This is a genomic window from Cupriavidus sp. MPR-AND1C, from assembly GCF_058809705.1.
On sequence record NZ_JBXASU010000014.1, the window covers coordinates 56,251 to 110,143 of the forward strand.

Annotated in this window: 48 protein-coding genes (1 of these 48 cut by a window edge); 26 read left to right on the forward strand and 22 right to left on the reverse strand. The window is 66.3% G+C overall.

Translation table 11 applies throughout. The features are described 5' to 3' along the window. Nucleotides 1–263 carry the 3' portion of an efflux transporter outer membrane subunit gene (locus tag AC1RWI_RS10880; protein WP_492866290.1) on the forward strand. The gene continues 1,162 nt to the left of window position 1, outside the view, so the window shows 263 of its 1,425 coding nt (coding positions 1,163–1,425); its start codon lies beyond the left edge, outside the window; its stop codon occupies nt 261–263. 34 nt (nt 264–297) lie between these two features. On the opposite strand, the gene AC1RWI_RS10885 is transcribed toward AC1RWI_RS10880, so the two are convergent. Further along, nucleotides 298–1,593, reverse strand: coding sequence for an MFS transporter (locus tag AC1RWI_RS10885; RefSeq protein WP_492866292.1), 1,296 nt, complete (start codon nt 1,591–1,593; stop codon nt 298–300). 460 nt (nt 1,594–2,053) lie between these two features. On the opposite strand from AC1RWI_RS10885, the gene AC1RWI_RS10890 reads away from it, so the two are divergent. From AC1RWI_RS10890 to AC1RWI_RS10910, 5 genes are all read left to right on the forward strand, one after another. Continuing rightward, a complete protein-coding gene (locus AC1RWI_RS10890) occupies nt 2,054–2,500 on the forward strand; it encodes a DUF4279 domain-containing protein (RefSeq protein WP_492866294.1) in 447 nt (148 codons plus the stop codon). Between the two features lie 104 nt (nt 2,501–2,604). After that, complete coding sequence (locus AC1RWI_RS10895; RefSeq protein WP_492866296.1) at nt 2,605–2,961, forward strand: tautomerase; 357 nt, start codon at nt 2,605–2,607, stop codon at nt 2,959–2,961. A gap of 26 nt (nt 2,962–2,987) precedes the next feature. After that, nucleotides 2,988–3,842, forward strand: a complete 855-nt coding sequence (locus tag AC1RWI_RS10900; protein WP_492866298.1) for a dienelactone hydrolase family protein — start codon at nt 2,988–2,990, stop codon at nt 3,840–3,842. Between the two features lie 139 nt (nt 3,843–3,981). After that, entirely contained in the window at nt 3,982–4,122 is a 141-nt protein-coding gene (locus AC1RWI_RS10905; RefSeq protein WP_158408315.1) for a hypothetical protein, read from the forward strand. A gap of 201 nt (nt 4,123–4,323) precedes the next feature. After that, complete coding sequence (locus AC1RWI_RS10910; RefSeq protein ID WP_492866300.1) at nt 4,324–5,301, forward strand: aldo/keto reductase; 978 nt, start codon at nt 4,324–4,326, stop codon at nt 5,299–5,301. A gap of 44 nt (nt 5,302–5,345) precedes the next feature. Here AC1RWI_RS10910 and AC1RWI_RS10915 read toward each other — a convergent pair whose 3' ends face one another. The 3 genes from AC1RWI_RS10915 to AC1RWI_RS10925 all read right to left on the reverse strand — a co-directional run bounded on the left by AC1RWI_RS10915 (nt 5,346) and on the right by AC1RWI_RS10925 (nt 8,208). Beyond that, a complete protein-coding gene (locus AC1RWI_RS10915) occupies nt 5,346–6,710 on the reverse strand; it encodes an MFS transporter (RefSeq protein WP_492866365.1) in 1,365 nt (454 codons plus the stop codon). 273 nt (nt 6,711–6,983) lie between these two features. Continuing rightward, complete coding sequence (locus AC1RWI_RS10920) at nt 6,984–7,337, reverse strand: VOC family protein (protein WP_492866302.1); 354 nt, start codon at nt 7,335–7,337, stop codon at nt 6,984–6,986. 76 nt (nt 7,338–7,413) lie between these two features. Beyond that, the gene (locus AC1RWI_RS10925) at nt 7,414–8,208 is read right to left on the reverse strand and encodes a DUF6597 domain-containing transcriptional factor (protein ID WP_492866367.1); all 795 of its coding nucleotides are present in this window, start codon (nt 8,206–8,208) and stop codon (nt 7,414–7,416) included. A gap of 149 nt (nt 8,209–8,357) precedes the next feature. Here AC1RWI_RS10925 and AC1RWI_RS10930 point away from each other — a divergent pair, with 149 nt between their 5' ends. The 3 genes from AC1RWI_RS10930 to AC1RWI_RS10940 all read left to right on the forward strand — a co-directional run bounded on the left by AC1RWI_RS10930 (nt 8,358) and on the right by AC1RWI_RS10940 (nt 10,401). Next, nucleotides 8,358–9,119 carry a metallophosphoesterase gene (locus AC1RWI_RS10930; protein WP_492866304.1) on the forward strand — a complete coding sequence of 254 codons (762 nt, stop codon included), beginning with the start codon at nt 8,358–8,360 and terminating at the stop codon, nt 9,117–9,119. A 280-nt stretch (nt 9,120–9,399) separates the two neighbouring features. Further along, complete coding sequence (locus tag AC1RWI_RS10935) at nt 9,400–9,870, forward strand: MarR family transcriptional regulator (RefSeq protein WP_492866306.1); 471 nt, start codon at nt 9,400–9,402, stop codon at nt 9,868–9,870. Nucleotides 9,871–9,951: 81 nt separating this feature from the next. Next, nucleotides 9,952–10,401 carry a hypothetical protein gene (locus AC1RWI_RS10940; RefSeq protein WP_492866308.1) on the forward strand — a complete coding sequence of 150 codons (450 nt, stop codon included), beginning with the start codon at nt 9,952–9,954 and terminating at the stop codon, nt 10,399–10,401. 202 nt (nt 10,402–10,603) lie between these two features. On the opposite strand, the gene AC1RWI_RS10945 is transcribed toward AC1RWI_RS10940, so the two are convergent. Then, nucleotides 10,604–11,521, reverse strand: a complete 918-nt coding sequence (locus AC1RWI_RS10945; protein ID WP_043354324.1) for a LysR family transcriptional regulator — start codon at nt 11,519–11,521, stop codon at nt 10,604–10,606. A 163-nt stretch (nt 11,522–11,684) separates the two neighbouring features. Here AC1RWI_RS10945 and AC1RWI_RS10950 point away from each other — a divergent pair, with 163 nt between their 5' ends. Continuing rightward, nucleotides 11,685–12,665, forward strand: a complete 981-nt coding sequence (locus AC1RWI_RS10950) for a tripartite tricarboxylate transporter substrate binding protein (protein ID WP_492866310.1) — start codon at nt 11,685–11,687, stop codon at nt 12,663–12,665. 11 nt (nt 12,666–12,676) lie between these two features. Further along, entirely contained in the window at nt 12,677–14,134 is a 1,458-nt protein-coding gene (locus tag AC1RWI_RS10955; protein ID WP_492866312.1) for a M81 family metallopeptidase, read from the forward strand. A 116-nt stretch (nt 14,135–14,250) separates the two neighbouring features. Here AC1RWI_RS10955 and AC1RWI_RS10960 read toward each other — a convergent pair whose 3' ends face one another. The 4 genes from AC1RWI_RS10960 to AC1RWI_RS10975 all read right to left on the reverse strand — a co-directional run bounded on the left by AC1RWI_RS10960 (nt 14,251) and on the right by AC1RWI_RS10975 (nt 18,666). Next, nucleotides 14,251–14,571: a high-potential iron-sulfur protein gene (locus AC1RWI_RS10960; protein ID WP_043354321.1), complete on the reverse strand. Its 321-nt coding sequence runs from the start codon at nt 14,569–14,571 to the stop codon at nt 14,251–14,253. Nucleotides 14,572–15,168: 597 nt separating this feature from the next. After that, complete coding sequence (locus AC1RWI_RS10965; RefSeq protein WP_492866314.1) at nt 15,169–16,365, reverse strand: methyl-accepting chemotaxis protein; 1,197 nt, start codon at nt 16,363–16,365, stop codon at nt 15,169–15,171. Between the two features lie 119 nt (nt 16,366–16,484). After that, nucleotides 16,485–17,213, reverse strand: a complete 729-nt coding sequence (locus AC1RWI_RS10970) for a FadR/GntR family transcriptional regulator (RefSeq protein ID WP_492866316.1) — start codon at nt 17,211–17,213, stop codon at nt 16,485–16,487. Nucleotides 17,214–17,346: 133 nt separating this feature from the next. Beyond that, complete coding sequence (locus tag AC1RWI_RS10975) at nt 17,347–18,666, reverse strand: MFS transporter (RefSeq protein WP_492866369.1); 1,320 nt, start codon at nt 18,664–18,666, stop codon at nt 17,347–17,349. A 252-nt stretch (nt 18,667–18,918) separates the two neighbouring features. On the opposite strand from AC1RWI_RS10975, the gene AC1RWI_RS10980 reads away from it, so the two are divergent. Then, nucleotides 18,919–19,461 carry an ureidoglycolate lyase gene (locus AC1RWI_RS10980; RefSeq protein ID WP_082055117.1) on the forward strand — a complete coding sequence of 181 codons (543 nt, stop codon included), beginning with the start codon at nt 18,919–18,921 and terminating at the stop codon, nt 19,459–19,461. A gap of 100 nt (nt 19,462–19,561) precedes the next feature. On the opposite strand, the gene AC1RWI_RS10985 is transcribed toward AC1RWI_RS10980, so the two are convergent. The 3 genes from AC1RWI_RS10985 to katG all read right to left on the reverse strand — a co-directional run bounded on the left by AC1RWI_RS10985 (nt 19,562) and on the right by katG (nt 23,634). Further along, entirely contained in the window at nt 19,562–20,632 is a 1,071-nt protein-coding gene (locus AC1RWI_RS10985) for an extracellular catalytic domain type 1 short-chain-length polyhydroxyalkanoate depolymerase (protein ID WP_492866318.1), read from the reverse strand. A gap of 58 nt (nt 20,633–20,690) precedes the next feature. After that, nucleotides 20,691–21,122, reverse strand: a complete 432-nt coding sequence (locus AC1RWI_RS10990) for a CopG family transcriptional regulator (protein ID WP_492866320.1) — start codon at nt 21,120–21,122, stop codon at nt 20,691–20,693. A gap of 274 nt (nt 21,123–21,396) precedes the next feature. Then, nucleotides 21,397–23,634, reverse strand: coding sequence for a catalase/peroxidase HPI (gene katG / locus AC1RWI_RS10995; protein WP_492866322.1), 2,238 nt, complete (start codon nt 23,632–23,634; stop codon nt 21,397–21,399). A 558-nt stretch (nt 23,635–24,192) separates the two neighbouring features. Between katG and AC1RWI_RS11000 the strand changes: the two genes are divergently transcribed. Next, entirely contained in the window at nt 24,193–24,648 is a 456-nt protein-coding gene (locus tag AC1RWI_RS11000) for a DUF3331 domain-containing protein (RefSeq protein ID WP_052495252.1), read from the forward strand. Between the two features lie 428 nt (nt 24,649–25,076). Beyond that, nucleotides 25,077–25,832, forward strand: a complete 756-nt coding sequence (locus AC1RWI_RS11005) for a response regulator transcription factor (protein ID WP_492866324.1) — start codon at nt 25,077–25,079, stop codon at nt 25,830–25,832. A gap of 38 nt (nt 25,833–25,870) precedes the next feature. Here the strand turns inward: AC1RWI_RS11005 and AC1RWI_RS11010 are convergent, their stop codons facing one another. The 4 genes from AC1RWI_RS11010 to gabT all read right to left on the reverse strand — a co-directional run bounded on the left by AC1RWI_RS11010 (nt 25,871) and on the right by gabT (nt 31,777). Further along, nucleotides 25,871–27,370, reverse strand: coding sequence for an aldehyde dehydrogenase (locus AC1RWI_RS11010; RefSeq protein ID WP_492866326.1), 1,500 nt, complete (start codon nt 27,368–27,370; stop codon nt 25,871–25,873). Nucleotides 27,371–27,406: 36 nt separating this feature from the next. Further along, nucleotides 27,407–28,654 (reverse strand): Zn-dependent hydrolase, encoded by a 1,248-nt coding sequence (locus AC1RWI_RS11015; protein WP_492866328.1) that lies wholly within the window; start codon nt 28,652–28,654, stop codon nt 27,407–27,409. Nucleotides 28,655–28,680: 26 nt separating this feature from the next. Further along, nucleotides 28,681–30,408, reverse strand: a complete 1,728-nt coding sequence (locus AC1RWI_RS11020; RefSeq protein ID WP_492866330.1) for a thiamine pyrophosphate-binding protein — start codon at nt 30,406–30,408, stop codon at nt 28,681–28,683. 106 nt (nt 30,409–30,514) lie between these two features. Beyond that, nucleotides 30,515–31,777, reverse strand: coding sequence for a 4-aminobutyrate--2-oxoglutarate transaminase (gabT, locus tag AC1RWI_RS11025; RefSeq protein WP_492866332.1), 1,263 nt, complete (start codon nt 31,775–31,777; stop codon nt 30,515–30,517). A 500-nt stretch (nt 31,778–32,277) separates the two neighbouring features. On the opposite strand from gabT, the gene AC1RWI_RS11030 reads away from it, so the two are divergent. The 4 genes from AC1RWI_RS11030 to AC1RWI_RS11045 all read left to right on the forward strand — a co-directional run bounded on the left by AC1RWI_RS11030 (nt 32,278) and on the right by AC1RWI_RS11045 (nt 36,328). Then, the gene (locus tag AC1RWI_RS11030) at nt 32,278–33,027 is read left to right on the forward strand and encodes a FadR/GntR family transcriptional regulator (RefSeq protein WP_043354300.1); all 750 of its coding nucleotides are present in this window, start codon (nt 32,278–32,280) and stop codon (nt 33,025–33,027) included. Between the two features lie 374 nt (nt 33,028–33,401). Next, entirely contained in the window at nt 33,402–34,754 is a 1,353-nt protein-coding gene (locus AC1RWI_RS11035; protein ID WP_492866334.1) for an MFS transporter, read from the forward strand. A 9-nt stretch (nt 34,755–34,763) separates the two neighbouring features. Continuing rightward, the gene (locus AC1RWI_RS11040) at nt 34,764–35,420 is read left to right on the forward strand and encodes an RraA family protein (protein ID WP_492866336.1); all 657 of its coding nucleotides are present in this window, start codon (nt 34,764–34,766) and stop codon (nt 35,418–35,420) included. Beyond that, nucleotides 35,417–36,328: an HpcH/HpaI aldolase/citrate lyase family protein gene (locus AC1RWI_RS11045; RefSeq protein ID WP_492866338.1), complete on the forward strand. Its 912-nt coding sequence runs from the start codon at nt 35,417–35,419 to the stop codon at nt 36,326–36,328. Before AC1RWI_RS11040 ends, AC1RWI_RS11045 begins: the two co-directional genes overlap by 4 nt. Before the next feature lie 190 nt (nt 36,329–36,518). Here AC1RWI_RS11045 and AC1RWI_RS11050 read toward each other — a convergent pair whose 3' ends face one another. From AC1RWI_RS11050 to AC1RWI_RS11060, 3 genes are all read right to left on the reverse strand, one after another. After that, nucleotides 36,519–37,550: a sensor domain-containing diguanylate cyclase gene (locus AC1RWI_RS11050; RefSeq protein WP_492866340.1), complete on the reverse strand. Its 1,032-nt coding sequence runs from the start codon at nt 37,548–37,550 to the stop codon at nt 36,519–36,521. A 72-nt stretch (nt 37,551–37,622) separates the two neighbouring features. Beyond that, on the reverse strand, nt 37,623–38,009 hold the full coding sequence (locus AC1RWI_RS11055) for a hypothetical protein (RefSeq protein WP_052494977.1): 387 nt from the start codon (nt 38,007–38,009) through the stop codon (nt 37,623–37,625). Nucleotides 38,010–38,080: 71 nt separating this feature from the next. Continuing rightward, a complete protein-coding gene (locus AC1RWI_RS11060) occupies nt 38,081–39,079 on the reverse strand; it encodes a LysR family transcriptional regulator (protein WP_043354293.1) in 999 nt (332 codons plus the stop codon). A gap of 125 nt (nt 39,080–39,204) precedes the next feature. On the opposite strand from AC1RWI_RS11060, the gene AC1RWI_RS11065 reads away from it, so the two are divergent. From AC1RWI_RS11065 to AC1RWI_RS11075, 3 genes are all read left to right on the forward strand, one after another. Continuing rightward, nucleotides 39,205–39,837: an HAD family hydrolase gene (locus AC1RWI_RS11065; RefSeq protein WP_043354290.1), complete on the forward strand. Its 633-nt coding sequence runs from the start codon at nt 39,205–39,207 to the stop codon at nt 39,835–39,837. Then, a complete protein-coding gene (locus tag AC1RWI_RS11070; RefSeq protein ID WP_492866343.1) occupies nt 39,834–41,141 on the forward strand; it encodes an NAD(P)/FAD-dependent oxidoreductase in 1,308 nt (435 codons plus the stop codon). Before AC1RWI_RS11065 ends, AC1RWI_RS11070 begins: the two co-directional genes overlap by 4 nt. A gap of 274 nt (nt 41,142–41,415) precedes the next feature. Beyond that, a complete protein-coding gene (locus AC1RWI_RS11075; RefSeq protein ID WP_492866345.1) occupies nt 41,416–41,970 on the forward strand; it encodes a cysteine hydrolase family protein in 555 nt (184 codons plus the stop codon). Between the two features lie 113 nt (nt 41,971–42,083). On the opposite strand, the gene pdxR (AC1RWI_RS11080) is transcribed toward AC1RWI_RS11075, so the two are convergent. After that, a complete protein-coding gene (pdxR, locus tag AC1RWI_RS11080) occupies nt 42,084–43,586 on the reverse strand; it encodes a MocR-like pyridoxine biosynthesis transcription factor PdxR (protein ID WP_043354283.1) in 1,503 nt (500 codons plus the stop codon). Nucleotides 43,587–43,877: 291 nt separating this feature from the next. Between pdxR (AC1RWI_RS11080) and AC1RWI_RS11085 the strand changes: the two genes are divergently transcribed. Both AC1RWI_RS11085 and ggt read left to right on the forward strand, forming a co-directional pair. After that, nucleotides 43,878–44,750 (forward strand): MurR/RpiR family transcriptional regulator, encoded by an 873-nt coding sequence (locus AC1RWI_RS11085; RefSeq protein WP_492866347.1) that lies wholly within the window; start codon nt 43,878–43,880, stop codon nt 44,748–44,750. A gap of 29 nt (nt 44,751–44,779) precedes the next feature. Then, on the forward strand, nt 44,780–46,645 hold the full coding sequence (gene ggt / locus AC1RWI_RS11090; protein WP_492866349.1) for a gamma-glutamyltransferase: 1,866 nt from the start codon (nt 44,780–44,782) through the stop codon (nt 46,643–46,645). Between the two features lie 108 nt (nt 46,646–46,753). On the opposite strand, the gene AC1RWI_RS11095 is transcribed toward ggt, so the two are convergent. Beyond that, nucleotides 46,754–47,797 carry a rod shape-determining protein gene (locus AC1RWI_RS11095; RefSeq protein ID WP_043354275.1) on the reverse strand — a complete coding sequence of 348 codons (1,044 nt, stop codon included), beginning with the start codon at nt 47,795–47,797 and terminating at the stop codon, nt 46,754–46,756. 469 nt (nt 47,798–48,266) lie between these two features. Beyond that, nucleotides 48,267–49,775, reverse strand: a complete 1,509-nt coding sequence (pdxR, locus tag AC1RWI_RS11100; RefSeq protein WP_082055114.1) for a MocR-like pyridoxine biosynthesis transcription factor PdxR — start codon at nt 49,773–49,775, stop codon at nt 48,267–48,269. 167 nt (nt 49,776–49,942) lie between these two features. On the opposite strand from pdxR (AC1RWI_RS11100), the gene AC1RWI_RS11105 reads away from it, so the two are divergent. The 3 genes from AC1RWI_RS11105 to AC1RWI_RS11115 all read left to right on the forward strand — a co-directional run bounded on the left by AC1RWI_RS11105 (nt 49,943) and on the right by AC1RWI_RS11115 (nt 53,160). Further along, the gene (locus AC1RWI_RS11105) at nt 49,943–51,217 is read left to right on the forward strand and encodes a 4-aminobutyrate--2-oxoglutarate transaminase (RefSeq protein ID WP_492866352.1); all 1,275 of its coding nucleotides are present in this window, start codon (nt 49,943–49,945) and stop codon (nt 51,215–51,217) included. Nucleotides 51,218–51,228: 11 nt separating this feature from the next. Beyond that, the gene (locus AC1RWI_RS11110) at nt 51,229–52,692 is read left to right on the forward strand and encodes an NAD-dependent succinate-semialdehyde dehydrogenase (RefSeq protein ID WP_492866354.1); all 1,464 of its coding nucleotides are present in this window, start codon (nt 51,229–51,231) and stop codon (nt 52,690–52,692) included. A gap of 183 nt (nt 52,693–52,875) precedes the next feature. Further along, on the forward strand, nt 52,876–53,160 hold the full coding sequence (locus AC1RWI_RS11115; RefSeq protein WP_043354268.1) for an ElaB/YgaM/YqjD family protein: 285 nt from the start codon (nt 52,876–52,878) through the stop codon (nt 53,158–53,160). Nucleotides 53,161–53,893 lie beyond the last annotated feature (733 nt).

Genomic DNA, 53,893 nt, shown 5'->3' on the forward strand with positions numbered 1-53,893 from the left:
TGGAAAACGCGCTGTCCGATCATGCGGGGCTGGGCGTGCGCGCGGATCGGCTGGGGGAATCGCTGGAGTCCGCGAGCCGGGCGGAGCGGCTTGGCGCGGCGCGCTACCGCGCCGGCGCCACCGCGCTGCAGCCCTGGCTCGATGCCAAGGAGACGTTGCGCCAGGCAGCGGTGGCGGCGGCGCGCAACCGGTTCGACCGGCTGGTGAACATCACGACCTTGTACAAGGCGTTGGGAGGGCCGGCGGTGGAGAGCGGAGCTTAAGGTTGGACTTAAGGCTTGGAGTTAAGGGTCCGGGCTACTCCAGCGCGGCGCCCTTGCGCTCCGGAATCAGAAACAGCGTAGCCAGGATATCCAGCACATAGATCGACGCCAGCACGGCAATCGCGGTGCCAAACGAATAGCTGGCGGCCAGCGCGCCGACCGCCAGCGGGCCAAAGCCGCCCACGCCACGGCCGATATTGAACAGCACGTTCTGCGCGGTGGCGCGGGCCTGCGTGGGATACAGCTCCGAGATCAGCGCCCCATAGCCGCCGATCATGCCGTTGACGAACAGGCCCATCACCGCGCCGCCGAACAGCAGCGCATAGGGCGTCGACAGCTGGGAGTAGACAAAGACCATCACCACCGCCCCGGCCTGGTAGATCAGGAAGGTGGGCCGGCGGCCGACGCGGTCCGCGAGCTGGCCGAACACCCAGATCCCGAAGGCCATGCCGACGATGGTCACCGAGGTCCACAGCGCGGACTTGGTCAGCGAGTAATTGAACTGCTTGGCCAGGTAGGTCGGCATCCAGATCATCAGGCCGTAGTAGCCGAAGTTCTGCACCGAGCACAGCACCACCACGCCCAGGCTGGCACGCGCGGTCGCGGCATCCGCCACCAGCATCTTGAGCGGGTTGCCCTTGCGCGCCACCTTGCTGCTGGCAACGAACACCTCCGGCTCGCCGATAAAGCGGCGCACCACGAACGACGCCACCGCCGGCAGCACGCCGATGGCAAACATGCCGCGCCAGCCGATATAAGGCAGCAGCACCGGCGTCAGCAGCGCCGCGGCAAGCACGCCCGCCTGCCAGCCAAGGCCCACATAGGAGGAAACGCGGGCACGCTGGCCGGGCCGGCAGGCCTCGGTGGCCAGCGCCATGCCGATGCCGAACTCGCCGCCAAGGCCAAAGCCGGCGATGGTCCGGTAGGCCAGCAGATCCCAGTAGCCTTGCGCCAGCGCGCACAGCCCGGTAAAGACGGCAAACAGCAGGATGGTCCAGGTCAGCACCTTCACCCGGCCCACGTAGTCGCTCAGGATGCCGAAGAAGATGCCGCCGGCCACCGCGCCCACCAGCGTCCAGGTGACCAGCGAGCCCGCCTGGGTGCTGGTCAGCCCGAGGCCGGCAGACACCGCGCTCAGGATAAAGCCGAGGATAAGCAGGTCGAAGCCGTCCAGCGCGTAGCCGACCGCCGAGGCGATCACGGCCTTGCGGGCGTAAGCGCCCTGCTCCTGTTCCGTGAGGCCTTGCCGGCCGTGCGGTGGATTTGCTGCCGCGGCCGGCTCCAGCCCGGTCACCGCAGCGGCGTTGGCATTGGCGTTGCCTTGTGTCATGTCGATTCCCGTGCGCCACGAGCGAAAAATTTTGCGAGATTCTACTCTCGCGGCTGGCCGGCTGGCCCGGAAGGGGGGAAAGGGGAAAAAGGGGGCGGAAGAAGAAAAACGAATGACGCACGGATTGCGTTCGGCGGGGGAGCCACGAACGGACAGCCAGCAAGCCGACGCGCGTATCCGGGCCCCGACTTCCCGCTGGCCCATCCGCGCGCACCATCTTTATTCGCGCAGTTCTTTGTACAATCTCCCCAACCGATAAAGAGTGAATGCCGGCCGCGGCCCGGTGCCGATGTCTCACGAGATCCTGCGGACACTCACTGTTCTCCGGCGTTGAACCCAAGTAGCGAATCCAGGATCGGAAGTGGCACCCATGATTGCGTCCAGCGAGAGCACCAGGCTGCGCCGGAGATCAAGCCATGACGAGACAGTCTCAAGACATTGCACGCACGGAACGGGAAAAATGCTAACCAGAATGTATGCGAGCCTTTGTTTCTATGGCGATCAATTCGATCCCGAGGCGCTTGCCGACACCCTAGGGCTCAGCACCTATGACTATTCTCGGAAAGGGGAACTCCGAGCGCTGGGCGTCGTTCCTCACTCGGTCCTGAAAATGACTTCCCGCGACGAGATCGAGGGATTTTCAGCGGATGAGCACATCATGTCGCCGATAGAGAAGATCTCCCCCATGTATCAGCACATCCGTGTGGCGCTCGGCAGCGATGGCTACATTCTGTGCTTTCTGTTCTGCGAGGGGGATATCGAAAACGTCGGCGTCCACGTCTCGCCGCAAACGCTCCGCCAATTGGCTGCGATCGACGCGGCGCTTTCCATCGACACCTGGGCGCCTGCGGCGACCCTAGGCCCCGAAGACGGCGACGAGGATGCGCCACATCACCTGCGCCATTGAATGGTCGCCGATGACGCCCCGCGTCAAGGCCCTTTACCCGCCGTTCGATATTGGCTGGGGGTAACGCCCGCCGCATCAGCGACGCCGCCGCCATGGCGGAGTGCATGCCCGACGACCCGCACAAGCGCTTCGCGATCTGGGTCGTGATCGAAGAAGCGCAGGCCGGCCTGTGGACGTGCGGCGGCGTCGACATGTCATCGCAGGTGCTGCCCTGCCTCGCGACGGTCCATGTGCCCGCTGGCGTGCTGGATGCGCCGGCCAGGGCGTTGTACGTGCGGTTGATGCACGATGCCTTCCAGCAGGCACAGCCAGCCGGCGACCAGCGGCGGCTGGCCACCTCGGTGAAGCTCCACGATGTGCCGGACGGCACCTGGGGGGTCAATGGGGATGTATGGCAGTTGCCTCGCTTCGCGAAGGTGGCCGGCTACGGGCACCTGCAGCATCTGGCCGATGCGGCCTGACCATCCAGCGCACGGGAGACGACGCCATGGTGAAACGCAGCATGAAGGAAGAAGACCGCCTTGACGATTTCACGCACCGCACGATCACGCTCGACGGCGTGGCCAAGGTGGTCCACGTGGCCGGCACAGGGCCAGCCGTGATCGTCATGACGGAGATGCCGGGCATCAGCCCGCACGTCGCACGCTTTGCCCGGTGGGTACGCGATGCGGGCTTGACGGTCTACATGCCGTCGCTCTTCGGCCGCGACGGCGCCGTGCCGGACGCCGAGGCAGGTGCTGCGGTCTTTCGCCGCGCCTGCGTTAGCGCGGAGTTTCGCGCATTTGCTGCCAATCAATCGAGCCCGGTGACACAGTGGCTGAGGGCGCTGGCAAAGCAGGCGCACCAGGAGTGCGGCGGCCCCGGCGTCGGCGCCATCGGCATGTGTTTCACCGGCAACTTCGCACTGTCGATGATGCTGGAGCCGGCGATGCTCGCGCCGGTGATCTGCCAGCCTTCGTTGCCGTTGGAGGATCCGGGCGGCATCGAAATGGCGCCCCGGGAGCTCGCCGCGGTACGCGAGCGGCTCGAGCGGGAGGATCTCACGGTGCTGGCGTATCGATTTGAAGGCGATCGGTTTTGCAGGGCAGAACGCTTTGCCGCCTATGCCGAGGCCCTTGGCGAGCGGTTCGTGGGACGCGCGCTGCCAGACAGTGCCGCCAACCCCGATGCCCCTGCCTTCTTTGCCCAGCACGTGCCTTGCCCGCACAGCGTCGTCACCGTCCACCTGATTGACGAAGCTGGCGAACCGACAGTGGCCGCGCGCGACGAAATCCTGTCCTTCTTTGTGCAGCGCCTTGGCGAGGCGCGCCGAAGCCCCAACCTCAAGCCGGCAACCCCTTAGCCCGCGATAGGGCATCGACACGCTTCAACGGTCGCCCGGAAATCAACGCCTGGCTCTCGCTGCCGCAAGCGCAAGAAACGCTGGGGCGGCGCACTGTGGTCGCCGTCCTATTTCGCCGAACGCTGTGGATGTGGTCGATATGACGGAGCGCGAATCGGTCGCAGCGTTCTTCGCCAGGATCGCCCGCCTCGATTACCTGTTCGCACCCGGCGCCGCCTACCAGGTCGCGTCCATCCACAGCGATGGCCACGATGCGGTGGAAAGCCCATTTCGCAGCTAGTTCCGGGGCCAGTACCACGCCGTGCACGAAGCCGCGCCCAAGATCGCCTCGGCCGATGACCAGATCCACCTTGTTCGTCGATGGCGGCTACGTGCTGCCCTGAGCACCGTCGTCTTCGCTGGAATTGGCATACCATGCCGGAGTCCGCCGCGGGCCCACCGCCCGGCATCGACGGCAGCGACGCATTCAAGGAGAGGCAAGATGGACTATGTAAGGTTTGGCGCGACGGGACTGAAAGTCTCCCGGCTGTGCCTGGGCTGCATGACCTACGGCGTGCCCGAGCGCGGCAACCACCCCTGGACGCTTGGCGAGCAAGCCAGCCGCCCGCTGATCCGGCAGGCGATCGAGGCCGGCATCAACTTCTTCGATACCGCCAACGTCTATTCCGACGGCACCTCCGAGGAAATCGTCGGCCGCGCGCTGAAAGACTTCGCCAGCCGCGACGACGTGGTGATCGCCACCAAGGTCCACGGCCGCATGCGCCCCGGCCCGAACGGGGCCGGCCTGTCGCGCCGCGCCATCCTGGCCGAGATCGACAACAGCCTGCGCCGCCTGGGCACCGACTACGTCGACCTGTACCAGATCCACCGCTGGGATCCGCATACGCCCATCGAGGAAACCCTCGAAGCGCTGCACGATGTGGTCAAGGCGGGCAAGGCGCGCTATATCGGCGCGTCCTCGATGTATGCCTGGCAGTTTTCGAAGGCCATCTACACCTCGCGCCTGCACGGCTGGACGCAGTTCGCCAGCATGCAGGACCATGTGAACCTGCTGAACCGCGAAGAGGAGCGCGAGATGCTGCCGCTGTGCGCCGCCGAGGGCATCGCGGTGATGCCGTGGAGCCCGCTGGCGCGCGGCCGCCTGACCCGGCCGTGGCATGCCGGCAGCGCCCGCGAGGAGAGCGACACGTTTGGCAAGACGCTGTACCGCGATACCGAGGCGTCGGACCGTGTGGTGGTGGAACAGGTGCACGCCATTGCGCAGGCGCGCGGCGTACCGCCTGCCCAGGTGGCGCTGGCGTGGTTGTCGCAGAAGCGGGAGATCACCTCGCCGATCATTGGGGCATCCAAGCCCCACCATATCGAGGATGCCGTGGCAGCGCTCTCGCTCGGCCTCACCGCCGAGGAAATCGCCGCGCTGGAGGCGCCCTACGTGCCACACGCGCCGGTGGGCTTTTGAGGCAGCAACGGCAACGACGGCGCCGCTGAACTACCGGCTGCCGGTCACTTGCCCGTGGGCTGCAGCGCAGCCGCGCCCGCCTCACGCGTGATCAGGCGCAGCCCGCTGGCGATACTGGCCACGCCCGCGAAGCCCGCGCCGATCGCCAGCGCCAGGGTGGGGCCGTAGCGGCCCGCAACGCCGAAGCTAAGCGCGACCAGCGCCGCACCGGTTGCCTGGCCGAGCAGGCGCGCGGTGGCAATCACGCCACTGGCGCCGCCGGCGCGCTCGCGCGGCGCGCTCGACATCAGCGCCTTGAGGTTGGGCGACTGGAAGAAGCCGAATCCCGCGCCGCAAATCGCCATGCGGATGCCGATATCCAGGGCGCTGGGATGCGCCGGCAGCAGCGCCAGCGACGCCATGCCCATGCACATCACCGCCAGCCCCACGCCGCCGAGCAAACCGGGCGCATAGCGGTCGGACAGCCGCCCGGCCAGCGGCGCCATCAGCGCCACCACCGCCGACCACGGCGTCATCAGGAAACCCGTCTCGATCGGGCTGCGCCCCAGCACGCTCTCGAAGTAGAACGGCAGCGACACGAAGGCCAGCCCCTGCGCGGCGAACGAGCAGATCGCGGTCATGGTCGATAGCGCGAACATGGGCCGCTTGAGCAAATCGACGGGCAGCATCGGCGCGGGATGGCCGCGCTCGCGGCGCAGCATCAGCACGAACGCCACCAGGAACAAGGCCAGCGCCGCCAGCGACTGCCCCAGCGGCGCGCGTTGCGCGCCCTCGCCCAGCGCGAAGATCAGCGAGGCGAACATCACCACGTTGAGCCCCGCGGCGACGCGGTCAAAGCGGTGCGCGCCGCGCATCGTCCGGGGCAGCGCGGGCCAGGCGATGTAGAGCGCCAGCAAGCCGATCGGCAGGTTCACGGCAAACAGCCACGGCCACGGCCCCAGCGACAGGATGATCGAGGCCACCGTGGGCCCCACCGCAAACGACACGCCAACCACCAGCGCATTGAGCCCGACGCCACGCCCGAGCCGGTGCGGTGGAAAGATCGCGCTGATCAGCGCCGCGTTCACGCTCATGATGGCGCTGGCGCCCACGCCCTGCAGCAACCGGGCTGCAACCAGCGTGGGCAGCGACCAGGAAAGCGCGCAGACTACCGATGCGGCGATGAACAGCATCAGGCCGCCGAGATACACGCGCCGGTGCCCGACGATGCCGCCCAGCGCCGCGAACGGCAGCAGCGTGGCCACCATGGCGAGCTGGTAGGCGTTGATGACCCAGACCGATGCCGCCGGGGTGGCATGCAGCGAGGCCGCGATGTTGGGAAGTGCGGTGTTGGCGATTGCCGTATCGAGCGTAGCGAGTGAGACCGCCACCAGGATGGCAGCCATGCCGCGGCGCTCCAGCGGCGTCATGGGCGCGTCCGCCACGCGAGGGGGGAGATTGGATTCTGCTGTGTTCGACACTGTCTTTGCCAGTTACCGCCGCGCCCGGGAAGCCGCGCGATGCGCCGGCGCCCTGCCCGATTGTTTGATACATGCGCCATGGCTCACCCTCCCGATGCGAGAGAGGGCATGGCAAGCCGACACAATACGGGATAACGCGAATATCTGCAGGCGACGGCGTCGCCGGCGGATAGGCAACTGACCAGGATGATGGCTAAGGCGGCGCCTGGCGACGCGCCTGCGCTATGCCGCCGACCACACCGCCAGCTCGTAGCCGTCCGGGTCGCGGAAGTGGAAACGCCGCCCGCCCGGGAACGAGAAGACCGCCCGGACCACGGTGCCGCCGGCAGCTTCCACACCCCGCTGCGCCAGCGCCAGATCATCCGCGTACAGGATCACGAGCGGCCCGCCGGGGCGAACCGCTTCGCCGGTGGTGAAGCCACCGGTCAGCCGGCCATCGCTGAACTCGCAGTAGGCGGGGCCGTAGTCGGTAAAGGTCCAGCCGAAGGCTGCGCCATAGAACGCCTTGCTGCGCGCGATGTCGCTGACATTGAACTCGATGTTGTCGATCTGCCGGTCCTGGCCTCTGGTGCCCATGGCGAACTCCCTGGTGATGGATAAGGAACACCATTTTCACCCGGATGCCGCGGCAAGGCTTGAACAAAACGGCCAATCAAGCCTTTGGCGCGCGCAACTGGCGCAGCAGGGCCGACGCCGTCATGCCGCACAGCGACTGGATCTCCCGGCTCAGGTGGGCCTGGTCGGCGTAGCCCGCATCCGCCGCGAGCGCGGCCAACCCAAAATCAGACCTGTCCGCCCTGCCTGCGCCGTTGCCTGCCCGCTGCGTCGAGTCCCGCGCCAGCGACAACGCACGCTGGAACCGCAGGATCCGCTCCAGTGTCTTCGCGCCATAGCCGAAATGCTCGACGCTGCGGCGCCGCAGCGTGCGCTCGCCAAGGCCCAGCCGGCGCAGGAGCAGGGGAATCGTCTCGCCCGCCATGCCGGCATTGGCCTGCACCAGCGCGAAAATGGCTGCCGCCTCGCGGCTCGGGGCGTCGACGCTCAACGCCATCTGTGCCAACTGGCTCTGGAATACGTCCACCTCGCGCCCTGTAGCCGCGGCCTCCTCCATCCTCCCGGCAAATTCCCGCCCACGCGCGCCCCACAGCTCGGCCAGCTCGACCTGCCTCCCGACAATCTCCGACATGGGCAGGCCCAGCCAGGGCAGCGCCGCGCCCGGTTGAAAGCGCGCACCCAGCACCGCCGCGCCGGGCGCCAGGTCCGGCCGGGCTGCGGTGATGTCAGGCCCGACCACCAGCAGCCGGCCCGCGCGCCAGAGCACATCCACGCAGCCGTCCGGCACGACGGCGATCGCACCGGCGTGGTCAGCTGGCAAGACGCTGGTCCACACGCACTGAAAGTGCGGCTGGAGCTCAGCCCAGGGCCGGGCTTCGCAGTAGCGCCCCACCGTGCCTGCCAGCGCGGGAACGTCCGGTGAAGATCGCGAATCCGGCTGTAGCATTACTCTATGGGCCCCCGCGGACATTGATGGTGATGGATTGCAATTCAGGCATGGTGCCGGGATTGGCATCGCCAGATCCCCCCAAGGAGAGACGCATGAAAATTGGCTTGGTTTCGGACCTGCATCTTTCGGTCTATCCGATGGACTTTCCGAATCCCGATGTCGACGTGATGATACTGGCTGGCGACATCTGGCGCCCCCGGGAAGCCATGGCATGGGCCGCGGCCGCCACCCTGCCCACCCTGTACGTGGCTGGCAACCACGAGTTCTACGGCAGCGACCTGGCCACCAGCATGGACGCCCTGCGCGCCGGCGCGGCCGGCACGCAGGTACAGGTGCTGGAGCGCTCGGAATGGCATTACCGTGGCGTGCGCTTTCTCGGCTGCACGCTGTGGTCCGACTACCGCTTGTTCGCCTCCCCGCAGCAGCGCGAGGATGGCCTGCGCGACGCCCAGTCACTGATGCGCGACTTCTCCCGCATCCGCGTTGCGCCGGATTTCGACGAGCGCTTCACGCCTGCCACGTCGCAGGCGCTGTTCAGGGACTCGGTAGCCTGGCTGGCGCAGCGGTTCCAGGCGCCCCACGACGGCCAGACCGTGGTCATCACGCACTTCGCGCCGTCACCGCTGAGCATCAGCCCCAAGTTCGCCGGCTCGCACCTCAACGCCAGCTTCGTCTCCGACCTGCGCCAGGAAATCGCGGCATGGCAGCCTGCGCTCTGGGTGCACGGACACACCCATGACAGCTTCGACTATCGCCTGGGCGCCACCCGCGTGGTGTGCAACCCGCGCGGCTACGCACGGGAAGGCAAGCTCGAAAACCCGGGTTTCAATCCGGGCCTTGTCATCGAACTGTAAAACAACGCCGGCCCGCAGCCGCACCGAAGTTCACGGCGCGAACGCCGGCGTGATGCGCACCGGACAAGCCGCTCGGGATTTTCCCTTGGTTTGCGCCGCGTAATGCACTATCAGACCCGTTGACCCGCAGGGACACTTCGCCATGGCAGAGGTTGTCTGCTAATGTCTGCTCCGCAGGAAATCAAGGCAGGCGACGCCCGCCGCATCCCCTGCGCCGCCCGGGCCGGCCAAGCACCGGCCCCTGGTCTGGCGGCAAGCCCGAAAGACAGGAGATAAAGCAATGCAGCCTAAGGCTCTCGAACCGACGGAATCCGTACTTCTTGCCTTGATGGACAGCGTGCGCGAATGGCAGCGCGTGCTGGACCAGACTCTGTGCGATGCTGGACTCGACTATCCGAAATGGATCTTGCTGCGCGCTATCCGCCAGGAAGAGTTCGTTCGCCATGAGCCTTACCTGGGCCAGTTGCTGATATCCGCGGCGCACTCGGAAAGCCTGCTGGACGCCTTGCATGCCGACGGCTGGATCGCATACGATCCCGCCGGCCGGCCGTTGATTCCCGCGTGGGCCGAGCCTAAGGTGGACCGCGTCTGGAAAGGGTTGAAGGCGCTCCACTCCGTCTCCGTGGCCCCCTTCAGCACAGAGGAACGCCACGCGCTGACGGCTTCGCTCAGGCGCATGAAGGCCACGCTGCACGACCACAGCGTGCGGCTTGGGCGCCAGGCGGAACGCCGGGTGGAACTGGCCCACTGAAAACAAGCAAACCCACATACAAACCAACAAAGCGGAACCCCGATGCTCCCTGCCGCACCCAGCGCCGATATGACGAATGACATGCCGCCTCCCGCCGTGGTCTGCCATTGGATACGACGGCTGCTGCGGCGCGCGGAGCTAGCGCAAGATCCTCGGCGGGTGCAATTGGCGGCGCAAGACCCGGATATCGCACAAGCCGTCCGCTACGCTGCCGACCCCGCCTACATCACCGCGTATCCGGCCTGGCCCCGCGCCACGGCCCTGGCGCAAGCCGCCGGCCTGGGCGAGGCCGGCACGGAAATCCTGGCATTCCTGATCGCCGCCGAGACGTCCCCGCCGCTGGAGAGGTGCCTTGCCGCATTTGGCCCGTTGACGCAAGAGCGCATGGCTTCGGTGCTGGCCACGGCGCTGTACCGGCCAATGGCCGTCGTGGCGCAGGGCCTTGCGACAGCCACCGCGCTTTGCCGCGCGGCACGGCTCGCCGCGGCGCCAGCCACGGCGAGCCTGTCCCAGGCATCCATGCCGGGCTAAGCCGCTGCCATGCCTGCGAGCAGCCAGCCGGGCTTCGAGCGGATCGCCCAGCGCACGTTCGATGCGGTCAATCTCAAGCGGGAAAGCCGGGAGTGGCACAAGGTGTTCTCTTCGTTCGCCTGCCCGGACCAGACATTCACAAGCGCCGCGCTTTCGCGGCGCCCGGCATCTCCCGCCTGGCGCCGGGCAAGCCCGCTGGCCCTCATTGCCCGCCACAAAACAACGGCGACGCTTCGATGCGCTCAAGCATGCCGCGTGCCGCGCTGGACAGCGGCCGGTTGGCCCTGACGATCAGGCGCGACTGCGCGGCCTCGAAGATGGGATTGGTGGTGCGCAGCGCCACCAGCTCGCCCCTGGCGACTTCCTTCACCACGGAATTCGAGGAGGTGAAGGTCAGGCCAAGGCGGCACTCGACATAGCGCTTGAGCGTGAGGATGGAGTTGGCGACAAAGCTGGGCGTGAGAACGATGTTCTCGGACATCTCGGCCATCTGGATCAGCTGGCGCAAGCCGAATCCCGGCGCCATCAGCGCCACCGGATAGCGCGCCACGTCCTTCAAGGCGGGCCGTTTGCGCTGCCGCGCGAGCGGATGGTCGGGCCAGGCGATCACGCAGAGCGGATGCGTGCGCGCCGTGACCACGCGAACGGCGGGGTCCGCGGGCGCGCCGAACACGACGCCGATATGCGCGTCGTCGTGCGCCACCGCGCGCACGGCGTCGGAGGCGCCCGCCACCTTGAGCGAGACGCGGATGCCGGGATATTGCCGGCAGAACGCGTCCACCACCCCGCTCATCAGGATATCGACAAAGCCCTCGCTGGCCACCAGCTGGATATCCCCGCGCTGCAGGCCGTTCACTTCATCGAGCCGGGCCATCAGCGCTTGTTCGCTGGCCTGGCGGTCGCGGCAATGGTCCATCACGATCGCGGCCACCTCCGTGGGCACGATGCCCCGGCCTTTGCGCTCCAGCAGCGCCACGCCTAGCTCAGTCTCCAGCAGCTGGATCTGCCGGCTGACGATCGACGGCTCCACGCCAAGGCGCTCGGCCGCGCCGCGCACCGACCCTGTGTTGACCGCTTCGAAGAAATACTGCAGGCGCCGCGCGCTTAGTCCGCCTTCCATGTTCCGTTCCTGTTTCACGTTTCCTGACTGTCTCAAATTCAGCAAATCGTTGCCAAATAGGCAACAATTTCCCGGCAAGCTTACATTGATTCGGACGACTGGAATTGCGAATAATGTGCGGGCGGCAAATCCGCGACCACGATCCCCTTCGAGCAAACAAAGCATGAAACCCTTCGCTTCAATCCTGGCAGCCGCAACCTTGGGCGTGCTCTGTCACCAGACCGCGGGCGCGGCGCCGCAAGACCCCGCCTACCCGGTCAAACCCGTGAAGATCGTGGTCGGTTACGCGCCCGGCGGCTCCTCCGATGCCGTGGCGCGGCTGGTGGCCAACCGGCTGTCGGAACGGCTCGGGCAGAGCTTCGTGGTCGAGAACCGTCCTGGCGCGGCCAGCAATATCGCGGCGGCCGGCGTGGCGCGCTCGCCCAATGATGGCTACACCATCCTGCTAGGCTCCAATGCCAGCACCATCAATGTCTCGCTGTACAAGAAGCTGCCGTTCGACTTCCAGAAGGACTTCGCGCCGGTGGTGCTGCTCACGCGCTTCCCGAACATCATGGCGGTGAACCCGTCGGTGCCGGCCATGACGGTGGCGGAGTTCATCAGCTATGCCAAAGCGCATCCCAAGGGCATCTTTTTCGCCTCGTCCGGCGCGGGCTCGTCCACGCGGCTGTCGGCGGAGTTGTTCAAGATGATGGCGGGCATCCAGATGGAGCACGTGCAGTACAAGGGCAGCGCACCGGCGCTGACCGACCTGATGGCGGGCCAGGTGCAGGTGATGTTCGATACGGCGCCGTCGGTCATGCCGCTGATCAAGAGCGGCAAGCTGCGCGCGCTGGCCGTGACCAGCGCCAGCCCGCAGCCCTTCGCGCCGGAGATCCCCACCGTGGATGCGGGCGGGTTGAAGGGCTATGAAGTGGTGTCGTGGTATGCGCTCTTCCTGCCCGCTGGCACGCCGGGCAACGTCGTCGATACGCTGAACAAGGAAGTCAACGCGATCATGGCCGAGAAGGAGACCCGCGAGAAGCTCGCCGCGATGGTGGCGACGCCGGGCGGCGGCACGCCTGAGGCGCTGCGCCAGTTTGTCGGCTCGGAAATCACCAAATGGGGCGCGGTGGTCAAGGCCTCTGGCGCCACCGCGGACTAGGCCGGCGGATCATGCGCGTTTTTACCGGCTCGCTGGCCACCGAGACCAACACCTTCGCCCCGCTGCCGACCGCGCTCGATGCGTTCGTCGACCGCGGCTACTTTCCCGCAGGCACGCACCCGCCGGAGATGACCGTGTTCAGCGGCCCGCTGTGGGCCGCGCGCGAACGCGGCCGCGCGCGCGGCTGGGTGGTGATCGAGGGCATGGCCGCGGGCGCGCAGCCTGGCGGCGTCACCACGCGCCACGCCTATGAGGCACTGCGCGATGAGCTGCTCGGCGACCTGCGGCGGGCGCTGCCCGTCGACATGGTGGTGTTGGGCCTGCACGGCGCCATGGTGGCCGATGGCTACGCGGACTGCGAGGGCGACCTGCTCACCCGCGTGCGCGCGTTGGTTGGCCCCGGCGTGGTGATCGGCGCCGAGCTGGACCCGCACTGCCACCTGTCGGATGACATGGTGGCGCATGCCGACATCCTGGTGGCCTACAAGGAATATCCGCACACCGATATCCGCGAGCGAGCGCTGGAGCTGGTCGACCTATGCGCGGCGCAGGTGGCGGGACACATCGCCCCCGTGGCGGCGGTGGCCGACTGCGCGATGGTCGTCACCATCCGGACCAACCAGGAGCCGGCACGCAGCTATGTCGACCGGCTGATCGCACTGGAGGGACGCGATGGCATCCTCTCGGTCTCCGTGGCACATGGCTTCCCTTGGGGCGACGTGCCGGACATGGGCACCAAGCTGCTGGTGTACGCGGATGGCGACGGCGCAGCCGCGCGCCGGCTGGCGCGGCGCCTGGCCGACGAGCTGATCCGCATGCGCGAGACCCTGACGCCCGCTTACCCTGGCCCGGATGCGGCCATCGACCAGGCGCTGGCGTTGGCCAAGGCGCCGGGCGGCGCGCCCGTGGTGATCGCGGATGCGGCCGACAACCCCGGCGGCGGCGCGGCGGGCGATGCCACGTTCCTGCTGCATCGCTTGCGCGAGCGGGGCATCGGCAACGTGGCGGTGGGCCCCCTGTGGGATCCCATCGCTGTGCGTATTGCCTTTAGTGCCGGCGTGGGCGCGCGCCTGGCGCTGCGCATCGGCGGCAAGGTCAGCCCGATGTCCGGCGCGCCCATCGACCTGGCTTGCACCGTGAAGGCGCTGGTCCCGGACATGATCATGACTGGGCTGTCGGGCGCGCCGGCGGCGGTGGGCAACGCGGCGCTGGTGGAGGCGGATGGCATCGAGATCGTGCTGATCACGCGGCGCGCGCAGGCGCTGGACACCGATGTCTTCACGCAGCTCGGCTGCCGTCTGCCCGAAAAGACGCTGATCGTCGTCAAGTCCGCGCAGCACTTCCACACCGCGTTCTCGCGGATTGCGCGCCATGTCATCTATGCGGACGCGCCAGGCTCGGTCTCGCTCGATTTGCGTTCCCTGCCCTATCGGCACATTCACCGGCCCAAGTGGCCGATCGATGCCTGAACGAAAAAAGGCGGCGCACGCGCCCAAACGCGCGAGCGCCGCCTTCACGGCATCAAGCCGGCATCAAGCCGCCATCAACCTGCATCAAGCTGCATCAAGCCTTCTTCAAGCATTTTTCACGCTTTCTTCACCCACGCACTGCACCAGCCCTTGGTCGCGACCTGCTTGCCGGCGAACAGCGGGCAGCCGCCGCTTGCGTCCGCCGCCTTGCCTTGGAAGAGCTGGCAGTTGCCGCAATGCTGGCTGGCGTCGTGCTTCGGGTACTTGGCCTTGTCCACCTTCGACGAATCCGCCTTGTAGCCAAGGCCGACCGCCTGCGGGTCCTTTTCATCCACCATCGGGCCGCTTCCCTGTGCCCGGGCTGGCAGGGAAACACCCAGCGCGCCGGCCGCCGCGATGATAGGAATGCCTTTCAAGAAATGACGACGAGTTGACATCTTTAATCCTCTTTTTTTCTGTGGGGGACAAACCGGACAGGGTCGCGCCTTGTGCGACCACGCAAGCCACCGTCCGTCAACCATCGGCGCGCCCATGACGGCGCTCGCCGGATACCAGCCCGGACGCAGGCCACGCCACGGCAAGAAACAAAGTAACAGACACGTCGGTTCAATGTGCGCGCAGCCTGCACCCGGAGCCGCCATCGTGGCCGGCTCCAGGCTTGTATCCCGATTGAGTTTAGACGACGCCGATTGCGTTGACGTTGCGCGTCGTCATGGAATGCGATCGATCCATGCCCTGCGCGCACCCGGAATCCGGCCGCCGGATCGCATGAGGCCGGATCAGGCAGGGAAGAACGTTCTAGCGCCGTCCGCCCACATCCACAATCGCCCCATTTGGCGCGACCATGTGGTAATCCGCGCCGATGCCAAATCAGGCACGCATCCTGCTTGCGCGGAGGAAAAATGGAGTGCGCAGGGAGACTGGCAAGAACACCATGGCGGCAAATGCCCACCATCCGTGTAAGAAATACAACCCGATTTGACCAGGACGCGGCATGCAAGCCGCGCCCGCATCACAAGGCCTGCCGCCAGCGGTCAGGCGTGCGCGCCCTGCAGTGTGCCGGCAAAGCGATGTTGCCCAGGGGCGTCGTCGTCGGGGGTGGCTTCCAGCTTGAACTCGCCCACCGCGTTCTGCAACTGGTGCGCCTGTTCCGCCAGGGCCGATGCGGCGGCGGCGGCTTGTTCCACCAGCGCGGCATTCTGCTGCGTGACCGCATCCATTTGCATCACGGCTTGATTGACCTGCTCGATGCCGCCGCTCTGCTGCGCCGATGCCACCGAAATCTCGCCCAGGATGGTGGTGACCTGGCCGGACGCCGTCACGATCTCGCGCATGGTCTGGCCGGCATGCTCCACCCGCGCGGAGCCGTTGCGCACCTGCTCAACCGAGTCGCCGATCAGGCCGCGGATTTCCTTGGCCGCCGCGGCGCTGCGCTGCGCCAGCGTGCGCACCTCGCCGGCCACCACGGCAAAGCCACGCCCTTGCTCGCCCGCGCGCGCCGCTTCCACGGCAGCGTTGAGCGCCAGGATATTGGTCTGGAACGCGATGCCCTCGATCACGTCGATGATGTCGACGACTTTCTTGGAACTGGCGCTGATCGCCTGCATGGTTTCCACCACCTCGCCCACCACGGCACCGCCGCGCTGCGCAATGTGCGAGGCGTTGGCCGCCAGCTCATTGGCCGCGTGCGCGCGCTCGGTGTTCTGCCTGACCATGGCGGTCAGCTCGCCCATGCTCGATGCGGTTTCCTGCAGCGCCGAGGCCTGCTCCTCCGTGCGCTGCGAGAGGTCGGCATTGCCGGCGGCGATCTGCCTGGAGGCATCGGTGATGGAATCGGTCGATTCCTTGATGCGGGTCACCAGGTCCGTGAGCATGTCCTCCATCTCGCCCATGCCGGCCAGCAAGCGGCCGAACTCGCCCTTGCGCTCGGTTTCGAATTCCTTGCTGAGGTCGCCGGAGGCCACGGTCTCGGCGATATAGACAGCCTCGCCTAGCGGCTCGGCGATGCTGCGCGCAATGCCGTAGGTAAAGGCGGCGCCCACCAGAAGCGCGACAAGCCATAGGGTAAACATCAAGGTACGCGCGCCATCGATGGCTTGCTGCGCGTCACCGCCGCCGGCTCCGGGTAAGCGGTCCAGCGCGGCCGCGATTGCCGCGGCCATCAAGAGCAAAACCACCGCGAATCCCACGCCAAGGCGCGTACGGATGGTCAGGTTGGCAAATGACATCATTGCTGCATCTCCCCTTTTATGTGGACTACGCCTGCTTCGTCGTCTGGATAACGGCGATGCGCGCGGAAACTTTAGGAGAAATCCTGGATGCCTTTACCGGCTCCGTGCGCCAGGCCCGCTCAGCCGGGGCGATGGCCCGGCGCCACCCCGTCGCCCGCGCGGCTGCCCGCGGGGAAATGCACGCCCGCGCGCTGGGCCGCCCGGACGATGTGATCCGACATGGCGCGCTGGGCCAGGCTGGCGTCGCCCGCGGCCAAGGCGTCGATGATGGCGCAATGCTCGGTGTAGGTGGCAAGGCGGCTGCCGCGCTGGTAGAACGGCAAACGCTGGCTTTCCTGCATGACGTCAGTGCTGTTGCGCAGGATATCGGCGATGGCGCGGTTGCCGGCGATCGCGATGATGCGCATATGAAAATCAAAGTCCAGCCGGGCGGCCTGCGTGAAGTCGGACGCGTCGATGCACACCCGCATGGCCTCGGTGTTCTCGCGCAGGGCGTCGATGTCTTCCGGCAGCAGCGCCGCCGCGGCCAGTCCCACGGTGAAGCCCTCCAGCGCGAAGCGCAACTGGTAGATATCGGTCAGCGAATGCGATTTGGAGAAACGCCATGGCGGCGGCGTGCCGTCGCCAGCGTCGGCGGCCACGTACACGCCCTTGCCGGGGCGCGAGACCACCAGCCCGAGCCCCTGCAGCGTGGACAACGCCTCGCGCAGCGAGGTGCGGCTGATGCCGAGCTGCTCCGACAGGTCGCGCTGCGAGGGCAACAGCGAGCCGGCCGGGTACTTGCCGCCCTCGATCCACTCGCGGATCAGGTTCGCGGCGTTGGCGGAGATGGCGGTAGCTGTGACCATTAGGTGCGATGAAGTCCGGCGCGGGATCGTGAAAGATGGGGGGCCGGCGCTTGGCCGCCGGATCGACGGCAAATTGTACTCGACGGCCCGCCCGGAGCACGCCCCGGGCAGCGCCATCGCATACCTGCCCGACTTACTTGTTCACCAGCCGCGCCGGCACCGTATAGGTCAGCGCCGCGCCGCAAAGCAGCACGCCAGCCAGCACGAACATGGCCAGGTTGGTGCTCTGCGTCGCATCCTTGATCAGGCCGATCATATAAGGGCTGACAAAACCCGCCAGGTTGGCGAACGAGTTGATCATGGCGATGCCGGCAGCGGCGCCCGCACCGGACAGCAGCGCGGTCGGCAGGCTCCAGAACAACGGCGACGTGGCCAGGCTGCCGCCCGCAGCGAGCGCCAGCGCGGCGAGCGAGAGCACCACGTTGTCGCTGAAGATCGCGCTCAGCGCCAGGCCGGCGGCGCCGCAGCAAAACGGCACGATCAGGTGCCAGCGGCGTTCGCGCATGCGGTCGGAGCTGCGGCTGACCAGGATCATCGAACACACGGCGAAGGAGAACGGGATGGCCGTCAGCAAGCCGATATGCAGCGCGCCGCTCACGCCGGCCTGCCGGATCAGGGACGGCAGCCAGAACGTCAGTCCGTACTGGCCCATCACCGTGCAAAAGCAGATGCAGGCCATCTTGATGATGCGGCGGTCCGAGAACAGCTGCCGCATGGTCATGTGCCCGCCTTTGGTGGCGTTCTCGTTGGCGATGTTGCGCTCCAGCAGGTCCTTCTCGCTCTGCGTGAGCCAGCGCGCCGAGCGGATGCTGTTGTCCAGGTAGGCCAGCACGGCAACGCCGACCAGCAGCGAAGGCAGCGCTTCGATCAGGAACATCCATTGCCAGCCGCGCAGCCCCGCCACGCCCTGCATGGACTCCATGATGAAGCCGGAGAGCGGGCCGCCAAAGATGCCCGACACCGGGATCGCGCACATGAACAGCGCCACCATGCGCGCGCGGCGGTGCGACGGGAACCAGTAGGTCAGGTACAGGATCATGCCGGGGTAAAAGCCCGCCTCGGCCGCGCCGAGCAGGAAGCGCAGCACGTAGAACTGCGTGGTGGTCTGCACGAACACCATCGCCGCCGAAATCACGCTCCACATGATCATGATGCGCGAAATGGTCGCCTTGGCGCCGATGCGGTGCATCAGCACATTGCTCGGCACTTCGAAGAAGAAGTACCCGATGAAGAACAGGCCGGCGCCCAGCCCGTAGGCGGACTCGCTGAACTGCAGGTCGCCAAGCATATGCAGCTTGGCAAACCCCACGTTGACGCGGTCCAGGTAGGCCACGACATAACAGAGCATCAGGAACGGCAGTAGGCGCCACGCCACCTTGCGGTAGACGGCGTTTTCCCGCGCCGCCGCGTGGGCGGCGGCGGGCTCGGGGGCTAGCGATGGGGCGGTGGTCAGGGACACGGCGGTTTCCTCCTCGGGTGGCTCGGCTCGTTATCTCAACTGGTATTACCAGTCTGTTTTCTTGGAGATGGCGAAGGATACGTCACGGCATTTCCCCAAGGAAAGCGGCGTAAACCCTGTAATACAAGCGCCTTGACGCCGCTCATTGACAATCGGATACTGGCACCACTGGTATTACCAGTTGATCCACGGAGATTGGCCAGGCGCCTTCCCCGGCCACTTCTTACCCATGACAAGAGGAAAAACGTGTCTGCTCCCGACGAGACGGCGATCCAGCCCCCACTGCCATCCCAAGCGCCGGTGTGCCTGCAGGTGGAGCCACTGACCGTAGCCGCATTCGCCCCGTTTGGCGATGTCATCGAAAGCGAGGGGCGCGCGCCGATGGTGATCAATGGCGGCATGACGCTGCGCTATGACGACCTTGCCAGCGTCGATGTCGGCACGCAGGGCGGCCGGGCGCTGATCAGCTTCTTCGACGCGCAGCCTTATGCGCTGCCGCTCGGCATCCGCGCCATGGAGCGGCACCCGCTGGGCAGCCAGGCCTTCGTGCCCCTGGACGAGGCCGCCTTCCTCGTGGTCGTGGCGCCCGTTGGCGACCAGATCGACGAATCGGCCATCCGCGTGTTCGTCACCAACGGCAGGCAAGGCGTGAACTACAAGCGCGGCGCCTGGCATCACTCGCTGATCGTCACGCAAGGCACGGCGCGCTTCCTGGTGGTGGACCGCGGCGGCGAGGGCCACAACTGCGACGTCACCGAGCTGCGCGGCAACTACCAGGTGGCGGGGTAAAGGCGTCGTCGCCTGTCGCTGGAGTTTGCGCAAGCACTGGCGGCGCGCACGAAGGCTCGAGGCGTGCAGGGCATTCAGGTCTGCGCGCCCGTGCCACTGCTTACTTCTTCAACGGATTCAACGGATGCGCCAGGAAAAACCGCACCATCTCCGCGCTGGCATCGGGCCCGCTCGCATCGGTGTACGAGCCATGCGTACTGCCACCCGCCCACGCATGCGATGCGCCATGAAGCAGCCAATACTCAGCGTCAACGCCGTCGCGTGACTTCAACTGACGCCGCGTGAAGGCGCGCCCGTTCTGCCTGCCCCGGCGCGGGCCGTCCTGCTCACCGTCATGCTGGAATGCTCGCAGCAGCCGGTCGGCGTTGGACACATGCACGGTCGTATCCGCGTCTGCCTGGAAGACGATCAGGGGCCGCAACGGCGCGGCCTGCGCTTTCGCCATGTGCGTGCCCGCCAGCGCGCCACCCTTCATCGCGGCGAGCGCCGAAGGCAAGTCATGCGCGCTGGCATACGGCAAGCCGGAGTGAATCCCCGCCGCGGCATACAGGTCGGGATAGGCATGCACCATCACGGCAGCCATGGCGCCGCCGGCGGACAAGCCGGCCACGTACACGCGATCGGGATCGACCGGATGGCTGGCCATGACTTCCCGCGTGATGCCCGCGATCAGCGACGGCTCACCCAGCTCGCGCCGCTGGTCGCCCGGATTGAACCAGTTCCAGCATTTGGACGGGTTCGCCGCCGCGGGCTGGATCGGGTAGGCAACCAGGAAACCGTGCTGCTTCGCCAGCGCATTCATGCGGGTACCCGCCGCAAAATCGTCGGCGTCCTGCGTACAGCCGTGCAGCATCACCACCAGCGGCAGGCGCTGGCCCTCGAAGCCGGCGGGCACGTAGAGCTTGTAGGCGCGCTGGCCGGCGTGTCCGGCATGGCGCCGGGCGGTGAAGTGGCCTGTGTCCCGCACGTCGGGTTGCGCTGCGCTCTCCTGCGCCTGGCGTGGCAGCAGCGCCTCGACAACTTGCGCGGGCTGGAAGCCGGCATTGGGCACTGCGCTGTTGCCGCGCAGTGCGCGCGCAATGACCTCGGTGGCTTCCAGCGGCCCCGCGGTGCGCAGCAGCGCCATGGCTTCCTGCATGGAAGCCAGAAATTCTTCGTTCTTCTTCGTCATGGTGTCCTTGGTGTCCTTCCACGTGCCTTTGGCGTTAGGCTTCCCGTTGCCTGGCGGCTTAGCGGATGCGGCCGGCCAGCGCGGCCTTGACGGCGGCGGAGGCATGGAAAGCGCCCAGCACCACGATCGACTCGATTGTGGCGAGGGCAAGCTCGGGCGTGACATCGGATGCGATGCTGGCCAGTCCCAGCACATGGATATCCAGGCGCTGGTGCGCGGCTTGCGCCACCTCCAGGTCCTGGCGGGAGAAATGCTGCAGGCCAAGCACCAGCGCGCGCCGCGTCACGGTCTCGCTGACGGCCTGCGCGTGGATCGCAAGCTGGTTGCGGATCGCGGTGCGGATCAGGTCGGTACGGTTCGAGTAAAAGCCTTCCTCGACCAGCAGGTCGATCTGGCCGAGATCGACCGGGCCGAGATTGATCGTGATCTTCTCGGTTTCGCCGCCTTTCGGGCGGGGTTGCGCCACAAGTGCCTTTTGTTGCTCATCCATCGCCATTCGCCATCCAAATACCATCCAATGGGATGGTTATAGGATGGAACGACCCATTGTTCAAGGACGATTGCCGATTTTTGCTGCAATCGCACATAAAAGTGCGGCCCACGGTATCCGGCAGCATTGCCCACCCTGGCATTCAGGGCAGCAGGGAACCAGGGGGGCGCAGCATGTTCTGTAGTGAACATGTGCAGCCCGTCAGCCGAATGGGTGCGAATGGGTGCGAATGGGTGCGAATGGCGAGACTGGAGAAACGTGCCTCTGCCAGACGCTAGGAGGCCAGGTCGAACCGATCGAGGTTCATCACCTTGACCCATGCCGCGACGAAGTCACGGACGAATTTCTCTTGGGCGTCCTCGCTTGCGTAGACTTCGGAAAGCGCGCGGAGCTGTGCGTGCGAACCGAAGATCAGATCGACACGCGTGCCCGTCCATTTCAGTTCACCGGTCTTGCGGTCGTATCCCTCGAATACTTCGCGAGAAGCTGAAAGTGGCTTCCATTCCGTGCGCATGTCGAGCAAGTTGCGAAAGAAGTCATTGGTCAACGTCTCCGGCCGGTCGGTGAGAACGCCGTGAGCCTGCGTTCCGGCATGAACGTTCAGCACACGAAGCCCGCCGATCAGAACGGTCATCTCCGGCGCGGTCAGCGTCAGCAGCTGGGCCTTGTCGATCAGCAACGCCTCCGCAGGAACGCTGTACTCTCCCTTGAGGTAATTGCGAAAGCCGTCTGCAACCGGCTCAAGCACCCCGAAAGATGGCACGTCGGTCTGTTCCTGCGACGCGTCCATGCGGCCTGGCGAGAACGGCACGATCACCCGATGGCCGGCCCTTTCTGCTGCCAGCTCGATACCGGCTGCGCCGGCCAGCACAATCAGATCCGCCAGTGAAATCTTCTTGCCGCCAGACTGCGCGCGGTTGAACTCGGACTGGATGCCATCCAGGACCGTCAGCACCCTCGCCAATTGCCGAGGCTGGTTGACGGGCCATTCAACCTGCGGTGCAAGGCGGATGCGCGCACCATTGGCACCGCCGCGCTTGTCCGAGCCACGGAAGGTCGATGCCGATGCCCAGGCCGTCGACACCATCTGCGCGACAGACAGCCCCGACGCGCGAATCGTCTGCTTGAGCGAAACGATATCCTGGTCGTTGACCAACGGATGGTCCACGACGGGGATCGGGTCTTGCCAGATCAAGGCTTGCGCAGGCACTTCCGGGCCAAGGTAACGGGCGCGCGGACCCATGTCGCGATGGGTCAGCTTGAACCAGGCGCGGGCGAAGGCGTCGGCAAACTGGTCAGGATTCTCCAGGAAACGCCGCGAGATTTTCTCGTAAGCCGGGTCGAAGCGCAACGAAAGGTCGGTGGTCAGCATCGTAGGCCGCAGCTTCTTCGACGGATCATGCGCGTGCGGGATCGTCTCACCGGCATCCTTTGCCACCCATTGATGCGCGCCGGCCGGGCTCTTGGTCAACGTCCAGTCGTAGCGGAACAGGTTCTCGAAAAATCCCATGCCCCATGTCGTCGGCGTCGCGGTCCAGGTCACTTCCAGACCGCTGGTGATTGCGTCGGCTCCCTTGCCGGTGCCAAAACGGCTCTTCCAGCCCAGCCCCTGCTGCTCCAGGTCAGCAATCTCCGGCTCCGGGCCAACGTTGCCGGCCGGCCCCGCGCCGTGCGTCTTGCCAAAAGTATGGCCACCGGCGATCAGCGCGACGGTTTCCTCGTCGTCCATGGCCATGCGGCGGAAGGTCTCGCGGATATCGCGCGCGGCCGCGATGGGATCCGGATTGCCGTCGGGGCCTTCCGGATTCACGTAGATAAGGCCCATCTGCACCGCGGCCAGTGGATTTTCCAGGTTTCGTCCGTCTTCCGGGTAGCCCGCCCCAGCGCCACGCGGATCCCCATCGTTGCCGGCCGCGCCCTTGCCGTAACGGATATCGCCGCCAAGCCAGGTTTTCTCGTTGCCCCAGTAGACGTCATTGTCCGGCTCCCAGGTATCTTCACGACCTCCGGCAAAGCCGAAGGTCTTGAACCCCATGGTCTCAAGCGCGACATTGCCGGTGAGGATCAGCAGGTCGGCCCAGGAAATCTTGTTCCCGTACTTCTGCTTGATCGGCCAGAGCAGGCGACGTGCCTTGTCCAGGCTGACGTTATCGGGCCAGCTGTTGAGCGGTGCGAAACGCTGCTGGCCGCGTCCGGCGCCTCCCCGGCCGTCGTCGACACGGTAGGTACCCGCACTATGCCAAGCCATGCGGATGAAGAGTGGACCGTAGTGGCCAAAGTCCGCCGGCCACCAATCCTGCGAATCGGTCATCAGCGCAGCAAGGTCCTTTTTTACCGCCGCGAGGTCGAGACGCTTGAAAGCCTCGGCATATCTGAAGCGCTCATCCATTGGGCTGGACTTGCCGGAATGCTGACCAAGCAAGTCCAACCGCAACTGTTTCGGCCACCAGTCGCGATTTGTCGTACCGCCGCCGGCGGCATGATTGAACGGACACTTTGCTTCACTAGACATGCACTCTCTCCTATTGCGGTAGCACTAAACGCCTGATCTGAAGTGTGAAGTCTGCCTTCCATCCAGAATCAGTCAGCGGCCATGGCCCTGGACACTTGTGTGCCCGGTGGGGCGCGGTGCGAGCCGATGATCGTTGCGGCGGCGAGAAGCTGTCAATCAAACCAAAGGATAGGGTGTCCCCCTGGCATGCCTGATTTTCATGGCGCAGGGCTTTTGTGTCCTTTCCGCCCACGAACTGAACCATCCGAGCGCAACCTGATTGTGAGTCAACCAATTCACGGATGCATTGCCTAAATGCCTGACTATGAATCCCCACCGAAAAATAAACAGATAGCCCGCCCCACCAGCAGCAGCCTTATTCCCGGCGCGGCGGGCTGCCTCCTACGTTCGTATGACCCGGCCATCTCAACGTCGTACCGCGCCTGCACCGATGGACAACTGCGTGCGGCGCGCAGCGCGTCATAAGATGTCCTTATGGTCGGCGTCCACACGCCAGCCTTCATCCGCGCGACGGGGCCGGCTGCCTCCCCCGCCCGCCTCCATCATCCGGAGCTGACCATGCCAGCGCACCCGAATCCCGCCACATCATCCACCCCATGTGCGCAAGCGGACCGCCCCGACCCGTGGGACAGCACCATCGGCCTGCTCAATGCGCGTCAGGCCTTCCAGCTGTACGCCGACTGCGCCTGGCCCGATGAGGAAGATCCCCGGCGCCGCCGCCACACCGCCATCGTCAGCGTGGTGGAGCGGCCCAGCCCCACCTTGGCGGTGATCAGCTGGCGCGACCCCACCCATTGCCGCTACGGCGCTCAGATCTGGGCTGCGATATCGGCACGCGAGGCTGGCGTGTGCGCCCTCAGCGGCCTGCCCATCGCCAAGGGCCAGGCCGTCTACCGCCCGCGCCCCTGCCGGCCGCCGCCGCGCAACGCCGAAGCCATGATCCTCGCGTCTGCGCTACATGCAGCGTGCGGGACCGACGCCGACGCCTGCGGCGAAGATGCCTTGGCGGCATGAGGCACGCGCGGCCCGCCCCGTGCGTCGGCTGGGGCAACTCCGTCGCCAAGATCGCGACCCGGGCCGGTGAGGCGCGAGGTGCCTGACACCGTGACCGCTGCACGAAGATAGCCAGAAGAGCGCATTTGACACGCATATCGAGCAGTTTGATCGGAATGTCAAGTTTCATCCACGCAACATGCCTACTTGATTTCAAGCATGATCCGAACCTAATATCTTTCAAGATAAAAAACATGACATATTCGGGCAGGCTCTACGACGCACAGAGCCGCCCTGGCGGGTCCGCCAGGGCAGGGTCGGAAATCCGGGGATTGCAAAATCCTGCCGCAAGCGCTGGTCGGCGCTGGCAGTGTCGTGCCATCCCCGTGGGTTCAGCCTGTCTCCGTTGCACTTGCATTTGTATTTGCGCTTGTACGGGGAGTTACGGCATGAACGTGGTGCTCGTTGAAAGCCATCCATTGCTCCGGATTGCAATGCTCACGCTGCTGGAGAGTATTGCAGGCATCGCGCAAGTCGCTGCCATCGACCCGGGTGAAATCCCTGCGCATTTGCACGCCGGCGGCAGCGCTGACCTGATCGTCTTTGGCATGCCCGCCGATGCCGACACGGGCTGGCAATGGCTCGGCCAGGCACGCAGGCTATGGGCCGCGCCGCGCGTGCTGCTGCTCTGCGATACCGTGCCGCTGCAGCTGCCGCAAGGCGAGATCACCGAAGGCTTCTGCGGCTGCCTGCCGAAATCCGCCCCGCTCGACGTGCTCAGGACCGCCATCCGGCGTATCGCCACCCGTCAGCCGGAGCGTGCCGGCGCGAGCCAGCTTTCACTGTTCCCCGCCTTACCCGCCTTGCCCTCGGCTGCGCTGGCACCGCGGCCCGCTGCCGGGAGCCAGCGGCTGACACGAGAAGCAACGCAACTGGGATTGACGCAACGCCAGTATGACGTGCTGGTACTGCTCTCCCGAGGGCATGCGGTCAAGACCGTAGGCCGCCTGCTGAATATCTCGGCGCCGACGGTCAAGACGCATGCCCGCGCCATGTACAGGCATCTCCAGGTGGCTGGCAAGGAAGAGGCCGCCTACAAGGCACGGCAACAAGGCTTTAGCCTAGCGTGGCCGGTTGGCGGCGTGCCGGCGTTGGCGCTGGCACTCCGCCACGCCCCCACCGTGCGGCAGATGGAACTGCTCTGAGCGGCTGGCCGGCGTTGGCCGGCCGGCGCATTGCCTGGTCACGCCAGGCTGATCCACGTGGTCTTCAGGTCCGTGTACTTGTCCAGCGCATGCAGTGACTTGTCCCGTCCCGAGCCCGACTGCTTCACGCCGCCAAACGGCACCGTCACGTCGCTGTCCATATAGCAGTTGACCCACACCAGCCCCGCCTGCAGCTTGCGCGAAACCCGGTGGGCGCGGGACAGGTTGGAAGTCCAGAGTCCCGAGCCCAGCCCGTAGGGCGAATCGTTGGCCATGCGGATGGCCTCTTCCTCGGACTCGAAGCGGGTCACCGCCAGCACCGGGCCAAAGATCTCTTCGCGCACGATGGTGAGCGACTGCGTGGGGCACTCGAAGATGGTGGGCTGCATGTAGAAGCCGCCACTGTCCGTGTGCGCGCGCTTGCCGCCGGCGCGCAGGCGGGCGCCTTCGTCCTCGCCGCTCTTCACATAGGACATCACCCGCTGCAGTTGCGCGCCGTCGACGATGGCGCCCATGGCGGTGGCGGGGTCGAGCGGGTCGCCCGGCTGCATGCGCGCTGCGTGCGCTTCCAGCTTCTCCATGAACGCGTCGTAGATGCCGCTTTGCACATAGAGGCGCGAACCGGCGATGCAGATCTCGCCCTGGTTGCTGAAGATGCCGATGGCGGCGGCCTGCGCGGCGCGGTCCAGGTCGGGACAGTCGTCAAAGACGATATGCGGGGACTTGCCGCCGCACTCGAGCCAGACGCGCTTGAGATTGGACTGGCCGGAATACTCCATGAAGCGCTTGCCGGTGGCGGTGGAACCGGTAAAGGCAATGCAGTCCACGTCGGGATGGCGGCCCAGTGCCTGCCCGGCGGCGGCGCCAAGACCTGGCACCACATTGAAAACGCCCGCCGGAATGCCCGCTTCTTCGGCGAGTTCCGCCAGCCGCAGCGCGGTGAGCGGGGACTGCTCCGCGGGCTTGAGCACCACGCTGTTGCCGGCGGCCAGCGCGGGCGCCACCTTCCAGCTGGCCATCAGCAGCGGGTAGTTCCAGGGCACGACCGCCGCCACCACGCCCAGCGGCTCGCGCGTGATGGTGGCCAGCACGCCGGGGCCCGTCGGCGCGATCTCATCGTAGATCTTGTCGATGGCTTCGGCATACCAGGCGTAGGTGCGGCCGGCTTCGGGGATGTCGTATTGCAGCGTCTCGGCAATGGGCTTGCCCATGTCGAGCGTTTCCAGCAACGCGAGCTCTTCGCGATGTGTCTCGATCAGGTGCGACAGCCTTAGCAGCGTGGCCTTCCTGGCGCTGCGCGGCATGTCCGACCAGACGCCGGACTGAAACGCCTTGCGCGCCGCGGCTACCGCGCGCTCGACGTCCTGCGCGCCGCAGGCCGCGACGCGGGCGAGCGCCTTGCCGGTGGCGGGGTTGATGGTCTCGAAGGTGGCGCCGTCGGCGGCGTCGGCCCAGCGGCCATCGATATAGGCTTGCGAACGGATCGATACCGTTGCTGCCTGCTTGCGCCAATAGGCGAGATCTCTCAAGTCACTCATCGTGGATTCCTGGCATTCATTGAGGTTTCGGCCCGCTCAGGCGCTCGTGTTCGCCTGCGCCACCATGGCGCCAAGCAGCACATTGGCCCCGGCTTCCAGATGCTCGGGCTTGGCGTCTTCGATTTCGTTGTGGCTGATGCCGTCCTTGCATGGCACGAAGATCATCGCGGTGGGCGCCACGCCGGCGATATAGACCGCGTCATGGCCCGCGCCAGTGACGATGTCCTGATGGCTGTAGCCCCGCGCGGCGGCTTGCTGGCGCACGTGGCGGATCAGCTCGGGCGCGAACGGCGTGGGCGCGAAGTACTGCACGTCTTGCACAACCACATCCAGGGCCGCGCCGGTGGTGGTGCCGTCCGCGACGGCGGCGCAAGCCGCGCGAAAGCGCGCATCCATCGCGGCAAGCCGCACCGGGTCGAGATGGCGCAGGTCGACCGTGAACGTCACCGCCCCGGGAATGACATTGCGCGACGACGGATGGACCTTGACCACGCCCACCGTGCCGCGCCCGTGCGGCGCGAAGTCGTTGGCGATGCGGATCACTTCCTGCATCAGGAACGTGGCGCCATAGAGCGCGTCCATGCGCAGCGGCATCGGCGTGGGGCCAGCGTGCGCCTCCATGCCGGTCACGGTGACGTCGTACCAGCGCAGGCCCAGCGATCCGGTCACCACGCCGATCACGTTGCCCTCGGCCTCGAGCACCGGCCCCTGTTCGATATGGGCTTCGAAGTAGGCGCCAACCTTGCGGCCAACTTCCGCGTCGCCGGCATAGCCGATGGCCGCCAGTTCATCCGCCACCCGCTTGCCCGCCACATCGGTGGCCGACAGCGCGGTCTGCAGCGCAAAGACGCCGGCAAACACGCCGGAACCCATCATCACCGGGACAAAACGCGAGCCTTCTTCATTGGTCCAGATGGCCACTTCGAGCGGGGCCTCGGTGGTGATGCCGTGGTCGTTCAGGGTGCGCATGACTTCCAGGCCGGCCAGCACGCCATAGCAACCGTCGAACTTGCCGCCGGTGGGCTGCGTGTCGATATGGCTGCCGGTCATGACCGGCGCCAGCGCGTTGTTGCGCCCAGCCCGGCGGGCAAAGATATTGCCGACCTGGTCGACCGTCACGCTCAGTCCGGCTGCGCGCATCCAACCGGTCACCAGGTCGCGCCCCTGCCCATCCAGCGCCGTAAGCGCCAGGCGCGCATTGCCGCCCTTGGGCGTGGCGCCGATCGCGGCGAGGTCCATCAGTGACTGCCACAGGCGCTCGCCGTTGATTGCCAGCATGCTCATGGTCTCTCTCCTTGCCGTCGTGGCCATTACTTCGCGCCCGCTTGCCGGGCAAGTGCGTCCGAGCGGATCTGCGACAAGGTCATGCCCGGCGCGATGCCGTCCGCGTCATAACGCAGCTCCAGCAAGGCAGGCAGCTGCTGGGTGTTGGCGAATGCAAGGGCACGCGCAAAAGCGGGACCGAACGCTTCATCGCTGGCGACAATTTCTCCATACCCGCGATAGGCGCGGATCAGTTCGCTGAACTCCGGATTGTCGAAGCCAAGCGCCACGGTGCGGCCCGGGAACTCGCGCTCCTGGTGCGCGCGGATGGTGCCCCAGATACCGTTGTTGAAGACCAGCACGACGATGCCGACCCGGTACTGCATGGCAACGCCGAGTTCCTGCAGGTTCATCTGGAAGCAACCATCGCCCGCATAGCAGATCACGGTGCGATCGGGGTTCTCGAGCTTGGCGGCAATGGCCGCCGGCAGGCCGTAGCCCATCGATCCCACGGTCGGCGCGAGGCTGGTGCCAACGCCCTTGAAGCGGTAGTAGGCATGCGGATACAAGGCATAGTTGCCCGCGCCAACGGTAATGCAGGTGTCCTGCGGCACGTTGTCGCGGACGTGGCAGGCGGCCACGTTGAGGTTGAGGGCGCCCGGCGCGGCCTTGGGTTCCTGCTCGGCCAGGTACACCTGGTGGGCGTCGTGCCCGGCGTTGCGCGCCCCCGGGGAACGCGATGGGGAGAGTTCGGCCACCGCGGCGGCAAACGAAACCACGTCCGCGGCAATCGGCAGCGTGGGATGAAACACGCGGCCAAGCTCATTGGCGTCGGGGTACACATGGACCAGCCTCTGCCTGGGCAGCGGGCTTTCCACCACCGTGTAGCCCTCGCTGGTGGCCTCGCCCATGCGCGTGCCCACGGCGATCAGCAGGTCGCTTTCCTGTACGCGCTTGCGCAGCGATTCGGGCATGGCCCAGCCCACGTGCCCGGCAAAGTTGGGATGATGGTTGTCGAAGCACTCCAGGCGGCGCCAGGCTACCCCGACCGGCAGCGCGAAGCGCTCGGCAAACCCCTCCATCTGCCGCGAGGCCGCCGGCGTCCAGCCCGATCCGCCCAGCAGCAGGAACGGGCGCTCCGCCTGCTCGATCAGCTCGGCCAGCGACGCCATCGCGCCAGGCGTCGGCGCGCTGTGGGCACGGCGGTAGCGTGGCACGTCGGCCACCGTGGCCTTGCCCCACAGCGTGTCTTCGGGCAACGCCAGCACGACCGGGCCGGGCCGCCCGCTGGTGGCCACCGCGAAGGCGCGCGCGATGAATTCGGGAATGCGCTCGGTGCGGTCGATCTGCGCCACCCATTTGGTCATCTGGCCAAACATGCGGCGGTAGTCGACCTCCTGGAACGCTTCGCGCTCGTAGAAATCGTTGCCGACCTGGCCAACGAACAGGATCATGGGGGTCGAATCCTGGTAGGCGGTGTGCACGGCGATGCTGGCGTTGGTGGCGCCGGGGCCGCGCGTGACAAAGCAAATGCCGGGCTCGCCGGTCAGCTTGCCTTGCGCCTCCGCCATATAGCCCGCCCCGCTCTCTTGCCGGCACACGATGGGCTGGATCTTGTCATGATGGTCGTACAGCGCATCGATGCAAGGCAGGTAGCTTTCGCCCGGCACCAGGAAGACGCGTTTCACGCCCTGGATGATCAGTTGGTCGATGAGGATCTGGCCGCCGTTGCGCGCTGTGCGCGCCGGCAGTGCTTGCGACGATTGCTTGTTCATGGTCGTGAATTCCGTTTTTGCGATCGCCGCGCGCTTCAGCCTGGGTGCGGCGATCCTTCGAAGTCTTGAATACGATGTTTGCGGGCCTGGGCTTGCGCGCCGGCAGTTACTGCAGGAGCGCGGCCTCCAGGATGCTCAGCCCTTCGTCCATCACGGCATCAGGGATGGTCAGCGGGAACAGGAATCGCACCACGTTGCCGTGGACACCGCAGGAGAGCAGCAGCAGGCCGCGCTCCAGGGCGCGGTCTTGCACTTGCCGCGTGAATTCGGGATCGGGGCGGCCGTCGGCCTTGCGGAACTCCACGGCAATCATGGCGCCCACGCCGCGCACCTCGCCGATCTCCGGCACGCGCGACTTCAGGCCATCGAGCTTGTCCTGCAGCCGCTGGCCGAGCGCGGCGCCGCGCTCGATCAGCTTCTCGCTCTCCAGCACGTCCAGCACCGCCAGCGCCGAAGCCACCGCCAGCGGGTTGCCAGCGTAGGTGCCGCCCAGCCCGCCGGGGGCCGGCGCGTCCATGATCTCGGCCCGGCCGCAAACGGCCGACAAAGGCATGCCGCCGGCCAGGCTCTTGGCCATGGTGGTCAGGTCCGGCGTGACGTCGTAGTGCTCCATGGCGAAGAGCTTGCCGGTGCGGCCAAATCCCGTCTGCACCTCATCGGCCACCAGCAGGATGCCGTGCTCGTCGCAGATGGCGCGCAGCGCGCGCACGAACTCGGCGGGTGCCACGTTGAAACCGCCCTCGCCCTGGACCGGCTCGAAGATGATGGCCGCGACCCGCTTTGGGTCCACGTCCGCCTTGAACAACTGGTGCAGCGCGTTGATCGAATCCTGCACGCTCACGCCATGCAACCCGTACGGGTAGGGCGCGTGGAACACGTCGCCCGGGAACGGGCCAAACCCCACCTTGTACGGCACGACCTTGCCGGTCAGCGCCATGCCCATCATGGTGCGGCCGTGGAAGCCGCCAGAGAAGGCGATGACGCCAGGGCGCCCGGTGGCCGCACGGGCAATCTTGATGGCGTTCTCGACGGCCTCGGCGCCGGTGGTGAAAAACGCGGTCTTCTTGGCGAACGCGCCCGGCGCGCGGGCGTTGATCTTCTCGGCCAGTTCGATATAGCTGGCGTAGGGCACGATCTGGTAGGCGGTGTGCGTGAAGCGCTCCATCTGCGCCTGCATGGCTTGCACCAGGCGCGGATGGCGGTGACCGGTATTGAGCACGGCGATGCCGGCCGCGAAGTCGATGTAGCGGTTGCCTTCGACATCCCACAGTTCCGAGTTTTCGGCGCGCTCGGCATAGAAGTTGCACATCACACCAACGCCACGGGGCGTGGCGGCATCTTTGCGGCGTACCAGGTCTGCGTTCTTCATTGCATGCTCCATTGCATTGGTGTCCTGCTGTCTTGTCTGGATCTGGATCTGGATCTGGACGGCTAGCGCCACGAGGGGCCGGCCGGGAAATCGGGGGAAAGCGCTCCGGGTCAGGCTTAGGGTCAGACCAGTGCGACCCGTCGGATGGCGCTAAAGCCGCTTTTTGCGTCGCCTGGCTTGTAACTCAACCGATGGCCGGACCAATTCTATGGCTTTCGCAGAAAAAATGCCAAAACTTTTGATTTTTTGACAGGGTGGTCAGTCCAATTGAAGACGATTACTTCACGTTTTGCCCGGAACACGCACAGCGATGTGCGGGAAAGATGACCGATAGCACCCGAAGCGCATGCCCGGCTTGCTGCCAACCCGAAGCCACATTGGCCGGACCACTCCCGCTGGCGCCCCGGAAAGCCGGGAGAAACCCACCCTGCCCCTTGAACAGACACCGGGTTTTGCTGTATTGATCAGACCATCAGTCAATTTGCAGCGGCCTTGCCTTCATGTCCCTACTTCAAGCGGTTTCAGCGCAGCGCCTTTACCGGCTGATCGCCGACCAGATTGCCAAGAAAATCAGCGCAGGCGAGTTCGCCCCCGGCGAGCGCCTGCCCGCGGAGCGCGAGCTGGCCGAGCAGCTCAACGTCGCGCGCTCGACCTTGCGCGAAGCGTTGATCGCGCTCGAGATCGGCGGCTATATCGAGGTGCGCGTCGGCAGCGGCGTATTCGTGCTGGAACCCAAGGAGAACGGGCAGGCCGCCACCAACGGCACCGAGCCCGATCCGGCTGCCGAGATCGATGCCCGCCTGGGCGCGGCGCTGGAAGCCAGCCCGTTCGAGCTGATCGAGACGCGCACGCTGTTCGAACCGGAATGCGCGGCGCTGGCGGCCCAGCAAGGCACCCCCGAGCAGATCGCCGCCATCGAAGAGGCGCACCGGAAGATGAACCCCGATCAGTCGCCGGAAGCTGGCGACTTCGCGCATGACCGAGCCTTCCACCAGGCCATCGCCGATGCTTGCGGCAATGCGGCGCTGGCATCGGTGGTCACCCATGTATGGGATCTGTGCGAAGCCAGCCCCTTGTATAAGCGGCTCGACAAGCACTTTGTGGACGCGTCCGCCTGGCGCGCGGCGGTTGGCGAGCACGACCGCATCGTCAGCGCGATTGTGGCGCGGGACCCCATCCGGGCGCGCCACGCCATGTCGTTCCACCTGCTGGCGATTGTGTCGCGCCTGTCCGAAGACATCGCCGAGTAGGCCAGACAGACCCTTGCCGGGCCGGACATACCGGGTCCGGGCGCACATCGCTGGTGCAAGCCAGGCCCAACCTGGCTCCCCCAGCCGCCCACTTTCGCACCAATTCCACACGCAGACCTTAACGAAAAGTGCTATTTAGGCACTTTTGTTGTTGGCACGTGGCTTGCGTTAACGAAGCCGAAGTGGTGAAATTCGCCACAACAGGCCGGACCACCCGCCCACCTGACCTAGAACAACTACCTATTACGCTTAATTTATCGGCCATCTACGCTATATTGGCCTGACCACCCGAACAAAAATACCTAAAGCATCACCTAGCACCGGCCCCCTTACCTCACGCGTGCCCAAGCCTGCGCGCATTACTGGAAAGCCTCATGAACCCCGACCACGCCCCCATCCACCAGCCCGAAGCCGGGCGAGCGCCCCGCAACATGAAGAAGATCGCCGCGGCCAGCGTCATCGGCACCACGGTCGAGTGGTATGACCTGTTTATCTTCGCCACGGCCTCGGCCCTGGTCTTCAACAAGGTCTTCTTCCCGGCCTTCGACCCGCTCACCGGCACGCTGCTCGCCTTTGGCACCTTCGCATCGGCCTATCTGGCCCGTATCCTCGGCGCCGCGCTGTTCGGCCACTTCGGCGACAAGGTCGGCCGCAAGTCCATGCTGCTGATCTCGCTCATCATGATGGGCTCGGCCACCTTTGCCATCGGCCTGCTGCCGGACTACCGCTCGATCGGTATCTGGGCGCCCATCCTGCTGCTCACCTTGCGCGTGATACAGGGCCTGGCCCTGGGCGGCGAGTGGGGCGGCGCGGTGCTGATGGCGGTGGAACACGCCCCGGCCGACAAGCGCGGCCTGTACGGATCATGGGTGCAGATCGGCGTGCCCGCCGGCACGCTGATCGCCAACCTGGCGTTCCTGCTCTGCAATGCCGTGCTGTCGAATGAGGCGCTGCTGTCCTGGGGCTGGCGCGTTCCGTTCCTGGCCAGCGTCTTGCTGGTGGGCGTGGGCATGTACATCCGCCTGAACACGTCGGAAACGCCGTCGTTCAGCAAGGTCAAGGCCACCGCCGCGCAGGTGAAGATTCCGCTGGCCGAAGTGCTGACGAAATCGTGGAAGCAGGTCCTGCTGGGCGGCATCGCGACGATGTCGACCGGCACGGCCTTCAACCTGATCGTGGCGTTCGGGCTGACGTACGGCACGCAGACGCTTGGCTTCTCCCGCAATCAGATGCTCACCATCGCGCTGATCTCGTGCGCGCTGTGCATCGTGCTGCTGCCGCTGTTTGGCCTGCTGTCGGACAAGGTGGGCCGCAAGCCGGTGATCATCGGCGGCATCATCGCCGAGGCGCTGCTGGCCTTCCCGCTGTTCTGGCTGCTGGACACCAAGGTGTTCTCGTTCGCCCTGCTCGGCTACCTGCTGATGATGAGCGCCTTCGCGGCCAACTACGGCCCGATCGCCACGTTCCTGGCGGAGCTGTTCGGCACCAAGGTGCGTTACTCGGGCCTGTCGATCAGCTACATGCTGTCCGGGCTGCTGGGGAGTGCCGCCACGCCGATCATCACCACCGCGCTGCTGTCCGCCACGGGCCGCGGCTCTTCCGTTGCGTGGTACATGATCGGCTCCGCGCTGATTTCCGCCGTCGCGCTGTTGCTGCTGGCCGAGACGCTCAGCAGGCATGCCCCGGCGGCGGCCACCGGGGTGGACGCCACCACCTCGCTGTCCTGAGTGAGCGCCATGCAAGCCAGACTTGACACGGCGCTGCTGCGCCAGCTTGAACGCGTGAGCTTCCCCACGCTCGGGCACTTCCTTGAAGACGGCTTTGCCAGCCACGAGATCCGCGCGCTCGCGCCCAACGTGAAGGTCGTTGGCCGTGCCGTCACGGTGCGCCTGGCCACGCCCAACGCCATTGCCGTGAACCGGGCGCTGGCCAGCCTCGCGCCCGGCGATGTGCTGGTGATCGATGCCTGCGGCGACCATGCGCATGCCCCCGTTGGCGCCGTCACCGGCACCGCGGCCTTGTGCGCCGGCGCCAGGGGCATCATCGTGGACGGCGTGGTGACGGACATCCTGGAGCTGCGCGCCATGGGGATGCCGGTGTTCGCGCGCGGCACCAGCGTGCTGACCACCAAGCGCATCGACGACGGCGGCAGCGCCGTCAATGCGCCGGTGATCTGCGGCGGCGTCACCGTCAACCCGGGAGACATCGTGCTGGCGGATGACAACGGCGTGCTGTTCCTGGCGCCGGAAGTCGCCGCCGGCATCATCGGCCAGGCGCTGGCTTCCGATCAAGCCGAGCCGGCAATCCTGGCCCGGCTGCAGGCGGGCGAGCCGGCCAGTGCCGTGCTGTTCCAGGGCGATGGCCACGCGCCCGCCACGGGAGAAACGCCATGAACGCCCAAGCGACAAGACGGCCGCCAGGACTGCGGCGCAGCTGGCTGTTCGTGCCCGGCCTGGACCCCGTGCGCCAGCACGCGGCGCTGGAAAGCGGCCCGGATGTGGTGGTCGCCGACCTGGAGGAATTCACCAGCCCCGCGGACCGTCCCGCGGCGCGCGCGCGGATCGCCGCCCTGATGGGCGAATGCCGGGCACGCGGCATTGTCGGCGCCGTGCGCATCAACAAGCTGGATGGCGACGGGCTGGATGACCTGCACGGCGTGCTGCCGGGTGCGCCCGCGGCGGTCCTGCTGCCGCACACCGAGTCGGGCGCGCAGATCCTGGCGCTCGACCAGCAGATCACCGGCCTTGAGCGCGAGCTTGGCCTGCCGCATGGCCACACCGAGATCGTGCCGACGTTGGAATCAGCGCGGGGCATCGTTGCCGCGCCAGCCATCCTGTCGGCCAGCCCGCGCGTCAGTGCCTGCCTGCTGGCGGCGGAAGACCTGAGCGCGGATCTTGACGCGGTGCGCGGCCCGGACGGCATCGAGCTGCATCATGTGCGCGCGCGCTTCCTGGTGGACTGCATCGCCGCAGGCTGCGTGCCGATCGACTGTCCGTTCAACTACCAGGATGCTACGGCGCTGGCTGCGGACCTCGCCTGGGCCCGGCGGATCGGGCTGAAGGCGAAATGCACGGTGTTCCCGCATCAGGTCGCCGCGATACACGCCGCGCTGACACCATCGGCGCAGCAGGTCGCGCAGGCGCAAGACAGGGTTGGCAGGTACGAGGCGGCGCGCGACGGCAAGCCCGCGCAGGGCCCGCGCATCGATTCGCCGGACTACAACACGGCACGCCGCCTGCTGGCGCGCCATGCCGGGTTCGTGCAATGGGCGCAGGCCGCTCGAGGTGCGGCGGCCTGCTAGCGAGTTAGCCAGTCAGCGCGTTAGCCTTTCTAGTGTCCTGAGTCTGAAATTCGTTGAAGAAATAAGTTGTCCGAGAAGGCGTGCGAGCCTAGGAGCGAAGCGCAGCAAGGCTGGTGCCTTGCGAGCATTCGTGACGACGGATCGTGCGTCTTATCGGACGACTTACTCAACGAATTTGTGATTCAGGACACTAGATGATGACCACCTTGTTCCTGCCGTCGGCCTTGGCCATATAGAGTGCGCGGTCCGCAAGCGCGAACCCCTCGCGAGACCCGGGCTCGACGGCACCCTTCTTGCGCGCCAGCGAGGCGCCGATGCTCAGCGTCACGCTGCCGAACGGCGAGCCGCGGTGCTCGATCTTCAAGCGCTCCACGCTCAGGCGCAGGTCTTCCAGCGCCGTCTCCAGCGCTGGCCGTGGCGCGCCGCACAGAAGCAGCCCGAACTCTTCCCCGCCCAGGCGCCCGGCAATCATGCGATGCGCATCCGCAATCGATTGCAGCACCGATGCGACCTCGCGCAGGCAGGTGTCGCCCGCCGGATGCCCGTAGGCGTCGTTGTATCGCTTGAACCAGTCGACGTCGACCATGACCGCGCCGATTTCTTCTCCGTCGGCCGTTTCATGCCATCTGCGGCGAACGCTCTCCAGCATGGCGCGCCGGTTGAACAGTTGCGTGAGCGGATCGATCGCGGTGGCGGTGCGCAGCTTCAGGTCGTTCTCGACCATGGCACGCAGGTGCCTGAAGACCTCGCACTGCGCCAGGGTGATGCGGTGCGGCGCCGAATCCATCGCGCAGAGCGCACCGACGACCGTGCCACAGGGCCCCTTGATCGGGATCGCCGCGTAGAAACGCACGAAGGGGAAGCATCTGACCAGCACGCATTCGCCAAAGCGTGGATCGGCCAGCGCGTCTTCGAGCACGAACAGGTCACCGTGCCGCGCCACATGATCGCAAAGCGAATGCTTGCGCGAGATAGGCGAAAGCGGCATGCCCACCGCGGCCCGATAGTGCTGGTGCTCCTCGTCGAGCAACGTGACCGCCGTCATGGCGGCACCCGTCGCATTCTTCAGGATCGCGGCGGCATGGCGAAAGCACTCGCGGATCACCTGGTCATCGTGCAGCAGCCAGTCGATGACGGACGGCTCGGCATGCTGCGCGCTGGCGCCAATCTCGGCCGGCAGCAGCCTGCTGGCGGGGCGGTCGTATTCAGTGGTGAGGCGCAAGGTCTACTTTCGAAATCAACGGTTGCCCCTGCTAACGGCGAGCCATCCGCAAACTTGAATGCCTTGCGCCGCTCAGTCCGAGCGCCCCGGCAGCATGATGGGGCCATCCTCATCGGCGCTGCCATCCATCACCACCAACGCATCGCCAGCCCAGAACACCTCCGCCAGCGGCACGCCGCGCGCCGATGCCTGGCCGATCTGCTTCCCCGCGGCGGTGTACACCCGCACATAGCCGTTCACATAGTAGAGCTTGTCCGAGCCTTGTCCCGGAAAGGCCATGATCGGCACCCAGCTACGCCAGCTGGCCAGCTTGTACTTCTGATAGTAGAAGGCCCCGTTAGGGCTGTACGCCTTGCCGCCGTAGGCCACGCCGTCATAACAGTAGAGATATGCGGGGTAAGCCAGGATGGCGATTGTGGCGATTGCCGCTGCGGCAATCAGAAGGGACTTGTTCTTCATCTATTGTTAAGTGATTGCCCAGACCGAGGGATTTCCCATACGCCAACGCGCCAGCATCGGCATGCCGGGTCTCATCCCCGCTCCCCTTGCGCGGGCGTTGCCTTGCGCTGGCGCCGGGCGCGCGCGTGCAGGCGGCGCAGTATCACGTCAAAGGACTCCAGCTGCCGGTTGATTTCCGCCTGGCCTTGCTCCACCAGGTAGCCACGGAAGGCAACCGCCACGCGCGGCAGGCGCACGCCCGGCAGGTTCAGTACGTACCAGTCGCGCTCGATGGGATTGCCTTGCAACGGCAACAGCCCGATCAGCCCGGCCTGGAATTCCAGTGTGCAGGCGTGCAGGGAGAGAAATGCGACCCCCAACCCTGCCGACACCATCCGCTTGATCGCCGCGTTGCTGGACAGCTCAGAACCCAGGGGCAGCCGCAGGCCGGCCTCCCTGAACAACCGCTCCACGGTATTGCGCGTGCCCGAGCCGCGCTCGCGCACCAGCAGGTTCTCCTCCACCAGGTCCTGCAGCGTGAGATTGCGGCGCGCCATCAATGGGTGGTCCGGCGCCGCGATGAATGCCATGGGGTGCTTGGCGAACGGCGTCGCCTGCGTGCGGATGTCCGTGGGTGGCCGCCCAATGATGGCAAGATCGATCTCATGCATGGCCAGCATCCGCACGATCTCCTCACGGTTGCCCACATGGAGCTTGATCTTGACGTCGGGCTGGTCCGCGGTGAATGCCACCAGCATCGACGGCAGCAGGTACTCCGCCGTCGTGATGGCGCCGACCCGCAGCGTGCCGGCCAGGTTGCCCTTGAGCGCCGCCACCTCCTCGGTGGCTTCGCGCCACAGCCGCAGGATCTGACCGGCGTAGCCCGCCATCACCTCACCGGCGGGCGTGAGCTGCGTGCCCCGGCCCGCGCGCTGCAGCAGTGGTGCCCCGATCGCCTCCTCGAGCAGCTTGAGCTGCAGCGACACCGTTGGCTGCGTGATGTGCAACTCCTCCGCCGCGCGGGAAACGCCGCCCAGGCGGGCAATGGCATCGATGGCATTGAGCTGCCGGAAGGTGGTGGTTCGATTCATAGTAGAAAACCTATTGGTCGGTTTTATAAACCAATTTTTCAATATGAAGCGGCTACCTTATAGTGCCATGACCGGAAACGCAATCGCGTCCGCGTATCGAAACGTAGTGCATAGGGAGACGAAAAATGTCGCTGGAATTGCTGGTGCTTACCCTGGACGATGTACTCATCCGCGCGGACGAACTGCGCAAGTCCGGCTTCGGCGCAGCACCGCGAGAACGCGACACCCCGCTCCACTTGCATGAGGATGCTTGCACCGGCGCGCGTGCCGGCAAGCCGGCCGAAATCCGTGCCCAGGCCATGCAGCTCATGCGCAGCGCGGAGCTGGGCGGCGCGCGGCTGGCGCTTGCCGCGCCGCTCGCATCGCGCACGCTGCACATCCTGCTCGATAGCGCCATCGGCCCGGACTGGATGGACCGCTTTACTGTCGTCGCCACGGCGGACGCGCTGCTGCCCCGGGAAACCGAGATCGAGCTTTACCGGCTGATCCTGCGCACGGCCGATGTGCCGGCGCACCGCGCCTTGCTGGTCGGCGCCACGCCGAGCAGCCTGCGCGCCGCGCAAGCCGTCGGCATGCACACAGCCACCGTTCAGCCGGCGTATGACGATGCACCGCGCCAGGCAGGGGGATCTGCCGTGCTTTCAGGTTCGCCGGATGCGCTCTGGCCGGATTTCCACGCGTTGGAGTGCATGGTGGACGGCAATCGGCGGCCTGACGCGCTCGCGGCAACAAGACAGCAATCACGGAGTTTCCCATGAACACCATCGTGATCGTCGGCGGCGGCGCCGCCGGACTACAGCTCGCCACCCGCCTCGCCAGGCGGCTAGGCAAGCCAGGGCTCGCCGAAATCGTGCTGGTCGACCGCAGCCCCACGCACCTGTGGAAGCCACTGCTGCATGAAGTGGCCGCGGGCAGGCTCGAGCCCGTGGTTCACCATACGTCCTTCGCGCTGCAGGCCGAGCGCCATCGCTTCCGCTACGTGCAGGGCGACCTGCAGGCCGTGGATCGCATCAACCGCACCATCTCCGTGGCTATCTCCGGCACCGGCCATGGCGAGGGCGGACAGCTCCAGTCCATCGGCTACGACAAGCTGGTGCTTGCCGTTGGCGGCGTCACGCAGTACTTCGGCGTGCCCGGCGCGCGCGAGCACGCCCTGACGCTGGACAGCGTGAGCAGCGCGGAGCAAGTGCGCGAGCGCCTGTTCACCGCCTTGCGCCGCAAGACCGCACAGGCTCATGCACAGCCGCAAGCAACCACCGGCACAGTCCGCGTCGCCATCGTCGGCGCGGGCGCCACCGGCGTGCAGCTCGCGGCCCAGTTGCGCCGCACGTCCAGCGTGCTGAATCGTTATGGCATCCACCGGCTCGACCCGGTGACGGGCGTGGACATCTGCCTGATCGAAGCCTCGCCCGCGGTGCTCCCCGGCCTCGGCGCCCGGATCGCGGATCGCGTCGGCGAGCAGCTGGCGCGGCTGAACATCCGCGTCCAGTGCGGCGCCCGCGTGACGTCAGTCAGCGAGAGCGGCCTGACCATGGCCGGCCAGGCACCCATGCAGGCGGATGTCGTGGTGTGGGCGGCTGGCATCGCTGCGCCGGGCATGCTGGCCAGCTTTGGGCTGCCGGTCAATGCCAAAGGGCAGATCCGCGTATTGCCCACCCTGCAGAGCGTCGACGACGAACATATCTACGCGATCGGCGACTGCGCCAGTTGCCGGCCCCAGGACCTCGATGCGGAGCTCCCGACGCGCGCGCAGGTTGCCTATCAGCAAGCGCTGTATCTTGCGCAAGCGCTGCCACGGCGATTGGCGGGCAAGCACACCGAGGGGTTCCGGTATCGCGACTATGGCTCGCTGGTCAGCCTGGCGGGAAGCAGCGCCATCGCCAACCTGGCCGCGCCGGGCAAGGACAGCGGCTGGCATATCGAAGGCAGGTTTGCCGCCCTGCTCCACCATGCCGTCTACCGCCGCCACGTGCTCGCCATCCACGGCTGGGGACGCGCGCTGGGCATGACGCTGGCCCAGGGGCTGGAACGTTTGCTGGCGGCGGGCACGCGGCTGCACTGAACGTTGACCACCAGCCCGGCCAGACCGGGCTTCTGCGCGGCGAGTGTCAGCAGGCCACACCGGAGATTGACGCCCCGCCCGGCCTGCTGCATGATCCGCCAATGCACTTCCTGGCTCTCGACACCACGACCACTACCACGACCGCTGATGGCGGGTCGTGTGGTCGGACCATGAGCCAGGAATAAGCCGCTCAAGTCTTCACCCCAAGGCCCCGCCAGCGATGGACGGGGCCTTTTGGTTTCTGCGCCCGCGCTGGCATCACAGGAGAAACACCATGCCTGGCAGTGCAAGCCCCGGACGTTGCGCCCTGTTGATCATCGACATGCAGGTCGGCATGTTCAACGGCCCAGAGGCGCCCTATGAAGGGCAGCGCGTCCTCGCCACCATCAACACGCTCATCGCTAGAGCCCGCGAAGCGGGCGCGCCCGTCTTTGCCGTGCGCCACACCGGCCCGCTGGGATCTGCGCTGGAGCCCGGCAGCGCGCTGTCGCAACTGCTTCCCGAGCTTGCGGTGGATGCCGTCGCGGACACGGTGTTCGATAAAACCCGGCCCAGCTGCTTTGCCGGAACCGGGCTGGCAGGCTGGCTGTCGGATGCCGGCGTTGCCGAGCTGGTCATCGTCGGCATGAAGACGGAGTACTGCGTCGACACGACTTGCCGTGCCGCCGCGGAGCTAGGCTTCAGGCCGGTGCTGGTCGCGGACGGACATACCTGCATGGACACGCCGGTGCTGCCGGCGCAGGCCATCATTGCGCATCACAACCGGACGCTGAGCGGGCCGTTCGTGAAACTGGTGAACGCGGCGGACTGCCGGTTCGCACAACATTGACGCGGCGTCGCCAGCCTCGGAATGCGCGCATCCACTGTTCGTGGCTGGCGACAAGGTCGTCTTGCGCGGTCCGAGGCGGCCCGCAGCGCCTTGAGCCGGCACCGGCACCCGCATCACGCCCCACCGACCGACTCGATCGCCACCGCCAGCCGGGCTACCGCCGGGCCGATCTCTTCCTCGCTGACCCCGCCGTAGCCCAGCACCAGGCCGTTCTGCGCGCGCACGGGATCCGCGTAGTAGGACGACAGCGGGCGGGCCACGATGCCGTGGGCAAGCGCGGCGCGCGATACCCGGTGATCGTCCGCGCGGCGCAACAGGACGGTCAGATGCAGCCCGGTATCGGTGCCGACGATATCGATCTCGCCGTCAAGCCGGCTCTGCAATGCCTGCGTGAGAAGCGCCTGGCGCTCGCCATAGATCTTGCGCATGCGCCGGATATGGGCGGCGTAGTGCCCGTCGGCGATAAACAGCGCCAGCGCGGTCTGGATCTGCAACTGCCCGCCGCGATATAACTCGGAGTGCGCTACGGCGAAGGCATCCACCAGCGACGGCGGCAAGATCAGGAAGCCGAGCCGCAGGCCGGGGTACAGCACCTTGGAAAAGCTGCCCACATAGATGGTGTTGCGATGGGGATCGAGGCCCTGCAGCGACGGCTGGGGCGCACCGTGGTAGCGGAACTCGCTGTCGTAGTCGTCCTCGATGATCCAGGCGCCGTAGCGATGCGCCAGCTCCGTGAGCAAACGACGGCGTGCCAGGCTCATTACCACGCCGCTGGGGTATTGGTGCGACGGGGTGACGAAGATGAGCTTGGGCGCGGTCTGCGGCGCAACCGGGGGCTGCATGCCCTGTGCGTCCACCGGCACCGCCTCGACCTTCAGGCCGGCGGCGCGAAACACGCTGCGCGCACCCCAGTAGCCGGGGTCTTCCACCCACACCACATCGCCCGGATCGGCGAGCAAGCGAGCGCACAGATCGATGGCCTGGTGGCTGCCCTGCGTCACCACGATCTGCTCGGGCGAGCAGTCGACGCCGCGCGCGAGCGCCAGGTATTGCGCCAGCGCGTGCTTGAGCGGCGGGCAGCCGTGGCGCGTGCCATAGCCCAGTTGTTCCTGGCAGGCGGTTTTCCAGACCTGGGTGATCAGGCGCTGCCATGTCGCGCGCGGAAACTGCCTGACATCCGGAATGCCCAGCACGAACGAGCCCACCTGCCGGTCCGATGCGCCGGCGCCATCGAGCAGCTCGCGGGCTCTTGCGGACAGGCGCGATTCTGCGCGCGGCGGCGCGATCTCGCTCGCCTGGCTCAAGCCGAACACGCGCTCGCGCAGCGCGGGATCGGGCGGTGCCTTGCCGACGTAGGTCCCACTGCCGCCGTGTGTCAGCGTATAGCCCTCTTCGGTGAGGCGCTCATACGCATACAGGACGGTGTTGCGGGCGATGCTCAGGCCTTTGGCGACCTCGCGTGTCGGCGGCAGGCGCGTGCCGGCCGACAACTGGCCAGCAAGGATCGCACCGCGGATGTCGTCGAACAACTGCCGGTTCAAGGGCAGGCCCGCTCGGTCGGGTTGCGCCCAGTGACTGCGCCCGAGAAGCCAGTCGATCAGTGGCGTCTCTTTCAACGTCTTCGCTCCCTCTGCTCGTTGAGCCCCGACCCTTGGCTACCGACACTACCGACATCATGGTGCGTTCGGCACTTTGTAACGTACGCTACAAAAAACCTGAGAATTGAGCCGGGCGCTTCACCGGCAAACAATACACGCGGCGTCCCTCAGGCGAAACCAAGGGTTTCCACGCGGTTTTTGTTGCACCACCCAAATGATATTCTCCGATTTGTTTCACGTTCTGTAATGTTCATTACGTCATACTGCCGCACCGCATAGTGGCCGGGCAGTCCCTATTCGGAGAGCGGCTTGGCCAGGTTATCAATCAGGGAAATGCTGGCAGACCAGGCCGCCGGCTTCACCACGTCGGAGTTGAAGGTCGTGGAAACGCTGCTCGCCAGCTACCCAAGTGCCGCGCTGACTTCCATCTCGAACCTCGCGGGGCAAGCCGGGGTCAGCGATCCGACCGTGTACCGGCTGGTCGTGAAGCTGGGATTCGACGGCTACCCGTCATTTCAGCGAGCGCTCCTGGCGGAGGTTGACGACGCAATGAACTCGCCGCTCTCCCGGCTCGGCGCGCGGGGCGACACAGCACTCGGAGAAGACTTCCAGAAGGGTTCGCTGGCAAGCCTGGCGATGTCGGTCGAGCGCGTGGCGCAGCACGCTTCGCAGGAGGATTTCAACACCGCCGTCGAGTTGCTTGGCAATGCGCGGTCCGCCGTGTTCTGCACCGGCGGACGATCGAGCTTGTTCCTGGCCTCGCGGCTCGCCTCACACCTGACGCATATCCGGCCCAAGGTCCGTCTCATCGAGCCTGCCCTGGAGCGGGCGAACGAGGTACTGGTCGACATCGGGCCTAACGATGCGCTGGTCGTTTTCGACTACCGCCGCTATCAGAAGAGCGTCATCGACTTTGCCGCCGCGGCGCATCGCCAGGGCGCAAGAATCATCCTGTTTACCGACGAGTGGAAGTCGCCGGTTGCCGGCTTCGCCACGGCCACGCTAAGCAGCTTTGTGCAGACCGGCTCGCCATTCGATACCAAGGTACCCGCGCTGGCGCAATGCGAGACCCTGATTGCCGCGCTCATTGCCCGCTTTCCCGAGGAGGCAAAGCGCCGGCTCGAAGCCATCGAGGCCGTACGCCGCTCTGCCACCCCCGAGGGTGCAAGCATCGATTTCTAGAATGCCTTTCCTTTCAGGAGAATAATGAAATGGCCACTCAGCAGTTTTCATTGATACGCCGGGGCAGCCCGCTGGCCTTGGCGCTCGCCCTGCTAAGCGCATGCTCGACGCAAACCGGCGTGTCCTCGGTGCCGCCGGCCCAAACCGCTCCCACGGCAGCTGCGCTGCCCGCGGCGCCGGAAGTCTCGTCCGGCTACCGGCCGGGCATGACGACCACTTACGCCGACAAGCACATGGCTGCGGCCGCCAATCCCCTGGCCACCGAAGCCGGCCGCAAGATCCTGCGCGCGGGCGGCACCGCCATCGACGCGGCCGTTGCCATGCAGGCTGTGCTGACGCTGGTCGAGCCGCAGGCCACCGGCATCGGCGGCGGCGCCTTCATCATGTACTGGGACGGCAAGCGCGTGCAGGCTTATGACGGCCGCGAGACCGCGCCCGCCGGCGCCGGCGAGAATCTCTTCATGCGCCCCGACGGCAAACCCATGAGCTTCAGCGAAGGGCAGATCGGCGGGCGCTCGGTGGGCACCCCCGGCGTGCTGCGCGCGCTGGAGCTGGCGCACCGCCAGCATGGCAAGCTGCCCTGGGCCAAGCTGTTCGAGCCGGCCATCGCGCTGGCAGAGCAGGGCTTCCCGATTTCGCCGCGCCTTTATACGCAGATCGCCGCCGACAAGTTCCTGCCCGCCTCGCCCGAGATGGCCGCCTACTTCCTGACGCCGGACGGCAAGCCCAGGCCGGTCGGCACCATGCTGAAGAATCCGGCGCTGGCCAAGACGCTGCGCGAGATCGCGCGGCGCGGGCCAAACGTGCTCTATACCGGCCCGATTGCCAGCGAGATCGTCAAGCAGGTCAACGGCAGCGCCAACCCGGGCTCGCTCTCGCTGGTTGACCTGAAGGATTACCGCGCCAAGGAGCGCGCGCCCATTTGCAGCGACTACAAGCGCTGGAAGATCTGCGGCATGCCGCCGCCTTCGTCAGGCGGCATCGCGATCGCGCAGATGCTCGGCACCTTGCAGGCGCTGGAAGCCAGGAACCCGAAATACGCGCTCGCCGCGCTCAAGCCGAAACAGGTCGCAACGCCTGCTGGTGTCGAGCCGGGCATCGACGCTGTGCACGCGCTTTCCGAGGCCGGGCGCCTGGCCTATGCGGACCGCGGCCTCTATGTGGCGGACTCGGATTTCGTGCCAGTCAATGTGGCGGGGCTGCTGAACCGTGACTACCTGGCAAGCCGCGCTAGCCTGATCGGCGAGGAGAGCATGGACAAGGCGGAGGCCGGCGTGCCACCCGGAGTCACCGTCGCGCTGGCGCCGGACCGTTCGCCGCCGCGCGTGTCCACCTCGCAGATCGTCGCGGTGGATGACACCGGCGGCGCGATTTCCATGACCACCACCGTGGAGAGCTATTTCGGCTCGCACCTGATGGTGCGCGGCTTTGTGCTGAACAACCAGCTCACCGACTTCTCCTTCGTGCCGAGCGAGAACGGCAAGCCCGTCGCCAACCGGGTGGAGCCCGGCAAGCGCCCGCGCTCGTCGATGGCGCCCACGCTGGTGTTCGACCGCGACAGCGGCAAGCTGGTCGCAACCGTCGGTTCGCCCGGTGGCTCGCAGATCATCGAGTACGTGTCCAAGACGCTGGTGGGCCTGCTGGACTGGAACATGGACGTGCAGGCGGCCATCAACATGCCCAACTTCGGCAGCCGCAACGGGCCAACGGAACTGGAAGCCGGCCTGGTCAGCCCGGCCCTGGTGCAAGGCCTGAAAGACCGTGGGCATGAGGTCGCGCAGATCGAGATGACCAGCGGCACGCAGGCCATCATGCGCCGCCAGCGCCCCGATGGCACGTGGGCCTGGGCCGGCGGTGCCGACCCGCGCCGCGAGGGGGTGGCATTGGGGGATTGAGCGCGGTTGCACAGTGGCGCTGGTGCGCCCGGCGCTTTTGAAGCGCCGGGACTGCAACGAAGAAGGCCGGCCCGAGGGCCGGCCTTCTTCGTTGCGACCTGCGCGCCGTTACTCGTAGGAGAAGAAGCTGCCGAGCTTGTCCATGCGGTCGAGCGCCATGCCCGCGCCTCGCACCACGCAGGTCAGCGGGTCATCGGCCACCAGGACCGGCAGGCCGGTTTCCTCTGCCAGCAGGCGATCCAGGTCGCTCAGCAGCGCGCCGCCACCGGTGAGCATCATGCCGCGCTCGGCAATATCGGCGCCGAGTTCCGGCGGGGTCTGCTCCAGCGCGATCTTGACCGCCGACACGATCTGATTGAGTGGCTCGGTCAGCGCTTCCAGGATTTCGTTGGACGATACCGTGAACGCGCGCGGGATGCCTTCGGACAGGTTGCGGCCCTTGACTTCCATTTCACGGACTTCGGAACCCGGGAAGGCCGAGCCGATGGTCTTCTTGATGGCCTCGGCGGTCTGCTCGCCAATCAACATGCCGTAGTTGCGCCGGATGTAGTTGACGATGGCCTCGTCGAACCGGTCCCCGCCCACGCGGATGGACCCCTTGTAGACCATGCCGCCCAGCGAGATCACGCCGACCTCGGTGGTGCCGCCGCCGACATCCACCACCATCGAGCCGGACGCCTCCGACACCGGCAGCCCCGCGCCGAGCGCGGCCGCCATGGGTTCCTCGATCAGGTAGACCTGGCTGGCGCCGGCGGCCAGCGCCGATTCGCGGATGGCGCGGCGCTCGACCTGGGTCGAGCCGCACGGCACGCAGATGATCATGCGGGGCGATGGCCGCAGCAGCTTGGTGTCGTGCACCATCTTGATGAACTGCTTGAGCATCTGCTCAGTGACCCGGAAGTCGGCGATCACGCCATCTTTCATCGGGCGGATGGCCTCGATGTTTCCAGGTACCTTGCCCAGCATCTGCTTGGCTTCCTTGCCCACCGCCTCGATGGTCTTCCTGGGATTGGGGCCGCCCTGCTGGCGAATCGCGACCACCGAGGGCTCATCGAGGACGATGCCCTTGTCGCGCATGTAGATCAGGGTGTTGGCAGTGCCTAGGTCGATCGCGAGATCGTTGGAGAAGTAGCTACGGAGAAATCCAAACATCAGGAAACTTTCATCTGGTGGTTCGCAAGCATGCGAACCGGCGGGCGCCAGTTCTGGCGACAAGCAGGCTATGAATAGCGACGCATGCAGGAAGCCTTCATGCGTCGCGCGTCGAGCGGAGCGGCCTTCGGCGGTGGCCGGCGCTCCGTCACTTGGTATGAGCGGCAAAACTCGGGGCGGCCATCGCCGACGTGCGGCTTAGTGGCGAAATCGGCCACCGGGCAACCGCTGAATAGGTCACATATTTGAAACCGCGCCAGGATCACAAAAGGGCTGGCGAGCCTCACCCGGAACATCCTTGGCCTGATGAGTGGCGTGAGCCGTACTTGCGCCACTCCAGCGCGTGATCTGAGTGTTCACCGGGAACGAATGATACCTTGCGCCAAGGTTTTCCTGCTCAAAAACGGCGTCCGTCGGCCAGCGGTGCAAGCCGTGGCGCCAGGGACCGAACCGGGGGCCAGCCTCATCGTCATGCACAGTGCGCCAGCGGCCGCGCGTCCCGCAGGCAACCCAGCAATACCTCGAACGCCGGCCCTATCCGCTCCTCCGGCACGCACGCATACCCGAGCAACAGCCCGCGCTGCACCGCACCGCCCAGGAAATACCGCGACAGCGGCCGCACCAGGATGCCCCGGCGCCCGGCTTCGTCCGCGATGGCCACATCATCCGCGCCGTCCGGCAGGCAGAGAACCAGGTGCAAGCCGGCATTGCTGCCGTACCGGTGCAGCGCTTCGGGTCCCAGATACCGCTCGATCAACCCTGCCAGGATGGCGCGGCGGCGGCCGTACAGCAGCCGCATGCGGCGGATATGCGCGGCATAGTCGCCCGCCTGCATGAACTCGGCCACGGTGGCTTGCGTCATCAGGTGGCCGGCGCGGTACAGCTCGGCATGCGCGGTCTGGAAGGCGCCGGCCAGCGCGCGCGGCAAGACCATGTAACCCATGCGCAGCCCGGGGAACAACGTCTTGCTGAACGTGCCGATATAGATCACCGGCGCGTCCGGCTCCATCCCTTGCAGCGACGGGATTGGCTGGCCGGAGAAACGGAACTCGCTGTCGTAGTCGTCCTCGACGATCCAGCTGCCCTGGCGCCGGGCGTATTCGAGCAGCGCGCGCCGCCGCGTCAGGCTCATGACGGCGCCAAGCGGATACTGGTGCGATGGCGTGACGAAGATAAAGCGCGGCGGCGGGCCTGCGTCCTTCCCGGCCGGGATCGTCAGCCCCTCCTCATCGACCGGGATCGGCATCATGTGGATGCCGTTCATCTGCAGCAAGCCGCGAATCCCCCAGTAGCTGGGCTCCTCCACCCAGGCGTGCTCGCCGGACATGCCAAGCATCCGGACCAGCAGGTCGATGCCCTGGTGAATGCCTTCGGTGATCAGCACCTGAGCGGCGTCGCATTGCACCGATCGCGCCACCCGCAAATGTGCAGCCACGGCTTCACGCAAGGCGGGCAAGCCACCGCCATGGCAATAACTGAGCCACTCGGGGGGCGGATTGCGCCACAGGCGGGCGGCGATCTGCGCATAGCGCTGGTGCGGGAAACGCGTCACATCCGGCACGCCCGGCATGAAGGCGCCCCACTGCGATGGCGACGCCGAGGCATTGGCCAGCAATTCCACGCCGCGCGGCGACAGACCCGGCATGGCCCGGGCCTGCGCGCTGCTGGCCTGGCTGGCCTTGGCATTGAGATAGGCCTCCGGCGCGGTGGCCGCCACGAAGGTGCCGCTGCCGGTGCGGGCATGCACATAGCCCTCGGCCAGCAACTGCTCGTACGCAAACATCACGGTGTTTCTCGACATGCCGAGCTCGGATGCAAGGTCACGCGACGGCGGCAGACGGGTCTGCGGCCCCAGGCTGCCATCGAGGATGGCGCCGCGGATGCACTCGTAAAGACTGCGGTTCAACGGCTTCGCTAGGGCTGCGGGACCGTCCGGACCCAGGCGCTGAAGCAGCAAGTCGCCACAGATCGATCTCAATTGGCACCATCAGATATGTGAATGCGGTACTGGATTGTAGTGCCAAAGGAAGTTGAAATGCACTGCATCGTTGCGATCGCGATCGATCGACAACCAGCGACCACCCGCGAAAACCGAGTCCGGCCGGCAAGCGCCGCCCAGGCCATATCAAGCACTACGGAGAGACCATGAAGAACCTCGAACTGAATCAGCGCCGCGCCCTTGCCACCCCCCGCGGCGTCGGCGTGATGTGCGACTTCTATGCAGACCGCGCGGAAAACGCCACGCTCTGGGATGTGGAAGGCCGCCAGTACACCGACTTTGCCTGCGGCATTGCCGTGCTCAATACCGGCCACCGCCATCCGCGTGTGATGCAGGCAGTGATCGCGCAGCTCGAGCGCTTCACGCATACCGCGTACCAGATCGTGCCCTACGAGAGCTACGTGGCGCTGGCCGAGCGCATCAATGCCCTGGTGCCGATCGATGGCCTGAAGAAGACCGCGCTCTTCACCACCGGCGCGGAGGCCGTGGAAAACGCGGTCAAGATCGCGCGCGCGCATACCGGGCGCCCTGGCGTCATTGCATTCTCGGGCGGCTTTCATGGCCGCACCCTGCTTGGCATGGCACTGACCGGCAAGGTGGCGCCTTACAAGGTCGGGTTCGGGCCGTTCCCGTCCGACATCTATCACGCGCCGTTCCCCTGCGACCTGCATGGCGTGAGCACCGAGCAATCCATCCAGGCGCTGGAGTCGCTGTTCAAGACGGATATCGACCCGCAGCGCGTGGCGGCCATCATCATCGAGCCGGTCCAGGGCGAAGGTGGCTTCCACCCGGCGCCGGTGGACTTCATGCAGACGTTGCGCGCGCTGTGCGACAAGCACGGCATCCTGCTGATCGCGGATGAGGTGCAGACCGGTTTCGGCCGCACCGGCAAGCTCTTCGCCATGTCGCACTACCCGGTGGCGCCCGACCTCATCACCATGGCCAAGAGCCTGGCGGGCGGCATGCCGCTGTCGGCCGTTTGCGGCCGCGCCAGCATCATGGACGCGCCGCTGCCCGGTGGCCTGGGTGGCACCTACGCCGGCAACCCGCTGGCGGTGGCCGCCGCCCACGCGGTGATCGAGACCATCGAGCAAGAGCGCCTTTGCGAGCGCGCCACCGCGCTTGGCGAGCAACTGAAAGCCGCGTTGCAGCAAGCCAGCCAGACCTGCCCGGGCATCGCCGACATCCGCGGGCTTGGCTCCATGGTCGCGGTGGAGTTCCACGACCCGGCCACCGGGCAGCCCAGCGCTGAACTGGCCAAGCGGGTGCAGCTGCGCGCCATGGAGGCCGGGCTGATCCTGCTGACCTGCGGCACGTATGGCAACACCATCCGCTTCCTCTACCCCCTGACCATCCCGCAAGCCCAGTTCGACGCCGCACTGGTGGTGCTGACGAAGGTGCTGGCCGGCATCGCCGTATAAAGAGAGACACCATGGGACACACCTTGACATTGCAAAGACCCGGGCTGCTGCGCAGCGCCTGCCTGATCGATGGCGAATGGACCGGCGCCGCCGGCGGCGCCGTATTGATGGTGCACAACCCGGCCACCCACGATGTGGTCGGCACCGTCCCGCGCTGCGGCGCCGCCGAAACCCGCCAAGCCGTGGAGGCCGCCGCGCGCGCGCTGCCGGCCTGGCGTGACCTGACCGGCAAGGCCCGCGCCGCGGTGCTGCGGCGCTGGGCCGACCTGGTGCTGGCGCACCAGGAAGACCTGGCGCAACTGATGACCGCCGAGCAGGGCAAGCCGCTGGCCGAAGCGCGTGGCGAAGTCGCCTACGCGGCCTCCTTCCTGGAATGGTTCGGCGAAGAAGCCAAGCGGGTGGACGGCGACGTACTGTCCAGCCCGCGCGCCGGCCAGAAGATGCTGGTGCTGCGCCAGCCGGTGGGTGTGTGCGCGGCGATCACGCCGTGGAACTTCCCCGCCGCCATGATCACCCGCAAGGCAGGCCCGGCGCTGGCCGCGGGCTGCACCATGATCGTGAAGCCCGCCGAACAAACCCCGCTGACGGCGCTGGCGCTGGCCGCGCTGGCCGAAGAAGCCGGCGTGCCCCGTGGCGTGCTGCAGGTCGTCACCGGCGACCCGGTCCAGATCGGTGGGGTTTTGTGCGAGAGCCCGGTGGTGCGCAAGCTGAGTTTCACCGGCTCCACCGCCATCGGCAAACTGCTGATGGCGCAATGCGCCGGCACGGTCAAGAAGCTCTCGCTCGAACTCGGCGGCAATGCGCCGCTGATCGTGTTCGAGGACGCCGATCTCGACCGCGCGGTGGACGGCATCCTGGCTTCGAAATTCCGCAACAGCGGCCAGACCTGCGTGTGCGCCAACCGCATCTATGTGCACGACGCCGTGTACGACGAGGTGGCCAGCCGGCTGGTGCGCGCGGTGAGCGCCCTGCGTCTCGGGCACGGCATCGACGGCGACGTCACGCAAGGGCCGCTGATCGACGCCGACGCCGTCGCCAAGGTGGAAAGCCATATCGCCGATGCGCTCGCCCATGGCGCACGCGTGCTGACGGGCGGCAAGCGCCATGCGCTCGGCGGCACCTTCTTCGAGCCCACGGTGGTGGCCGGCGCCACCGCTGCCATGCGCGTCGCGCGCGAGGAAACGTTCGGCCCGTTGGCACCGTTGTTCCGCTTCAAGGGCGACGAGGAAGTCATCGCCATGGCCAACGACACCGAGTCCGGTCTTGCCGCTTACTTCTTCTCCAAAGACATGGCCCGCGTGTGGCGCGTGGCCGAGGCGCTGGAGTACGGCATGGTCGGCATCAATACGGGGCTGATCTCCAATGAGGTGGCGCCGTTCGGCGGCGTCAAGCAATCCGGCCTCGGCCGCGAAGGCTCCAGCTACGGCATCGACGAGTACCTGGAGATGAAATACCTCTGCCTGGAACCAGGCTGATCCACTGGCGCGAGCAGCGCACAGGCCCGCGTGGACCGCCCCGGGAGGCGGTTCCATCAACTAATCCCGATTGGCTCTTATTTACGCGCCGGATGTTCCTTATGCTAGCTAAACCCAATGAGCCAGGCCTTTTTAACGCCATAAGGTCTTTCATTGCGTTAGCCATTCAACGAGGAGAAGGAAATGTCGAATACCGGTAGCGCCCTGCGTGAAGTCGATAGCCTGTTGGTGCCTGCCACCAATGCCACCAATGCCCCCGGCGCGCCGGCCGCGGATGCGCCGGGCAAGGTGCAGGAACGCCTGAAGAAGGCAAAGAAGAAAATCGCCGACGTGCAATACGTCGTCGTGGAAAAGAGCCGCCACACGGCGCGCGTCGCGGACGACTATGTGCATGAAAGCCCGTGGACGGCTATCGGCGTGGCTGCCGCTGTCGGCGTGCTGATTGGCTGGCTGATCGACCGACGATAAATCCCTGGGGCAATTGCTAACGTATCCGTCCGGGCCGCCAACGACCGCGGCCCGGAACCCCGTCTTGCAGCGATCACTTAGCTATCACTTTCAAGGGGAATTAACGATACGTCTTGAGAGGGATGGGTTTTAGTCAGCGCTTTTAGCTGCTAGCGCAGGCTGGCGTGAGTGGGCGGGGTCTTATGGCTTCTGGCTGCTGGCGCGGCTGTATGGTGTTGGCCGTTTTGGAACGTGTGGGATGTTACCTTTCTTTACTCGTAAAGAAAGGTAACCCAAAGAAAGCGATCCTTGCAGGAGGCTGGCGTGTCGGGGTTGCGTAGCCCAATGGTTTCGTGGTCAGGCCCTGGGTTTTAATGGACATGTGCCGTTACCGGTTTGAATGGCCGCGATCCTGTGAATGACACTGGTTTCGTGGTGAGGCTGCTCGGTAGCGGTGTTCTTGCCTGTTCACTCATCTGCCGGTACCGGTTCAAAGCACCACGATATATCGCGCCGTGATGGTTTCGTGGTGAGGTGGGCGCGGTGGTGAATGCCTCAGAACCATTGTGGCTGTGCCACCGCGCCCACGACGAAACGGGATGCCCGCAACTTCGTGGCCGCCCGCGCCGCGAGCGACAGACGGCTTGAAGCAAGTGATGTCTGCTACCGGGGGCACCGGGCCTGTCAGTTCTTTTGTGTGGAGGGCAGGTAATGGCTCATCGGCAATTGGACCGGTGAGCCGACATTATCTCAG

Coding starts and splice junctions, on each gene's coding strand:
- AC1RWI_RS10955 (WP_492866312.1), top strand. CDS start 12,677: ATGCGCGTTTTTACCGGCTCGCTGGCCACCGAGACCAACACCTTCGCC.
- AC1RWI_RS10950 (WP_492866310.1), top strand. CDS start 11,685: ATGAAACCCTTCGCTTCAATCCTGGCAGCCGCAACCTTGGGCGTGCTC.
- AC1RWI_RS11065 (WP_043354290.1), top strand. CDS start 39,205: ATGTCGCTGGAATTGCTGGTGCTTACCCTGGACGATGTACTCATCCGC.
- AC1RWI_RS11060 (WP_043354293.1), bottom strand. CDS start 39,079: ATGAATCGAACCACCACCTTCCGGCAGCTCAATGCCATCGATGCCATT.
- AC1RWI_RS10895 (WP_492866296.1), top strand. CDS start 2,605: ATGCCCGACGACCCGCACAAGCGCTTCGCGATCTGGGTCGTGATCGAA.
- AC1RWI_RS10890 (WP_492866294.1), top strand. CDS start 2,054: ATGCTAACCAGAATGTATGCGAGCCTTTGTTTCTATGGCGATCAATTC.
- AC1RWI_RS11020 (WP_492866330.1), bottom strand. CDS start 30,408: ATGAACAAGCAATCGTCGCAAGCACTGCCGGCGCGCACAGCGCGCAAC.
- AC1RWI_RS11010 (WP_492866326.1), bottom strand. CDS start 27,370: ATGAGTGACTTGAGAGATCTCGCCTATTGGCGCAAGCAGGCAGCAACG.
- AC1RWI_RS11095 (WP_043354275.1), bottom strand. CDS start 47,797: ATGTTTGGATTTCTCCGTAGCTACTTCTCCAACGATCTCGCGATCGAC.
- AC1RWI_RS10935 (WP_492866306.1), top strand. CDS start 9,400: ATGCAGCCTAAGGCTCTCGAACCGACGGAATCCGTACTTCTTGCCTTG.
- AC1RWI_RS10985 (WP_492866318.1), bottom strand. CDS start 20,632: ATGACGAAGAAGAACGAAGAATTTCTGGCTTCCATGCAGGAAGCCATG.
- AC1RWI_RS11030 (WP_043354300.1), top strand. CDS start 32,278: ATGTCCCTACTTCAAGCGGTTTCAGCGCAGCGCCTTTACCGGCTGATC.
- AC1RWI_RS11040 (WP_492866336.1), top strand. CDS start 34,764: ATGCAAGCCAGACTTGACACGGCGCTGCTGCGCCAGCTTGAACGCGTG.
- AC1RWI_RS11000 (WP_052495252.1), top strand. CDS start 24,193: ATGCCAGCGCACCCGAATCCCGCCACATCATCCACCCCATGTGCGCAA.
- AC1RWI_RS10960 (WP_043354321.1), bottom strand. CDS start 14,571: ATGTCAACTCGTCGTCATTTCTTGAAAGGCATTCCTATCATCGCGGCG.
- AC1RWI_RS11115 (WP_043354268.1), top strand. CDS start 52,876: ATGTCGAATACCGGTAGCGCCCTGCGTGAAGTCGATAGCCTGTTGGTG.
- AC1RWI_RS10940 (WP_492866308.1), top strand. CDS start 9,952: ATGCCGCCTCCCGCCGTGGTCTGCCATTGGATACGACGGCTGCTGCGG.
- AC1RWI_RS11105 (WP_492866352.1), top strand. CDS start 49,943: ATGAAGAACCTCGAACTGAATCAGCGCCGCGCCCTTGCCACCCCCCGC.
- katG (WP_492866322.1), bottom strand. CDS start 23,634: ATGTCTAGTGAAGCAAAGTGTCCGTTCAATCATGCCGCCGGCGGCGGT.
- AC1RWI_RS11005 (WP_492866324.1), top strand. CDS start 25,077: ATGAACGTGGTGCTCGTTGAAAGCCATCCATTGCTCCGGATTGCAATG.
- AC1RWI_RS10930 (WP_492866304.1), top strand. CDS start 8,358: ATGAAAATTGGCTTGGTTTCGGACCTGCATCTTTCGGTCTATCCGATG.
- AC1RWI_RS11070 (WP_492866343.1), top strand. CDS start 39,834: ATGAACACCATCGTGATCGTCGGCGGCGGCGCCGCCGGACTACAGCTC.
- ggt (WP_492866349.1), top strand. CDS start 44,780: ATGGCCACTCAGCAGTTTTCATTGATACGCCGGGGCAGCCCGCTGGCC.
- AC1RWI_RS10900 (WP_492866298.1), top strand. CDS start 2,988: ATGGTGAAACGCAGCATGAAGGAAGAAGACCGCCTTGACGATTTCACG.
- AC1RWI_RS10910 (WP_492866300.1), top strand. CDS start 4,324: ATGGACTATGTAAGGTTTGGCGCGACGGGACTGAAAGTCTCCCGGCTG.
- AC1RWI_RS10945 (WP_043354324.1), bottom strand. CDS start 11,521: ATGGAAGGCGGACTAAGCGCGCGGCGCCTGCAGTATTTCTTCGAAGCG.
- AC1RWI_RS11045 (WP_492866338.1), top strand. CDS start 35,417: ATGAACGCCCAAGCGACAAGACGGCCGCCAGGACTGCGGCGCAGCTGG.
- AC1RWI_RS10885 (WP_492866292.1), bottom strand. CDS start 1,593: ATGACACAAGGCAACGCCAATGCCAACGCCGCTGCGGTGACCGGGCTG.
- AC1RWI_RS10915 (WP_492866365.1), bottom strand. CDS start 6,710: ATGACGCCGCTGGAGCGCCGCGGCATGGCTGCCATCCTGGTGGCGGTC.
- AC1RWI_RS11035 (WP_492866334.1), top strand. CDS start 33,402: ATGAACCCCGACCACGCCCCCATCCACCAGCCCGAAGCCGGGCGAGCG.
- gabT (WP_492866332.1), bottom strand. CDS start 31,777: ATGAAGAACGCAGACCTGGTACGCCGCAAAGATGCCGCCACGCCCCGT.
- AC1RWI_RS11015 (WP_492866328.1), bottom strand. CDS start 28,654: ATGAGCATGCTGGCAATCAACGGCGAGCGCCTGTGGCAGTCACTGATG.
- AC1RWI_RS10905 (WP_158408315.1), top strand. CDS start 3,982: ATGACGGAGCGCGAATCGGTCGCAGCGTTCTTCGCCAGGATCGCCCGC.
- AC1RWI_RS10920 (WP_492866302.1), bottom strand. CDS start 7,337: ATGGGCACCAGAGGCCAGGACCGGCAGATCGACAACATCGAGTTCAAT.
- AC1RWI_RS11110 (WP_492866354.1), top strand. CDS start 51,229: ATGGGACACACCTTGACATTGCAAAGACCCGGGCTGCTGCGCAGCGCC.
- AC1RWI_RS11055 (WP_052494977.1), bottom strand. CDS start 38,009: ATGAAGAACAAGTCCCTTCTGATTGCCGCAGCGGCAATCGCCACAATC.
- AC1RWI_RS10965 (WP_492866314.1), bottom strand. CDS start 16,365: ATGATGTCATTTGCCAACCTGACCATCCGTACGCGCCTTGGCGTGGGA.
- AC1RWI_RS10970 (WP_492866316.1), bottom strand. CDS start 17,213: ATGGTCACAGCTACCGCCATCTCCGCCAACGCCGCGAACCTGATCCGC.
- AC1RWI_RS10990 (WP_492866320.1), bottom strand. CDS start 21,122: ATGGATGAGCAACAAAAGGCACTTGTGGCGCAACCCCGCCCGAAAGGC.
- AC1RWI_RS11075 (WP_492866345.1), top strand. CDS start 41,416: ATGCCTGGCAGTGCAAGCCCCGGACGTTGCGCCCTGTTGATCATCGAC.